The following is a 56,418-nucleotide window of genomic DNA, read 5'->3' on the forward strand; positions in this document are numbered from 1 at the left end:
CCCGCTATGCCGTGGCGACCACTCAGATGCTGGCCAGTGGCGACTATGTGGATATCCGCTTCCAGGAGCAGCCCCGTTACCTGCAACCGGCGGGGGTCTACTGGCTGCAGGCCCTCAGTGTGGCCACCTTCACCGACCCCGAAGCGCGGCAGATCTGGGCCTACCGTGTCCCCTCGCTGACCGGTGCCCTGGCGGCCGTCCTGGTCACGGGGGTGATGACCAGCCTGTGGTTCGGCTCCTGGGCGGGCTTGCTGGCGGGGCTGCTGCTGGCGTCTTGCATGGCCTTGGGGTTTGAGGCGCGGATCGCCAAGACCGACGCGGCTTTGCTGGCGGCGGTGACGGTCGCCCAGTTCGCCTTCATGCGGGTCTATACCGGTGCGGCCAGAACCCGCTGGCCGGCCCTGGTGTTCTGGATCGCCCTTGGGGTCGGCGGAATGCTGAAGGGCCCCATCATCCTGCTGGTGGTCGGGGGCGCGGCTCTGGCTCTGGCGGCCTGGGATCGGAGTCTTGCCCGACTCAAGCCCCTTCAACCGCTCTGGGGGCTGCCACTGGCCTTGGCGATCGCCGCCCCCTGGTATGTGGCGATCGGCCTGGCCACCGACGGCGACTTCTTCCGCGTGGCGATCGGCGGCAACCTTCTGCACAAGGTTGGGGTCAGCCAGCAGTCCCATGGGGGCCCTGTCGGCTACCACCTGATGGGGTTCGCCTTGACCTTCTGGCCAGGGGCCCTGTTGGCAGCGCTTGCCATGCCATTCGCCTGGCGGGAACGGGCGCGTCCTGAAATCCGGTTCCTGATCTGCTGGATCATTCCAGCCTGGCTGGTGTTCGAATTCGTCTCCACCAAGCTGCCGCATTATGTGATGCCGATGTTTCCGGCGGTGGCCGCCCTGACCGCAGCGGCGATCACATCGACGACGGGGCTTGCCCCCGCCCGGTGGCAGAAGGCTTTGTTTGCCGCGTTCTTCGTCCTTTGGCTGGCGGTGAGTCTGTTGGTGATCCTGCTGGCACCGGGCGGGATCTGGTATTTTGAGAACCGGCTGGAGCCGGTGGCCATCCTGTTGAGCGTCGCGGCGCTCGGGGCGCTCGGGGTGATGACCTGGCGGGTCTTCGCCGGGCGTTCGGACCAAGCGGTCCTGGCCGGCGCGGTGGCCGCTGGGCTTGTGTCACTCAATACCTATGGCCTGACCCTGCCGCGCCTGGAGGCCCTCTGGCTGAGTCCTCAGATCGCCCAGGCCGCCCGGAGCGTGGTGCCGGCCTGCGACCAGCCGATCATTGTCAGCGCGCCCTACCATGAGCCCAGCCTGGTATTCCTGAATGGTCCAACCTTCACCCGCATGACCGCCACGCCGGAGCAGGCGGCCGACGCCTTGCAGGCTGCCGGGACCTGTGGTGTGGCCGTCATTGGTGCCCCCCAGCGGGAGGGGTTCCTTCGCCGGGCCGCAGAGCTCGGGCTGTCGCCGGAAAAGGTCAGCGCCGTGGGCGGTCAGAACTATTCCGACGGCGAGGATCTCGACCTGACCCTTTTCGTCAACCTGCCCGCTGCGGCGGAGGGGCCCGTTGCCCCCTGAGCCCGCCCCCGGGCGCCGGGGGGCAATGGTCGCCATTGGCGTCCTGTCCCTGGTGACCCTGCTGGGATTTACAGCCCCCCTGTTGCCGCTGGGGGATGCCGAGGCCCTGGCCCAGACGGTGGATGCCATGGGCGAGGGGCCCTTGGCACCCCTGATCGGTATTGTCGCCTTCGCCGGCCTGGCCAGCCTCGGGGCACCCCAGTTCGTGCTGATCACCGCCCTGGTTCTGGTGTTCGGACCCTGGGCGGGCTTCGCCTATAGCTGGATCGGCAAGATGATCGCCTGCAGCCTGGGCTTTCTGGTCGGGCGGCGTTTTGGGGCCCGCCTGCTCCTGCAACACCAGTCCCAGTCCATCGCCGCCCTGATGATGGGGCTGGCCAAGCGGGGCTTCTGGGTCAGTGCGGGGATTCGGCTGGCACCCACCGTCCCATCCGTGATGGTCAATATCGCCGCCGGCGCGACCCCCATGGGGTATTGGCCGTTCATAGCGGGGGCAGGTATCGGCAGCCTGCCCAAGATGGCGCTGATGGTGTTTGGCGGGGCGGCCGCGATCGAGGCCCTGCGGACCGGGGACCCCCGCGCCTGGGCGGCTGTCGGCTTGGCCCTGGCCCTGATGCTGGCCCTCTTCCTGGCGGTGCGGGTCTGGCGGCGCAGGCTGTCGTCCTGATCCCGCAGCTTTGCATCTGGGTCCAGTAGTCCGTAAGTCTTACCCATGAGCGTCGCCTTCACCCGCGAGGAAGACTACGAGTCTCAGGCCGCCGACCTGCCAGACCGTCCGATTTCTCCTCATCCGAACCTGGTCACCGCGACGGGTCTCGCCGCCATTGAGGCGCAGCTGGCCCTGGCCCGCGCTGCCTATACCGCAGCCCAGCAGCAGGGGGGCGTCAGTGGGGATCGCACCGCCATGGCCCGGGCCACCCGCGACCTGCGCTACTGGTCAGCCCGCAGGGGGAGCGCCCAGCTCACCGAGCCAACGCTTGAGCCTGACAAGGTGCAGTTTGGCCGGACCGTCGACCTGGAGCGCGAGGATGGTCGCCGGCAGACCTTTCGGATCGTGGGCGAGGACGAGGCCGAGCCGGGGCAGGGCAGTGTGTCCTATGTTTCCCCTATCGCCCGGGCGCTGATGGGGAGGTCGGTCGGGGAGCTGGCTCTGGTCAATGGCGGCGAGGTCGAGATCCTGGCTGTGCGCTGAGCAGCCTTTGCGCGGCGAAAGGCCTGTTTTCACCCTGTGTCTGATGATAACGCTCGAGCTTGTTCCATACCGAGAGACCATCATGAAGATGCTTCCTTTGGGCCTGGCCGCCCTGTTCCTCATGGCCGCCGCGCCCGCCGTGGCCGGGGACCAGGACTTCACCCTGGCCAACGGCACGGGCTATACCATCGAGCAGGTCTATGTGGCCGCCAGCCGGTCCGACAACTGGGAAGAAGACGTCATGGGCAGAGATGTCCTGGCCAACGGCGAAGAGGTCGACATCCTGTTCGACGCCGCTGAGGGCGAGTGCAACTTCGACCTGAAGGTCGTCTATGACGATGGCGAGGAAGCCACGTGGTCTCGCCTGAATCTCTGCGCGATCTCGACCGTCTCGATCTACTACAACCGCGCGACGGGCCGGACCTGGGCCGAGACCGAATGATGTCGGGCCCCGGCCCCGCCAGTCCTTTGGCGAGGCCGGGCTTGAACAACCTTTGGGGGCTGGCGATCTGCTGCACGCCGGCTTGCAATGTTATACCGTAACATTCTAGATGCTCCATCGGTGATGGAGACGGGAATGGCCACTAACCGCAACGGTAAGGCAGGCGCTGGGTCGCTCTGCGGGCACGACGCCCAGCGCCTGATAGAGGGCGCAGAACGCCAGGACTTCGATCGGGCGCGGCAGGTCATCGACGCGGCGCTGGCCGAGGCTGAGCGGCAGTGGATTCCCCTCGGTGCCACGGCTCAAGCCCTGGCTTTTGCCCTGGGTGACCTGACAAGCCGGGCGGGACGCGCAGCGGAGATGGCTGCCGCTTTGGAACTGGCCGCCGCCCAGCTGCGCGCTCAACCACGCCAGCCTGGTCCGCATTGAAATAACAAAATAATTTTGGGGAGATACCATGCTTGCTAGACAGACCTTCCAGATCCGCCCGCTGCCCACCCTGTTCTTCGGGGTGGATTCGAGCCTGGATCTTGCCACCCATGTGAAGGCCCTGGGCCGGACTGGGGCGCTGATCGTCACCGACAAGGGCCTGATGGCCAGCGGCGCGGCGAGCGCCCTGTTGGACAAGCTGGTGGCGGACGGCGTGCAGGTGGAGGTGTTCGATGGGGTGTCGGCCAATCCCACGGACGAGAATGTCGAGGCTGGTGCCCTTCGGCTACGCGCCCTGGGCCATGCGGTTGTGGTCGCCCTTGGCGGCGGCTCGTCCATGGACTGCGGCAAGGCCATCGCGCTGCTCGCCACAAATGGCGACAAGGTCACCGATCTGCAGACCCGTGGGCCGAAGGCGCCTGGCGTGCCGGTGATCGCCGTGGCGACCACGGCCGGTACCGGGTCTGAGACCAACTCGGCCTGCGTGATCACCAACACTGCCCTGGGCCGCAAGACCTATGTCATGCATCCGAGCATCGTGCCGGTGGTGTCGGTGCTGGACCCCAAGTTGACCCTGGGTCTGCCTCGCTATCCGACCGCGACCTGCGGCTTCGATGTCCTGACCCATGCCATTGAGGCCTTCACCTCCAACCGCACCACCCCCTATTCGGACGCCGTGGCCCTCGGGGCCATCCAGCTGGTCGCCCGCCATGTGCGCAAGGTGGTGGAGGACGGCTCGGACCTGGAGGCCCGCTCGCAGATGCTGCTGGCCTCGAGCATGGCCGCCATCGCCTTCAACGTTTCGGGTCTTGGTGCGGCTCACGGGACCGGCCATGCCCTGTCGGCGCGGCTGAACGCCGCCCACGGCCAGACCCTGGCCACCATGCTGCCCCACGTCATGGCCTATAATCTGGATGTCTGCGCCGCCAAGTATGCCCAGGTGGCCGAGGCCCTGGGGGCCGGCAAGCCCGGGGCTTCTGTGGAAGCCCAGGCCCAGGCCGCCATCGACGCCGTTGTCAGCCTGCGCGAGGACATCGGCATCAACCGGTCGATCCGCGACCTGGGGGGCACAGATGACCTGCTGGCGCTGCTGGTGGGCGATGCCCTGGCCGATGGGGTGAACCTGAGCAACGCCCGTCCGGTGGACGCGGCAGCCATTGAGGCCCTCTACAAGGCCGCCTGGTAGTCGGCGTCAGGGGCGGTCTCGTCGGACGGCTGCGGCGGTCAGGTCTGCGATCTGCCGCAGCCTCAGGCGATCGTCTGAGAGCTCAAGGGGGGCGACGGTCTCCTGATTGGCGTCCCAAGTCTGCGCCGATCAGGGTCCGGGCGGCGTCCGGCTCCAGCATATGTTCTGATCTGGCATAGGGCGCATGGGCCTTGCCGCAGTTGGCGTCGCGCAGCAAGCTAGCCGCTGCACCCAATGACCGTATAGACCCATACAGTCATACTCCCGGCTTTCGGGCGAGACATCGCCGGGGCCGCGCCGGCTCAAGGACATTTTCCATGACCCTCACCCGTCAGATCCATCTCGTGCGCCGGCCCCAGGGGGTACCCACCCTGGACGACTTCGCCCTTGTGGAGGTGCCAGTGGCCGATGCTGGGGAAGGCCAGGTGCAGGTCGAGGCCCTGATGATGTCGGTGGATCCCTATATGCGCCCGCGGCTGGATGCCGATCAGCCACTCAACGCGCCCCTGCTGGGCGGGGGCATCGGCCGGATCGTCCAGTCTCATCACCCCCGGTTCGCCGTGGGCGATCTGGTGCGTCATGGGGCAGGCTTCCAGGCGAGGTTTCTGTCCGAGGGCAAGGGCCTGTCGGTGCTGAAGCGCGATCCAGCCCTGCCCCTTAGCGTCTATCTCCATGCCCTCGGTGCCACGGGCATCACCGCCTATGGCGGCCTGCTGGAAACCGGAGCGCTCAAGGACGGGGAGCAGGTCTTCATCTCCACCGCCGCCGGCGCCGTGGGTTCGGTGGCCGCCCAGATCGCCAAGATCAAAGGGTGCTATGTGGTCGGCTCCACCGGGGCCGATGACAAGGCCGCCTGGTTGCGCGACGAGGTCGGTCTGGACGCGGTGATCAATTACAAGACCCAGGACCTGGCCCAGGCCCTGAAAGACGCGACTCCCCAAGGCATCGATGTCTATTTTGAGAACGTAGGCGGAGCCCACCTCGACGCAGTCCTGCCGCGCATGAATGTCCGCGGCCGCATCCCGGTCTGTGGCATGATCTCTACCTATAACGGGGGCGGCGAGGGGGTGAAGAACCTGTTCAACCTCATCTATGGCCGCATCCGCATGGAGGGCTTCGTGGCCAGCGACTTTGGCCATCTGAACGCAGCTTTCCTGGCCGACATGACAGGCTGGCTGAAGGACGGACGGGTGAAGTACCAGGAGACCATATTGGAGGGGTTTGAGCGCGCCCCTGAGGGCCTGATCGGCCTGTTCTCCGGCGTCAACAGCGGCAAGATGCTCATCCACATAGCCGATTAGGGCTGATTGGGGCTCGCAGCAGCCCGTCGCAGGCCTTCATTCCAGAACAAACACCACACCTAAATCCTTGGGAGACCCCAGATGACTTTCGACATGAACACCACCGGCCTGCAGCTGCGATCCCTGGTGAAATCCAGCGGAGAGCTGGAACTGTCCCTGGCCCGCGTGCCGGTTCAGCCGCCAGCGGCCGGCGAGGTTCTGGTGCGAATCGAAGGTTCGCCGATCAACCCCTCTGACCTTGGCCTGCTGGTGAGCGCGGCCGATATGAGCCAGGCCAAGGCCAGCGGCACGGCAGAAAGCCCCGTGATCACTGCGCCGATCCCCGCGGCCTATCTGAAGGCCATGGCTGCGCGGCTGGACGAGTCTATGCCTGTGGGCAATGAGGGAGCCGGCGTGGTGGTGGCGGCCGGGGAGGGGGCTGAGGCTCTGATCGGCAAGACCGTCGCCATCCTGGGCGGGGCCATGTACGCCGAGTACCGCACTCTGCGGGCCGCCGACTGCCTGCTGCTGCCCGATGATGTGACGCCAGCTGAAGGCGCGTCATGCTTCGTCAACCCGCTCACCGCCCTGGGGATGGTCGAGACCATGCGCCGGGAGGGCCATACCGCCCTGGTCCATACGGCGGCGGCCTCGAACCTCGGTCAGATGCTGAACCGTCTCTGCCTCAAGGATGGGGTGGCGCTGGTGAACATCGTCCGCAACCAGGCCCAGGCTGATCTCCTGCGCAGCCAGGGGGCCGTCCATGTCCTGGACAGCACCGCGCCGAACTTTGGCGAAGAGCTGGTTGAAGCCCTGGTGACCACGGGCGCGACGCTTGCCTTTGACGCCATCGGCGGCGGCCGGCTGGTGGGTCAGATTCTCACCGCCATGGAGGTGGCTGCCAATCGTAAGGCCACCGAGTACAGCCGCTATGGCTCGACGACCTACAAGCAGGCCTACATCTATGGCGGCCTCGACACCCGCCCCACCGAATTGAACCGGGGCTTTGGCATGTCCTGGGGGGTCGGGGGCTGGCTGCTGACGCCGTTCCTGATGAAGATCGGCGGCGAAGCTGCTCAAGCCCTGCGCCAGCGTGTGGCCTCGGAGCTGAAGACCACCTTTGCCAGCCACTACACCGCCGAGATCTCCCTGGCTGAGGCCCTGCAGCTGGACATCCTCGCGGCCTATAACCGCCGGGCGACCGGGGAAAAGTACCTGATCAATCCCAGCAAGACGGCCAGCTGAGTTTGAGCGGCCCCCCGCCGGTCCATGGGCGTCAAGGGTTCAGTCCCTCGGCGCACAGGATCGGCGGGCGTCGCCCGCATCGAGCAGGTCCACGCCATGGCGCGTTTCGGATGAAGAGGTGTGGAGGCCTGGCCCGGAATCGAACCGGGGTGCACGGATTTGCAATCCGCTGCGTAACCACTCCGCCACCAGGCCATCCGGTCGACGCTTCCTTTTCAGGCGCGCCGTCTTGTGCGGAGGCGGATCGCTAACAGAACCGCCGCCTCGCGGCAATCTCTCTTGCGGCGGGTGATTGCGCTTCAGTCCGGGCCGGACCTATAAGCGCGCTTCACCTGCACCGTCCCGAGGTCACATGGTCGACTTCTCCGCCGCCCGCCTGAACATGGTCGACAGCCAGGTCCGGACCAATGATGTCACAGACCTCAGGGTCCAGGACGCCATGCGTGCGATCGCCCGGGAGAACCTGCTGCCGCCAGGTCGCGCTTTCCTGGCCTATGCTGATGCCGAGGTCCCCTACGCCCCGGGTCGCGCCCTGCTGGCGCCTCGGGATGTGGCCAAGCTGCTGCATGCCCTGGCGGTCACGCCGGGTCAGAAGGCCCTGGCCATTGCTGCCCCCTATGGCGCGGCGGTTCTCGAACATGCCGGACTCGAGGTCGAACGCCTGGATGGGGAAGATCTCAGCTCGCCCAAGGCCAGTGCCTATGACGTGATCATCTGCGAAGGTGCTGTGGCAAAGACTCCCGAGGCCTGGACCTCAGCCCTCGCGCAGGGGGGACGGCTGGCCCTGGTCGAGCGCATGGGGCCAGTGGGCAAGGCTGTGATCTATACCCAAAGCCCCACGGGGCTGGCGCGGCGGGAAATATTTGACGCCACCCCAAGTTATCTCGGCGGCTTTGAGCCTGAGCAAGGATTTGCCTTCTAAGGTGCGCTGAAATGCGCGCGGAAGTCGCGTGTGAAAAAAGCTTAAGGTTACGCCCCCTGGCCGAGTTCAGAACAGAGGGCCATATAGGGCGTAGAGCTACATCGCCTTAGTCGGGGACTACGTATGTTCATCAGCCGTCGCGGAGCCTTGCTCGCCGCCGTATTCAGTGCGGGCCTGTCCCTGGGAGGCCCCGCAGCGGCCGACACCCTGGCCGACGCCCTGGCGCTCGCCTATGAGACCAATCCGGTACTGCAGGCTCAGCGGGCCTCCCTTCGCGCCCTGGATGAGAACGTGGTCCAGGCCCGGGCCGGATGGCGGCCCTCGATCAGCGCCTCGGCTTCCGGCACCTATAGCGAAACCCGCACACCGGGGGCGGGTGGACCCGTCGATCTGAATGGTGATGGAATCCCGGACGGAGTCGCCGCGGGCGGCATTGATGAGCGCAATTCGGCCAATGCCGGCTTTGCCCTGAACCAGCCGATCTGGACGGGTGGACGAGTTGGGTCGGCGGTGTCTGCTGCCCGGGCCGATATTCTGGCGGGACAGGAAAACCTGCGGCGCATTGAAGCCGAGGTTCTGGGCGACGTCATCGTGGCCTATGTGGATGTGCGCCGCGACCAGGAAGCCCTTCGAATCCGACAGAACAACGTCCAGGTCCTGACCCGGCAACTGGAAGAGACCGACGCCCGATTTGAAGTTGGTGAGATCACCCGCACCGACGTGGCCCAGGCCCAGGCCCGCCTGGCGGCTGCCGAGGCCCAGCTGCGCTCGGCCGAGGCCGGTCTGGCCATCAGCCGCGCTGAGTATGCCGCCGTAGTAGGGCAGAACCCGGGGGATCTCGACCCTGAACCCCCCTTGGCCACGATCCTGCCCCCTTCGGTCGAGCAGGCCTATGAGGCCGCCGAGCAGAACAACCCGCAGGTTCGTCAGGCGATCTATGCCGCCCAGGCCGCCGCTGCCCGGGTTTCTGCCGCCCGCGCCGATCGCATGCCGAATCTGTCGCTGAGCGGCACGGTGGGCTGGAGTGGTCTGGCCGATCCGTTTGAGCCTTCTGACTATTCCCGCAATGTCACCGGTCGGGCGACCTTGACCGTGCCGATCTTCACCGGGGGCCTGAACAATTCCCGAGTCCGGGCGGCGCGGGAGCGTGAAACCGCCAGCGAGCAGTCAGTGGAGCAGGCCCGTCGGATTGCCCAGCAGAGTGTCACCCGCGCCTGGAGCCAGCTCCTGGCGGCCCGCGCCAATATCGGTTCCACCGATGTTCAGGTCCGCGCGGCCCGAATCGCCGCCGAAGGTGTGCGTCAGGAGCAGCAGGTGGGCTTGCGCACCACCATCGACGTGCTGAACGCCGAGCAGGAGCTGCGGGCGGCTGAGCTGGCCCAGATTTCGGCCCGGCGCGACGAGTATGTCGCCTCCGCCGCGGTACTTTCGGCCGTCGGACGTCTGGATGCCGCCAATTTGGCACCGGAACTGACCCCCTATGATCCCCAGGCCAATGGCCGCTCCCTGCGCTACACCTGGGGCTGGACCCCTTGGGAGGAACCGATCGGCCTGGTCGACTCGGTTTTCGTCCCTCAGGCGACGGAACTGGATCGTTCGGCACCGGTGAGCCCTGTCAGCACCGCGCAATAGGTGACCATCGCCGCGACAACCGTCTTGCGTCGCAAAGCGGAAATTGCAGGATCGTTGCATCGCGCCTAGGCTGGCGCACGGATTCCCTACCGCATTAAACACGGCGCGCCTCATGTCCGATCAGACCTCCCAAGAACCGACGATGGAGGAGATTCTCGCCTCCATTCGGCGCATCATTTCGGAGGACGATGCGCCTGCGGAAGAGCCGACGGCTGAAGTGGCCGCGCCCCAGGCCGCGGCCCCGGAACCGGTGGTCAGCTTTGAGCCCGAGCCGGTCCCCGAACCGACGCCCGTGGCGGCTTATGAGCCGCCTGCGCCCGAGCCCGAGGATGACGCCCTTGAACTGACTGAGCGCGTCGACCAGGTCGGCGACCTCGATGTCTACAGCCCGACGGTCGCCCCGGCATCGTCAGAGCCGGAATCAGCGGTCTATTCTCCGCCGCCGTCCAGCTACGAGCCGGTGAGCGAGCCCATCAGCCCGGCCAGTGACGAGGGTCTGCTGAGCCAGACGGCGGCCACTGCGGCCGCCTCGGCCTTCGGCCAGCTATCCGCCGCCATTGGCATGCCGCACACTGACCGCACCTTGGAGGATGTCGTCCGTGAGATGCTGCGTCCCCTGCTGAAGCAGTGGCTTGACGACCATCTGCCACAGATTGTCGAGGCGTCGGTCCGTGAGGAAGTCGAACGCATCGCCCGCGGGCGGGTACGCTAAACCTTCTGTCTCTCACGTCCTCCGGGGCGTGTGAGTCGCCGAACCCGCCCCGCCCGGGCGGGTTCGTTCGTTTCGGCGCCGCATCCGGCTTTCGCGCTTCCGCAAGAGCCTGTCTGGACCCCTTGATCTGCCATGCTTGAAAAGACCTTCGACCCCAAGACCGCCGAGCCTCGCCTCTATCAGGCGTGGGAGCAGTCCGGGGCGTTCGCGCCCATCGACGATCCGAATGCCGAACCGTTCTCCATTGTCATCCCGCCGCCGAACGTGACCGGGTCGCTGCACATCGGCCACGCCCTGAACAACACCCTGCAGGACGTGCTGATCCGGTTCGAGCGGATGCGGGGCAAGGCTGCGCTTTGGCTGCCAGGCACCGACCACGCCGGCATCGCCACCCAGAACATCGTCGAGCGTCAGCTGGCGGAGGCGGGCAATATCAGCCGCCGGGATATGGGCCGGGAGGCCTTTGTCGAGAAGATCTGGGAATGGAAGGCCAAGTCCGGCGGGACCATCGTCAACCAGCTTAGGCGCCTGGGTGCGTCCTGCGACTGGAGCCGTGAGCGCTTCACCCTGGACGAAGGTCTCTCGGATGCCGTGCGCAAGGTGTTCGTCCAACTCTACAAGGACGGCCTGATCTACCGCGACAAGCGGCTGGTGAATTGGGACCCGCACTTCCAGACCGCCATTTCAGACATCGAGGTCGAGCAGCGGGAGGTCGATGGCGCCTATTGGCACTTTGCCTATCCCCTGGAGGACGGTTCCGGCGAGATCGTGGTCGCCACCACCCGGCCTGAGACCATGCTCGGCGACACTGCCGTGGCGGTCCATCCTGACGATGAGCGCTACACGCACATGGTGGGCAAGGCGGTGCGCCTGCCCATCGTGAATCGGCCTATTCCCATCATTGCCGACGAATATCCCGATCCTGAAAAGGGCTCAGGCGCGGTGAAAATCACGCCAGCCCACGACTTCAACGACTTCCAGGTGGGTAAGCGCCACAACCTGCCGGTCATCAATGTCTTTGATGACTTCGCGCGGATCAATGAGAACGCCCCGCTCGAATATCGCGGCCTGGACCGGTTCGCTGCCCGCAAGAAGGTGGTGGAGGCCTTTGAGGCCCTGGGTCTGCTGCGAGAGATCGAAAAGACCCGCCATGTGGTGCCGCACGGCGACCGTTCGGGGTCTGTCGTCGAGCCCTATCTGACTGACCAGTGGTATGTGGACGCCAAGACCCTGGCGGCTCCGGCCATCAAGGCGGTGGAGGAGGGGCGCACGGTCTTCGAGCCCCGCAACTGGGACAAGACCTATTTCGAATGGATGCGGAACATCCAGCCCTGGTGCATCTCCCGCCAGCTCTGGTGGGGCCATCGTATCCCGGCCTGGTATGGTCCAGACGGCAAGGCCTTCGTGGCCGAGACCGAGGATGAGGCCAAGGCTGAAGCCCGCGAACACTATGGCCGCGACGAACCGCTGAAGCAGGACGAGGATGTCCTCGACACCTGGTTCTCCTCGGGTCTGTGGCCGTTCTCCACCATGGGCTGGCCGGAAAAGACCAGCGACCTGGCACGGTTCTATCCCACCCACACCCTGATCACCGGCTTTGACATCATCTTCTTCTGGGTCGCCCGGATGATGATGCAGGCCATTCATTTCACCGGCGAAGTGCCCTTCAAGCGGGTCTTCATCAACGCCCTGGTCCGGGACGCCGAGGGCAAGAAGATGTCCAAGTCCAAGGGCAATGTCCTGGACCCGCTGGAACTGGTGGATGAATTCGGGGCCGACGCCCTGCGCTTTACCCTGACGGCCATGTCGGGCCAGGCCCGGGACATCAAGCTCTCGCGTCAGCGTATTGAAGGCTATCGGAACTTTGGCACCAAGCTGTGGAACGCCACCCGGTTCTGCCAGATGAACGGCTGCGCCCGCGCCGAAGGCTTTGATCCGGCGACCCTGCAGGTTCCACTGAACCGCTGGATTGTCGGCGAGGCCGCCCGGACCAGCCAGGCGGTCACCAAGGCCCTCGACAACTGCGGTTTCGATGAGGCCGCAGGCCTGCTCTACCGGTTCATCTGGAATGTCTATTGCGACTGGTACGTGGAACTGGCCAAGCCGATCCTGAACGGTGAGGACGCTGGCGCCAAAGCTGAAACCCAGGCGACGGCGGCCTGGACCCGCGACGTGATCCTGACCCTGCTGCATCCGATCATGCCCTTCCTCACCGAAGAGCTGTGGGCGCAGACCGCCGGGGAGGGGGCCCCCCGCACCCACCAGGGCTTCCTGATGACCGCGCGATGGCCCGACCTGGGCGAGGCGCTGATCGATGGGGCGGCGGAGGCCGAAATCGGTCTGATCATCGCTGCGGTCAGTGAAGGCCGTTCCGTGCGTGCCGAATTGAATGTGCCCCCTGGGGCGCGGCCTGATCTGCTGATCATTGAGGCGAGCCCTGAGCAGCGTGACGTTCTTGCCCGCTCGGCGCCTGTGATCTGCCAGACCCTCCGCGTCGCCAGCGTCCAGGCGGTGGATCGGGCACCAGATGGGGCCATCCCCTTTGTGGTCGAAGGCGCAACCCTGGCCCTGCCAGTGGCGGCCTTCATCGACCTGGCGGCAGAAAGGGCGCGGCTTACCAAGGAGATCGCTGCCCTGGCCTCGGACGTCGAGCGCACGGCCAAGAAACTCGACAATGCCGACTTCGTTGCCCGGGCACCGGAGGAGGTGGTCGAGGAGAACCGCGAGCGTATGGCCGAGGCGCAGGCCGCCAAGGGCAAACTCGAAGCTGCGCTGCAGCGGCTGGCCGGGGTCGGCTAGAGGCCTCCCCGCGCGACTGAACGGGTCAGACCAGCGAGGGTGCCAGGCGCCAGGGCGGACGTTCTCGCTTCTGTGAGGCCTGATGGGATTGTGTCCGGCCGCCCCGAACACATGTTTGCCTCAGCACGCAGCTTATGCTTGTTCACACTCACGATGTGGGGGCTACCTGACCCCCGCGCAGCATTAGGAGAACGCTTATGTCCGAGGCCGCTCTGCCTCCCGGCTGGCCTGCCATGTCCATCGCCGACGCCCACGCCCTGCTGACGGCGCCGGGGGTTCCGTTCGAGATGGAAGAGGTCACCGTCCGTGGGGTGACCATGAAGGCCTGGAAGAACTCGCCCCCGTCCCTGCGGTCGGTGGTTGAGGCTGGCCGTGCCCATGGGGAGCGGATCTTCCTGGTCTATGAGGACGAGCGGGTTTCTTTCGAGGCGTTCCACCGGGCTGTGGCCACCCTGGCCAAGGCGTTCGCGGCCCAGGGCGTGGTCAAGGGCGACCGGGTCGCCATTGTCATGCGCAACCTGCCGGAGTGGGTCGTGGCCTTCTATGCCGGCGCCTGCCTGGGTGCCATCATCACCCCGCTCAATGCGTGGTGGACCGGGCCTGAGCTGGAATACGGCCTGACCGATTCCGGGGCCAAGATCGTCGTTCTCGACGCCGAGCGCTATGAGCGCCTGACCGAACATCTGCCCAATTGCCCCGACCTCGTGCGGGTCTATGTTTCGCGGGAGTCCGACGAGATCGCCCATCCCGGCGTGACCAAGCTGGAATCGATCCTGGGGGAGGCCAACAGCTGGGGCAGCCTGCCCGATCTGCCGCTTCCCGACGTGGCCATCGACCAGGACGACGACGCCACCATCTTCTACACCTCCGGCACCACGGGGAAGCCCAAGGGCGCGCTGGGCACCCATCGCGGGGTCAATTCGAATATTCTGACCGCCGCCTGCGCCGGTGCCCGTCGCTTCCTGCGCCGTGGGGAGATGCCCCCGGCGCCGGACCCCGATGGGCCGCAGCGTTCCTCTCTGATTTCGGTACCCTTCTTCCACGTCACCGGCTGCTTTGCGGTGCTGAACCCCAGTCTGTTTGCCGGTGCCAAGCTGGTGATGATGCACAAGTGGGATGCGGTCCGCGCCTTTGAGCTGATCGAGCGGGAGAAGATCCAATCGGCCGGCGGCGTGCCGACCATCGCCTGGCAGCTGATCGAACATCCGGCCCGGGCCAATTATGACCTCTCGTCCCTGGAGTCGGTGGCCTATGGCGGCGCGCCCTCGGCGCCGGAGCTGGTCCGTCGCCTGAGCGAGACCTTCCCCAAGTCGCAGCCCGGCCAGGGCTGGGGCATGACCGAAACCTGCGCCACGGTGACCAGCAATGGCGCTGAAGACTATACCAACCGCCCCGACAGCTGCGGCCCGGCCGCCCCGGTGGCTGAGCTGAAGATCCGTGACCCCGCCGATGGCAAGACCGAACTGCCCATCGGGGCGGTAGGCGAGCTGTGGGCCAAGGGGCCAATGGTGGTGAAGGGCTATTGGAACAAGCCCGAGGCGACCGCCCAGACCTTTGTGGATGGCTGGGTCCGCACGGGCGACCTGGCGCGGCTGGACGAAGAGGGCTTCTGCTTCATCATCGACCGGGCCAAGGACATGCTGATCCGTGGCGGCGAGAACATCTACTGTGTCGAGGTGGAGAACGTTCTCTATGATCACCCGGCGATCATGGACGCCGCCATCGTCGGCGTGCCCCATCGTACCCTGGGCGAAGAGCCAGCCGCCGTCGTCACCCTGAAGCCCGGGGCCGAGGCCACCGAACAGGAGCTTCGGGCCCATGTGGCCCAGCACCTGGCGGCCTTCAAGGTGCCGATCGCGGTCAAGTTCTGGCACGAGACCCTGCCGCGGAACGCCAATGGCAAGATCCTGAAGAACGAGCTCAAGAAGCTGTTCGAGGACAAGGCCGACGCCTGAGGCATGGCCAAGAGACGCGCCGACCTGCTGCTGGTCGAGCGCGGCCTGTTCGACAGCCGCGCCAAGGCCCGGGCCGCCATAGAGGCGGGTCGGGTCCTGGCCGGCGGTCATACGGTCGGCCGACCCGCCGACCTCCTGGACGAGGACGCCGATATTCAGGCGGAGGCGGCCAATCCATGGGTGGGCCGGGCGGCTTTGAAGCTCGCCCATGCCCTGGAGATCTGGCCGATCCGGGTGGCGGGGCGAAAGGTCCTGGACGTGGGGGCCTCCACCGGCGGATTCACCGAGGTGTGTCTCAGCCAGGGCGCGGCCAGGGTCTGTGCGGTGGATGTGGGCCGGGGCCAGTTGCATCCGAAGATCGCCGCCGATCCCCGGATCCACAGCCTGGAAGCCACTGACGCCCGGGATCTCGACCTGGAGAAGGTGGGCTTTGCCCCTGAGCTGATCGTCTGTGATGTGAGCTTCATTGGCCTGGCCAAGGCCTTGCCAAGGGCCTTGGGGCTGGCTGCGCCGGGGGCGGATCTGCTGGTCCTGGTCAAACCGCAGTTCGAGGTCGGCCCCGCTGCGGTGGGCAAGGGCGGCGTGGTCAAGGATCCGGTCGCCAGGTCCCGCGCCCTAGAGGACGCCTTGGTGTTCCTGAACCAGAGCGGCTGGACCGTGAACGAAACTGGTCAAAGCCCGATCACGGGCAGTGACGGCAATCTGGAGTTTCTCGTCTGGGCGACCAAGGCGGTGGGGTAACGCAAAAGGCCGCCCACCCGAAAGTGGACGGCCCCTATGCTAGGTGCGCGGTGAAGGGTCAGTCGACGACCTGATAGCGTCCCGAACGGTCACGGCAGACCCGCACAAAGCGCTTTTGGGTCGAGCCATCAGGCATATAGATCGGGCTCTCGGCGATGCTGCAGCCGTCGGCACCGGGGCGCTGGGCCACGGAATAGGCGCGGCCGTAGCGGTCATGGGCCTGGCCGAAGGATCCCGACGCCCCGTAGCCATAGCTGTTGTGGTCATAGGACGAGCCGTAATAGCCCGGCGCGGCCCCGCCCCGATGACGACCGCCCCGGGGGGCGCTGTAGCCCTGGCCATAGCGGTTCTGATCATAATAGCCGCTGTTGTATCCGGTCTGCGGCGTGTGGGTGTCGAAGCCCGACACGCAGGCTGCCCCACGGTTGCCGATCGCCGCGCCAGCCGCAGCGCCCAGGGCTCCACCCAGAAGGGCACCTTCGGTACGAACGCCGCCCGCTGCGGTGTTGGAGCCGATCACCGCGCCGATCGCGCCGCCGATCAGGGCGCCGGCCGTGCTGCGATTGGTCTGGTCGCGGCGGCAGGGGTCATAATAGGTCTGGCCCTGGGTCTGGCCGTAATAGCCATAGGACTGGGCCGAGGCCAGGGTCGGGACCATGGCGGCAGCGGCGAGAGTGGCGACGCCCGCAACCGCGGCGACGGCGCCCTTGGCAATGGTGGAACGGGTGGACATCGAAGCTCTCCCTTGAGCGGAAACCCTGAACGAGACCAAGGCTCGTCCTTGTCGATCCTGAATATGACGGGGCTTTCCTGAACGGTCGTTGAGCGGGTTGTTCATCTTCGTTCATCTTCGCAGCATGGCCCCAAGCGTGGCGTCAGCGGCCAAAATGTGGAATGGCCCTGTTCATGCGCAGTTCCAGACCTATCCGCCGCACCTCGACCCCGAAGCCCGCCGGCCCTGCGCCGGAATCCGAGGTGCTCATCACCGAGATGGGCGGGGAGGGCGACGGCATGGCGTCTGGCCCCATCTTTGCCAGTTTCACCTTGCCGGGTGAACGGGTGCGGGTGGCCGGAACCGGCGAGCGCCGCAGGACTCTGGAGATTCTTGAGGCCAGCGCAGAGCGGGTCGAACCGCCCTGTCCGCACTTTGGTCAGTGCGGGGGCTGCGCCCTGCAGCACTGGGCCATGGAGCCCTATCTGACCTGGAAGCGTGATCGCTTGATCGGCACCCTGGCCCGCCAGCATATCGAAACCGAGGTACTGCCCATCGTGGCCTCGCCGCCCTTCAGCCGGCGCCGGGTGGCGCTGCACGCCCGTCAGGGCCGCAAGGGCGAGGCGCGACTGGGCTACAAGATCCGCAATTCCTGGGACCTCGTGGACGTCACCGTCTGTACCATCGCCGATCCGAAGATCACCGCCGCCCTGCCGGCCATGCGCCGGCTGGCCGCACCCCTGTTTGAGCATCCCAAGTCCGCCCCGACCCTGCATGTCACCCTGACCGACGACGGGATCGATATCGATATCACCGGGGTCGAGCGCAAAAGCGGCGGCCTGTCGGCCGACGCCCGCATGCGCCTGGCCGAACAGGCCGCTGCCGGTGGCTTTGCCCGGGTCTCCATGGACGGCGAGATTGCCTATATGGACCAGACCGCGCCAGGGGTGCGGTTGAGCGGCGTGCGGGTGAGCCTGCCGCCGGGGGGGTTCCTCCAGGCGGTTCCTGCTGCTGAGGCCGCGATGGTAACGTTCGTGACGGAGGCGGCCGCTGGGGCTGAACGGATTGCAGACCTGTTCTGCGGCGTGGGCACCTTTACCTTCGCCCTGGCTGGGATCGCGCCGGTCTATGCCGCCGATGGGGAGGCGCCAGCCATCGCCGCGCTCAATGCCGCGGTCGCCAATGCGCCAGGCCTGAAAGGCGTCACCGCCGAGGTGCGAGACCTGACCCGACGGCCCTTGCTGGCTCAAGAGATGAAAAAGCTCGATCTTGTGGTGTTCGACCCGCCCCGGGCCGGCGCGGCGGAACAGGCCGGCGAGATCGCCCGCTCCAAGGTCAGCCGCGTGATCGGGGTCTCGTGTGCCCCGGCCACCTTTGCCCGGGATGCCAGGACCCTGATCGATGCAGGCTTCCGGCTGGAGCGGGTGCTGCCCGTCGATCAGTTTCTGTGGTCACCGCATGTGGAACTGGTGGGCGTCTTCTCCCGCTAGCTAGCCAAACAGATCGGTCTGATCCCCTGGCCTGGGCGGAACCTTGAAGGCTGAGAGGTCGAGGTCGGGCAGGGGGTGGTCGAGGCCGTAACGCCGCCGTGCGGCCCGGAACCTCTGCGCCAACATCTGGGCCACCGGCCCCTGGCCCTTCATGCGGGCACCGAAGGTGGCGTCATAGGCCTTGCCGCCGCGCATCTGACGGACCAGGGACATGACCCGGGCGGCACGATCGGGATGATCGGTGGCCAGCCACTCCTCGAACAGGTCCTTGATCTCCAGGGGCAGGCGCAGGGTGACATAGCCCGCACCGACCGCACCGGCCTTGGCACTTTGCTCCAGCACCGCCTCCATTTCATGGTCGTTGAGGCTGGGGATCGCCGGGGCAAACATGACCACCACGGGCACGCCGGCCTGGGCGAGGCCTTTTACCGCCCCAAGCCGTCGCTCAGGCGTGGCGGCGCGGGGCTCCATGCTGCGGGCCAGTCTGCGGTCTAGGGTGGTGATGGAGATCGCCACCCGCGTCAGGCCCCGGGACGCCATCTCGGCCAGAATATCGGCGTCCCGCAGGATCAGGGCCGACTTGGTGATGATGGTGAAGGGATGGCCAAACCGCTGCAGGACCGCCAGCACCTGGCGGGTCACCTGATGTTGGCGTTCGATGGGCTGATAGGGGTCGGTGTCCCCGCCGATATGGATGACCTTGGGCGTGTAGTGCGCTGCCGACAGTTCTTTTTCGAGCAGGGCCGCCGCGTCCGGCTTGAAGAACAGCCGGCTCTCGAAATCCAGCCCCGGCGACAGGCCCAGAAAGGCGTGGGCAGGGCGGGCATAGCAGTAGATGCAGCCATGCTCGCAGCCCCGATAGGGATTGATCGAGCGGTCGAAACCGACATCGGGGCTGGTGTTGCGGGCGATGATGGTCTTGGCCTTGTCCGGCAGGACCTGGGTCCGAAGCGGGGGCGGAACATCGTCGTCCAGGGTCCAGCCGTCGTCGAAGGGCTCCAGTTTGCGCGCCACGAAACGGCTTGTGGAATTGCTTCGCGCGCCACGGCCGCGGGGCTGGTGGGAGGGGGAGGGCACGAGCCAAGACTACAGCCCCGAGGGGAACATAACAAGAACAGACTTGACCCGGTCCTCGAAGCATCCCCTTTGGCGCGGATGATCACCGTTATCGTGCCCTCCCGTGCTTCCGCCGAGCCCCTGGCGGGTCTGCTTGCCGCCCTGGTGCCAGCCGCCGTCGATGGGCTAGTGCGCGAGGTGATTGTGGCTGACGGGGACGCCGATCCGGCTACCGCTGCGCTTTGTGAGGATGCCGGTGCCACCCTGTTGCGGGGCTCGATTGCCGCGGCCGCGGCCGTGGCCAAGGGCAACTGGCTGCTGATCCTGTCGCCGGACATGCAGTTTCCCAGCCGTTGGATCGAGGTCGTCGCCGACCACAGCGCCCGGGCGACCAAGCCAGCCCTGTTGCTGCCGCCCTTGAAGACCGGGTGGTTCGCCGGGCGTCGTCAGACCGCCAGCGCAGGTCTGCTGGTCCGGACGCGGGACTTTGGTGGAACCCAAGGGGACATGAAGGTCCTTCGCGCCCAGTTTGGCAGGGGTGCTGTCCGCCTGGGCTAAAGCTGTTTGCCTCTAGAGCGCTCTGGCCCCGTCGAAATCCAGGCGCGCGTCGATGATCCGTGATCCGCGCGCTGCGGCATCCAGTGTGGCAGTGGTCTTGCCGAAATGGTCTCGATAGGCCCAGTAGGCGGCGACGACTTTTTCCACATAGTTGCGGGTTTCTACCGAGGGCAGGCACTCGATGACCAGCAGGCTATCGGCCTGCTCGCCCACCATGGCGACGGTTCTTTGCAGCGTGCCGGGCCCACCGTTGTAGGCCGCCACCACCTGTAGGAGGTCGTAGCCGACGCCGCGTTCCATCAGCCAGGTCAGATAGTCCTGGCCGACCCGCAGGTTGAACGCGGGGTCGAACAGGGGGCTCATGTCCTGGCGCAGCTTGTCATCGCCCGCCGCCCGAGCAGCCGCCTCGGGCATCAGCTGCATCAAGCCGACCGCGCCGGCCGGGGACACGGCTGCCGGGTCAAACCGGCTTTCCTGGTGGACAATCGCGTAGACCAGGGCCCGATCGATCGTGAAGCCCCACTTGGGCTCAAGGGCTGGGGTCGGATAGGCAAAAGCGCCGCGCAGGCGTCCCCCAGCGGTATCGGCCTCTGAGGTAATTGGGGCGTTGAGCGCCAGGGCCAGGGTCGTCCAGCGGCTACGCTCGGCCTCTGATTTGGCCAGCATCAGGCCGGCCCGCAGTTCGAGCCCGGCCTCAAGGACAAGGCCCAGCTGGGACAGGGCGACGGCGCGACGGGCGCGGGGATCGGTCTTGGCGAACCGCAGCAGGTCAATGCTGTCGCCCCCCCGGCTTGCGGCACGGAAGACCTGGGCCTCGGGATAGGCCTGGGACAGCCGGCGGGGGGCCTCTCCTGTCAGGGCCAGACGGCGCTCGGCGATCTTGCCATAGAAGGTTTCAGGGTGGCGGGCGGCCACCCGAAGGTGGGCGGCGGCGCGGTCGGCGTCCTCGTCCCGCCCTGCAGCCCGTGCGGCCCAGAAGCCAGCACCGGCCTGCAGCCATTCGCCTTCTTCCGGATCGCGGGCGACGGCGCTGAAGAAGCCCTCAGCCTCTTCATAACGTCCAAGGCGATAGGCGGCCATGCCGGCGATCCAGCGTTCGCCGGTGTCCTTGGCCAGGTCAAAGCCCCGGGTGACATCGCCGCCGTAGAAGGCCTGCCGGGCGGCGCGGCCCTTGTCGGCGTTCACCCGGCCGCCGACGCGCTGGGCAGCGCTCTCCACGCGGCCCCAGCTGAGGCCGGTGACCAGAGGCGTGCGGGGGGCGGGCGCTCCGGCGGGACGACGCCGTAGCGCGAGGGCATGGACCCGCTCTGCGCCCGGCAGATCAGCATGGGTCGCCAGCCAGGCGCTTAGTTCCTGGAATGAGGCGATGTGGGCCGTGGGATGCATCAACTGACGCAGGGCGATATGACCGGCTAGGCTGCGGTCCTTGAGCTCCACAAGGTGCATCTGGGCGTCGATGAAATCACCCCGGTCGACGGCGGCGAAGGCGGCGCGGTAGCGGGCGATGTCCCAGGGATCAAGGACCTGGGGTGCCGCCCAGGCGCGGGTCGCCGCGCCAGCGGTCAGGGCCGCGCTCAAGGCCCCGAGGGTGAGGCCAAACATCTGCCGTCGCGTCGATGTCGTCATGCGACCTTCCACGTCCGCCGACAGGTCGCAGCGGTTTCGTGGCCCTTTTCTCGAAGCTCGGGCGAAGGTCTAGTGGGGACGGTCGGGGCGATCAAGCCTCTGCACCAGAGACACGAGATCGCTCCACGCTTTCTTCTTGGCTGCCGGCTGACGCAGCAGAAAGGCGGGATGCAGAGTCGGCATAGCAGGCAGTTCCATGCCTTTGTCCTCTGAGCGCCACTCAAACCATCGCCCGTGCATGGCCAGGATTCCCTCATCCCGCTGCAGCATCGCCTTGGCCGCAGCCCCGCCCACCAGCAGCAGCATCTTCGGTTGGACCAGGGCGATGGCCCGGGCCACGAAGGGGGCACAGACGGCCTGTTCGGCCGGGGTGGGGGTACGGTTGCCCGGGGGGCGCCAGAAGACGGTGTTGGTGATGAAGACCCGGTCGGTGAGCCCGGCGGCGGCGAGCATCCTGTCCAGCAACTGACCGGCCCGGCCCACAAAGGGTTCGCCCCGGGCGTCCTCATCGGCACCGGGCGCCTCGCCAATGATCATGACGGGGGCGTTGGCCGGCCCCCGAGCGAACACCGCCCGGGTGGCTGCGCCGTCAAAGCGCAGGGAACATCCCTCAAATCCGGCGATGGCGGCGGCCAAGGCCGTCAGATCCTGAGCTTGCTCTGCCAGCGCCTTGGCCGTGGCCAAAGCACCGAAATCTGCCGAAGGCGGACCGGGGATTGCGCGCAGGGGAGCCGCCACGGCCTCGACCCGGCGCGGCGGCGGGCTCAACCCGGCAGCGATACGATCCGTGGCCTCATCCTGGTAAAGACAGTCCACACCGGCGTCGGCCCAGAAGGCCAACAGGCTGTGGACCAGGATTTCGCGGGCTGGCGGTGTGGTCTGGTCCATACTGGGGTGTCGAAATCCTTGGATTCGCGGGGTTTGTCCTTGACCGCGTGGGGCCGACCTTCCGATAAGACGGCCAAAGGATCAACGTTGTCGGCGTTGTCAGTCGCCCTGACCGTCGAAAAATGGAGTTCAGAGGGGATCATGAGCGCAGACGTCGAACGCGAGGCCATGGAATATGACGTCGTCATCGTCGGCGCGGGTCCTGCGGGGCTTTCGGCGGCGATCCGTCTCAAGCAGCTGGCCGCTGAGGCTGGCGCCGAGATCAACGTCGCTGTGCTGGAAAAGGGTTCCGAGGTAGGTGCCCATATCCTGTCGGGCGCAGTGATCGATCCCAGCGGCATCAATGAGTTGCTCCCGGACTGGAAGGCCCTGGGTGTCCCGCTGGAGACCAAGGTCACCCGCGACAAGTTTGTGATGCTTGGCCCGCAGGGGGAGCTGGACATCAGCTTCCTGCCCTTCCCCAAGTGGATGCTGAACCACGGCAACTACATCGCCTCCCTCGGCAATGTCTGCCGCTGGCTGGGTCAGCACGCCGAGAGCCTGGGCGTCGAAATCTATCCCGGCATGGCCGCCTCCGAGGTGGTCTATAATGAGGATGGCTCGGTCAAGGGCGTCGTGGCCGGCGTGTTCGGCATTGGCAAGGACGGCGAGCCCACCGGCGATTTCCAGCCCGGCATCGAGCTGCACGCCAAGTACACCTTCATCAGCGAGGGCGTCCGTGGCTCGCTCTCTAAGCAAATTCAGGCCAAGTTCGGCCTCACCGAGGGCCGCGAGCCCCAGAAGTTCGGCATCGGCATCAAGGAGCTCTGGCAGGTTCCTGACGCGGTGTTCGAACCCGGCCTGACCCAGCACACTTTCGGCTGGCCCCTGGACAATGCCACCGGCGGTGGCTCGTTTATGTACCACTTCGGGGACAACTACGTGGCCATCGGCTTCGTGTTGCACCTCAACTACAAGAACCCGTGGCTCTCGCCCTTCGACGAGTTCCAGCGCTTCAAGACCCACCCGACGATCCGCGCCTATCTGGAGGGGGGCAAGCGCATCTCCTATGGCGCGCGCGCCATTACCGAGGGCGGTGCCCAGTCCTTGCCACAGCTCTACTTCCCGGGCGGCGTCCTGCTGGGCTGCTCGGCGGGCATGGTCAATGTCCCGCGGATCAAGGGTAGCCACAACGCGGTCAAGAGCGGCATCCTGGCCGCCGAGGCCGCCTTCGCCGCCATTTCCGAGGGCCGGTCGGGCGACGCGCTCACCAGCTATGAAGACGCCTACAAGACGTCCTCGATCCACAAGGAGCTGTGGAACGTCCGCAACTTCAAGCCGCTCTGGTCCAAGTTCGGCACCATCCCAGGCCTGGTCCTGGGGGGGGTGGACGCCATGATTGCCACCCTGCTCGGGGGCTGGTCGCCCTGGGGCACCCTCAAGCACGGCAAGACCGATGCGGAGTCCACAGGTCTGGCCAAGGACTACAAGCCGATCGTTTATCCGAAGCCCGACAACGAGTTCAGTTTCGACAAGCTGTCCTCGGTCTTCCTGTCGGCGACCAACCACGATGAGAACCAGCCTGCCCACCTGCGGCTGAAGGACCCGACGGTCCCGATCTCGGTGAACCTGCCCCGGTTCGGCGAGCCTGCCCGCCTCTATTGCCCCGCCGGGGTCTATGAGGTGCTGTACGATGAGGCCGGGCAGAACCCGAAGTTCCAGATCAATTTCCAGAACTGCGTCCACTGCAAGACCTGCGACATCAAGGATCCGTCGCAGAATATCGTCTGGACGACCCCTCAGGGCGGGGACGGACCGAACTATCCCAACATGTAAACTGACATCAGGCTTGCGGCGGGGGCCGGAAAAGGAAACCGTGGCGGGATGCGCCTTCGTTCTCTGACCTTGACGGTCCCCGTTCTGTTTCTGGCGGCCTGCGCCAGCCCCTCACTGCCCTCCGGGGGGCTGGAGGCCGGGTCCTCCTACGGGCTGTTTCTGGCGGGGCAGGCGGCCCTGAACGATGGCGAGAGCCGTCGGGCAGCGGCCTATTTCGAGCGGGCCACCCGGGCTGGCGATACCCCAAATTTGATCTCCGAGCGGGCCTTTACCGCCGCCGTCCTGAGCGGTGAGATCGAGAAGGCTGCGGCCATGGCCCCGGCTGGCGAAGGCGCCTCGGAGGGTGTCCGGCGTCTGGGCCGACTGGTGATGGCGGTGGAGGCCATGGCCTCAGGCCAGGGACAGGCGGCCTATGACCTGCTGACCGCCGAGGAGATCGGCTTTCCGCATCGGACCGCAACGGCGCTCTTGATCCCTTGGGCCGCAGCCCAGGCTGGCGATATGGAATTGGCCACCCGCCGACCCGATGTGCCCGGCGACAAGCTGGTAGAGTATTTTGGCTTGTTGGGTCAGGCCCATCAGTATGAGCGTGTGCGTCGTTACGACGAGGCAGAGACGGACTTCAAAGCCCTCACCGAGGGGCCTGACGCGCCGCCTCTGCTCGTCCTGGCCCATGGGGAGTTTCTTGAGCGTCGGGGTCGTCGGCCTGAAGCCGTCGCCCTGTACGATGCCGCCTTGGCGACCTACCGCCATGATGTGAGCCTGGCGCGGGCTCGGGAGCGGGCCCTGGCCCGCCGGGCGCCGCCGTCGCCGCCCACAGCCCGCCAGGGGGCGGCTCAGGCCATCCTGACCCCAGCCGCCGCCATGTTGGCGGCCCGGCAGACCCAGTTCGCCCTGGCCTATGTGCGGCTCGCCCTTCGCCTGGATCCTGGGCGGATGGACGCCTGGGTGATGGTCGGCGACCTGATGGGCGCAGCCGGCGACATCGAAGCCGCCCGCGCCGCCTATGGCCGCGTGCCACAAGGCCACCCCGACTATGCCGGGGCCCAGAGCAAGCTCGCCTGGAGCCTGCAGGGGGCCAATGAGGTTGAGGCCGCGCTGCAGACCGCCCGGGCGGCGGCCGCTGGCGGCGATCCCATGGGGCTGCTGACCTTGGCCGACTTGCTGCGGACCAATGAGCGCTACGCCGAGGCGATCACGCCTCTGAATCAGCTGGTGGACTCAAGCCCCTCACCAGACTGGCGGCTGCTGTTTGCCCGGGGCGCGGCCTATGAGCGGATGGGCGATTGGCCCCGAGCCGAGGCCGACCTCTCCGCCGCCCTGGCACTCAATCCGGACGAGCCGGATATCCTGAACTATCTGGCCTATGGCTGGATCGACCGGGGCGAGCGCCTGGAAGAGGCTCTGGCCATGGTCCAGCAGGCGGTGGACGCCAATCCCAGATCAGGGGCCATGGTCGACAGCCTGGGCTGGGGCTATTACCGCCTTGGCCAGTTCGACAAGGCTGTGGAGATCCTGGAGCGGGCCGTTGCCCTTGAGGCCGGTGACCCGGAGATCAACAACCACCTGGGTGACGCCTACTGGCAGGTGGGCCGCCGGGACGAGGCGGTCTTCCAGTGGCGCCGGGTGCTGACCCTGGAGCCGGACGCCCGCATTCGCGCCGACGCTGAGGCCAAGCTCGCCTCGGGGCTGGGGCCAGGCGCAAACGGCGCTGCTGCCCAGGCGGCGGCGGAGGCTGAACCCCCCGTCTTCGCCCGCTAGAGGCCCCATGCTTGGTCAGGCGTTTGCCCCCGCCAAGGTGAACCTGTTCCTGCATGTGGGCGGGCCAGGGGCTGATGGCTATCATCCGTTGTGCTCGCTGATGGTGTTTGCCGATGTGGGCGATCAGGTGTCACTGGCGCCGGCCGAGGCCCTCAGTTTCGCCCTGACTGGCCCCTTCGCGGGCAAGCTGGCGGGGCAGGGCGAGAACCTTGTTCTGCGCGCCGCCAACGCCATGCTGGCCCAGGTTCGCGGCCCGAAGGCACCGCTGTTGCTGGCCCTGGAAAAGCGGCTGCCCATCGCTGCGGGTCTGGGGGGCGGCTCAAGCGATGCGGGCGCAGCCCTGCGGCTGTTGCGCGGGGCCTGGGCCCCTGACATGCCCGATGAGGCCCTTCAGGCCCTAGCCAGCGCGCTGGGGGCCGACGGGGCAGCCTGCCTGTGGGGGACACCGGTGCTGGCCTCTGGTCGCGGAGAAATCCTCGCCCCCGCCCCGCGGCTGCCGGCCATTCCCGCCGTGCTGGTCAATCCTCAGGTGGAAGCGTCCACCGGCGCGGTCTATCGCGGCTTCGACGCCTTGAACCAGTTTGGTGATGTCGCGCCGCCGCCGATGCCAGATGGGTTCGAGACCATCGAAGAGCTGGCCGGCTGGCTCAGCCTGCAACGCAATGATCTGGAGGCCGCCGCCGAGGCTGTTGCGCCTGTGATCGGTGACGTGCTGGCGGCCCTGCGCAGTGGGCCAGAGACCTTGTTGGCGCGGATGTCGGGGTCTGGAGCCACCTGTTTTGCGCTCTGCGCCAGCGATATTGAGGCCGAACAGCTGGCCGAGGATCTGGAGCGCATGCGCCCCGATTGGTGGGTGCGTCGCTGTCGCCTGGGCGGGCCCTGGGCCGACCCGGCCTGATCTGGAGCCCTTTCTTCCGGAACAAAGCACAGCTGGCCTGGGAGAGCCCCCAACGAAAACGGGGGCCCCGAAGGACCCCCGTTCCGTGATCAGCCCAGGGGCTGAGATCAGCTGTGGATGGCTTCCCCATGCTGGGAAACATCCAGGCCTTCGACTTCTTCTTCCTCGGAGACCCGCAGTCCAACGGTGAACTTGCAGACCATCAGGATGATGAAGGTGACGATGGCGGACCAGGCGATGGTGGCGATGATGCCATAGCCCTGGGTGATGACGCTGGCGCCCTCACCAAGACCGTTGATCGCCGGGTCGGCCAGGGCGCCGGTGAGCAGGGCGCCGGCGATGCCCGCAACCCCGTGCACGCCGAAGGCGTCCAGGCTGTCGTCGTACTTCAGCAGCTTCTTCAGCCACACCGCGCCCACATAGGCCGCCGCGCTGCCAACGATGCCGATGATCAGCGCGCCCTGCGGGTTGACGAAGCCAGCAGCCGGGGTGACCGCCACGAGGCCGGCGATGGCACCAGAGGCCAGACCCAGCATGCCGGGCTTCTTGCGCTCAACCCACTCGATGATCATCCAGGTCAAGGCTGCACCAGCCGCGGCGACCTGGGTGTTCAGCATGGCCACCGAGGCCAAGCCATCAGCCGCCCACTGCGAGCCGGCGTTGAAGCCGAACCAGCCCACCCACAGAAGGCTCGCGCCGATCATGGTGTAGACGAGGTTGTTCGGCGCCATGTTCTCGGTGCCGTAGCCCTTGCGACGACCCAGGACGATGGCGCAGACCAGACCGGCGACGCCGGCATTGATGTGCACCACGGTGCCGCCGGCGAAGTCGAGGACGCCCGCGCCGCCGAGGAAGCCGCCGCCCCAGACCCAATGGCAGACCGGCGCATAAACGAACACGGTCCACAGGCCCATGAACAGCAGCATGGCCGAGAACTTCATCCGCTCAGCAAAGGCACCGGCGATCAGGGCAGGGGTGATGATGGCGAAGGTCAGCTGGAACATGATCCAGAGATATTCCGGCAGGCTCGACGTCAGAGCGTGGGAAGTCTCAAGGGTCACGCCGCTCAGGAACACCGCGTCGAAGCTGCCCATGTAGGCGTTCAGGCCCTCATCGGCATTGGTGCCGAAGGCAATGGTGTAGCCGACGGCCATCCAGAGGACGGTCACCAAGGCGGTCACGGCGAACACCGTCGCCACGGTATTGATGACGTTCTTCTGACGAACCATGCCGCCATAGAACAGGGCGAGGCCCGGGATGGTCATCAGCAGCACCAGGGCGCTGGCGACGATAATCCAGGCGGTGGAGGCTTCGTTAAGTTCCAGGGGAACCTGGTGAGCCAGCAGGTTGGCTGGCGCGGCTTCCTCGGGCGCAGCTTCAGCCGGTGCTGCCTCAACGGCGGCGGCGTCCACGGCAGCGCCTTCGGCAGCGGGCGCGGCCTCTTCGGCGGGGGCTTCCACGGCGGCCTCGGCCGGCGGTGGCGGTGCAGCCCAGGCCGAGGCGACGGGCGCCCCGACGATTGCGGCGGCGAGCATCAGCCCGGCCAGCCCCTTGAATTTCAACGACATCATTTCAGCTATCCCCTTGTCTCGATTAGTTGCGCCCTTAAAGGGCGGCGGCCCCGGTCTCGCCGGTGCGAATGCGCACCGCGTCCTCGACATTGACGACGAAGATCTTTCCGTCGCCGATTTTGCCGGTAGCCGCTGCAGCCTTGATGGCCTCGACGGCCTTCGCGGCGGCCGCGTCGTCAACCACGGCCTCCAGCTTGACCTTCGGCACGAAGTTCACCTGGTACTCCGCGCCGCGGTAGATCTCGGTCTGTCCCTTTTGCCGGCCGTAGCCTTTGACTTCGGAGACCGTCAGGCCTTCAACGCCGGCCGAAACGAGCGCTTCGCGCACGTCGTCCAGCTTGAAGGGTTTAACGATCGCGATGATCAGTTTCATCCGCTTGCAACCGCACGGGCTTTTACGCCGCGCGTCCCCTTGTTGTTCGAGCCGTCACCAAGCCCCATGGCCCCATTCCGACGGTGTCGGTCGACGGCGACTGTGACGCTATCGACGGGCGCGGGCCGGGGGGCGGCTCTGGTCATGCCCGGTTAAGGAAAGCCTTCTGGTGCGCAAAATGTGGGCACCCCTGTGGGGTGAGCGCTGCAAAAATGGGCGCAATTTCGGGGCCATTGGTGACTTTGGCTGGGCTTGAGCCCTGGGCAGGACGTGTTCACGAGCCCGTGATCGGCGGCAACCGATCGATCCTCAACGCGTACTGCTCCCCACCGCGTCCCCGGCGACGGGGACGCTTCACGACCGAAAGGATGACTATGCGTCTGAACCGATTGATGTCCGCGACCGCCATCGCCACCCTGCTGGCCGGCGCAGTCCAGGCCCAGTCTGAAACCCCTGGGGCCCAGTCTGAATCCCATGGAGTAATGTCGGCTCACGCCCCGGCGAAGCAGACCGAGGTCGGAGCCAATGGGCCGACCAAAGTGGCGCCAGCGGGCGACATTATTGAGACAATCACTGCGGCCGGCCAGTTCTCCATCCTGCTCAAGGGGCTGGAGGCCACAAATCTGACGGAGCTGTTGAAGACGACCCCGGACCTCACGGTGTTCGCGCCGACGGACGCCGCCTTTTCGTCGCTCCCGGCTGGAGACCTGGACAGTCTGATGGCCGAGGAGAACCGCGCGGCTCTTCAGAGGCTGCTGACCCATCACGTGGTCAATGCCCGGCTTGATGGTACGAGGATCGACAATGCCCGAGGTCCGGTGCCCACTGTTGCGGGCGAGACCCTGCAGGTCGATGGCGTGGAGGAGACCTGGAGGATTGGTGGAGCCAAGATCACCCAGGCCGATATTTTTGCCGATAACGGTGTGATCCATGTGGTCGACAAGGTGTTGATTCCCTCGGTCGGTGCCGGCGCCGATGCCTCTGCGTCAGGGACGGATGCAATGGCAGCTAATGCCTCGTCGAAGTCTGGGTCCCCTTCAAACGACCCGGTCAATTCGTCGCAAGCCATGCGCGCCGCCCGTTCCAACCCGGACATGCCCCCCCAGGCGCATGACCAGGCCCGGTCCGCCACCCAGGCAGGGGTGATGGCCTCCGGGGTCATAGACGGTCAACTGAGGAGCTATGGCCCGATCCCGGATACGGAGAAAACCGCGCCAAGTATGGCGGCCCACAATCCCGGGCAGGCAAGCTGAGCGAACCTGGCGGCAACTGATCTTCGTCGCGCGCTTGATGCACAGGTCGGTGGGCCCTATGGTCCGCCGACTTTTTTTGCGCCTGCAAATCAGCCCAGATGTCATCAGAAAAACCGCTCTCGTTTCAGGGCCTGATCCTGAAACTCCATGACTATTGGAGCCGCCAGGGTTGCGTGATCCTGCAGCCGCATGACGTTGAGGTAGGGGCAGGTACGCTCCACCCGGCGACGGTGCTGCGGGCGCTCGGACCCAAGCCCTGGCGGGCGGCCTATGTGCAGCCCTCCCGCCGCCCGGCGGACGGTCGCTATGGGGAGAACCCCAACCGGCTGCAGCACTATTACCAGTATCAGGTGATCCTGAAGCCAAACCCCGACGACCTGCAGGACCTCTATCTGGGCAGCCTGGAGGCCATCGGCCTCGACACCCGCCTGCATGACATCCGCTTCGTCGAGGACGACTGGGAGAATCCCACCGTGGGTGCCTGGGGCCTGGGCTGGGAAGTCTGGTGCGACGGCATGGAAGTCACCCAGTACACCTACTTCCAGCAGGTTGGCGGGGTGGACGTGTGGCCGGTGGCCGGGGAACTGACCTATGGCCTCGAGCGGCTCGCCATGTATCTCCAGGGCGTCGACCACTTCACCGATCTGGCCTTCAACGACCCCGATGGGCCTGCGCCGATGACCTATGGGGACGTGTTCCTGGAGAACGAGCGCCAGCAGTCGACCGCCAATTTCGACGGCTATGATGTGGCGACTTTGAAGCGCCAGTTTGAAGACATGGAAATCCAGGTTCCGCGCCTGCTGGCGATGCAGGGACCGCAAGGCCAAGCCATCGTTCTGCCGGCCTATGACCATGTGTTGAAGGCCAGCCATCTGTTCAATCTGATGGACGCCCGTGGGGCCATCGCGGTGGCCGAGCGTCAAAGCTATATCGGCCGCATCCGCGACCTGACCAAGATGTGCGCAGAGGCCTGGGTGGCCAATGAAGGGGGCAACGGCTAGCCCATGCCTCAGTTGCTTCTCGAGCTCTTTTCCGAAGAGATTCCGGCCCGCATGCAGGCCCAGGCCGCCCGCGACCTAGAGCGTATGGCCCGTGAGCGTCTGGCCGAGCAGGGCTTTCTGCCGGAGGCCATGACCGCCTTTGCCGGGCCCCGGCGCCTGACCCTGGTGATTGAGGGTCTGCCCGAGGCCCAGGCCGACCGGACTGAAGAGCGTAAGGGTCCCCGCGTCGGCTCACCCGAAAAAGCCATGGAGGGGTTCCTCCGCTCCACCGGCCTGACCCTGGATCAGCTGGTGGATCAGGACGGGGTCTGGTTCGCCAGGATCGAGCGCAAGGGTCGCCCGACTCCGGAGATCATCGCCGAGATGGTCGAGGCCATTGTGCGCAACTTCCCCTGGCCGAAGTCCATGACCTGGGGGCGGGGGACCCTGCGCTGGGTTCGGCCGCTGAAGCGAATTGTCTGCCTGTTTGACGGGGCGGTCGTTCCGTTCGCCATCGACGGAATCGAGAGCGGCGATGTGACCGAGGGCCACCGCTTCATGGGGGTGGCCAAGCCGTTCCGGGTGAAGGACTTTGATTCCTATCGGGATGGGCTCGCCGCCCATTTCGTGGTCCTGGACCCCGAGGAGCGCAAGGCGCGCATCATCGACGCCGCTCGCACCCTTTGCTTTGCCCGCAATCTGGAGCTGGTGGAGGACGAGGGGCTGTTGGCCGAGGTTTCGGGCCTTGCCGAATGGCCGACCCCGGTGCTGGGCGACATGGATCCCGCCTTTCTGGATCTGCCGCCGGAGGTCATCCGCACCTCCATGCGCACCCACCAGAAGTATTTCGCGGTCCGCGACCCGGCCACGGGGGGCCTGGCGCCCCACTTCATCACCGTGGCCAACATCCAGGCCGCCGACGGTGGTGCGGCCATTGCAGCCGGCAACGCCAAGGTGCTTTCGGCGAGACTTTCGGACGCCCGCTTCTTCTGGGACGAGGACCGCAAGCTGAAGCTTGAGGACCGTTTGGAGAAGCTGAAGGGCGTCACCTTCCACGCCAAGCTCGGGACCCTGTCGGAACGGGTGGGCCGGATCACGGACCTGGCCCGGCGCCTGGCCCCCCTCGTGGGGGCTGATCCCGAGGCCGCGGCCCAGGCCGCGCGGTTGGCCAAGGCAGACCTGGTCACCGGCATGGTGGGCGAGTTCCCTGAGCTTCAGGGCCTCATGGGCGGCTATTATGCGACGGCCGAGGGCCTGCCGGCCAGCGTGGCGGCCGCGATCCGTGACCACTACAAGCCGCAGGGGCCGGGCGACGACCTGCCAGCAGGCCCAGAGGGCGCTGCCCTGGCTCTGGCCGATAAGTTCGACAGCCTGACCGGCTTCTTCGGCATTGACGAGAAGCCCACCGGTTCCCGCGATCCCTATGCCCTGCGCCGCTCGGCGCTGGGGGTGATCCGCATCGTGCTGGAGGGCCAGATTCGTCTGCCCCTGCGCGAGATCGCCGGGGATGACCTGCTGGCCTTCTTTGCGGACCGCCTGAAGGTCTTGCTGCGTGATCAGGGCAAGCGGCACGATCTGGTGGATGCGGTCTTCGCCCTGGGCGATGACGACCTGGTGCGGATCGTCGCGCGGGTGGAGGCCTTGAACGGCTTCCTGACCACCGAGGACGGCGCCAATCTGCTGGCGGGCTATAAGCGGGCCACAAACATTCTGCGGGCCGAGGAAAAGAAGGGCGCCATGCCCTCGGGACCGGCGGTGGCCATGGCGGGCGCGCCGACCGCTGAGCTTGCGCTGGTGCAGGCCTTGTCCAGCGCCGAGCCGGCCGTGGCTGGGGCCCTGTTGCAGGAAGACTTCGTGGCGGCCATGCAGGCCCTGTCGGGCCTTCGTGGTCCTGTAGACGCCTTTTTCGAAGATGTGCTGGTGAATGCTGAAGACCCCGCAGAACGGGACAACCGACTGCGGCTTCTGATCCAGGTCCGCGACGCCATGGGGCGCGTGGCGGATTTCAGTCTAGTGACGGGATGAGTAGGACGATGACGAGCCTGACCAAGACGCGCTGGGTCTACGCCTTTGGCGGCGGCGCGGCCGACGGGGACTCCTCGATGAAGAACCTGCTGGGGGGCAAGGGCGCCAACCTGGCGGAGATGTCGTCTTTGGGCCTGCCTGTGCCGCCGGGATTCACCATCACCACCGAGTGCTGCACGCACTATTACGCCAACGAACAGCGCTATCCTGACGACATGAAGGCCCAGGTCACCGAAGCCCTGGGTCGGGTCGAGGGCCTGACAGGCAAGCGATTCGGCGAGGCGTCCAATCCCCTCTTGGTGTCGGTGCGGTCCGGGGCCCGGGCCTCCATGCCCGGCATGATGGATACCGTGCTGAACCTCGGCCTGAACGACCAGACTGTCGAGGGCTTGGCCAAGCTGTCAGGGGATCGGCGCTTTGCCTTCGATTCCTACCGTCGCTTCATCCAGATGTATTCCAACGTGGTCCTCGACCTGGATCACCACATGTTCGAGGAGATCCTCGACGAACATAAGGAGCGCCTCGACGTCACCGTCGACACAGCCCTGTCGGCCGAGGACTGGGAGAAGGTCGTCGCCGACTACAAGCAGGCCGTGGCCAGCGAATTGGGCAAGGCGTTCCCCCAGGACCCGCAGGAGCAGCTGTGGGGGGCCGTCGGTGCCGTGTTCGCCAGCTGGATGAACGAGCGGGCCAAGTTCTATCGCCGTATGCACGACATCCCCGAAAGCTGGGGGACGGCGGTGAACATCCAGTCCATGGTCTTTGGCAATATGGGCGAAACCTCCGCCACCGGCGTGGCCTTTACCCGTAATCCGTCCACCGGCGAGGCCCGCCTCTATGGGGAGTTCCTGATCAACGCCCAGGGTGAGGACGTGGTGGCCGGCATCCGCACGCCCCAGGCCCTGACCAAGATCGCCCGGGAGGAAATGGGGGACAAGCAGCCCTCTATGGAGGAAGCCCTTCCGGAGGTGTTCGAACAGTTCAAGGCGGCGGTCGAGCGGCTGGAACACCACTACCGTGACATGCAGGATATCGAGTTCACGGTGGAGCAGGGCCACCTCTATATGCTGCAGACCCGCAACGGGAAGCGTACCGCCAAGGCGGCCCTGAAGATTGCCGTCGACCTGGCCGCCCAGGGTGTGATCACCCACGAGGAGGCCGTGATGCGGGTGGATCCGTCCTCCCTGGACCAGTTGCTGCATCCCACCATCGATCCGGCCAGTGCGCGGGACGTGATCGCCCAGGGCCTGCCGGCCTCGCCGGGGGCGGCCACGGGCAAGGTGGTGTTCGACGCCGACGAGGCCGAGCGGCTGGCGGCGATTCATGAGGCGGTGATCCTGGTCCGCGACGAGACAAGCCCCGAAGACATCCACGGCATGCATGCCGCCAAGGCGATCCTCACCGCCCGGGGCGGCATGACCAGCCACGCCGCCGTGGTGGCGCGGGGCATGGGTCGCCCCTGCGTCTCCGGGGCCGGAGAAGTGCAGATCCATCCCAAGCTGGCAGAGTTCCGGGTGCGAGGTCGCACCTTCAAGGCCGGGGATATCATCACGGTCGATGGCTCGACCGGCGAAGTGCTGGCCGGGGCGGTGAAGATGATCGAGCCGGAGCTCACCGGCGACTTCGCCACCCTGATGGTCTGGGCCGACGCCCTGCGCCGGCTCAAGGTCCGGGCCAATGCCGAGACCCCCCTTGACGCCCGTACCGCCCGTCAGTTCGGTGCCGAGGGCATCGGCCTCTGCCGCACTGAGCACATGTTCTTTGAGGAAGACCGGATTGCCGCCGTGCGCGAGATGATCCTGGCCTCCGATGAGAAGGGTCGCCGCACCGCGCTCGCCAAGATCCTGCCCATGCAGCGCGCCGACTTCGTCGAGCTGTTCACGATCATGGAAGGCCTGCCGGTCACCATCCGCCTGCTTGATCCCCCCCTGCACGAGTTCCTGCCCCACACCGAAGAAGACCTGAAGGCCCTGGCCCAAACGGCGGGGGTGGAGCTGGCCGTCCTGGAGCGTCGGGTGAAGGAGCTGCACGAGACCAATCCCATGCTCGGGCATCGGGGCTGCCGTCTGGGCGTCTCCTATCCTGAGATCTATGAGATGCAGGTTCGGGCGATCTTCGAGGCCGCCTGCGAGATCGCTGAGAGCGGCAAGACCCCGCCGTGCCCGGAGATCATGCATCCCCTGGTGGCCAAGGGCGAGGAGATGAAGTTCCTCCGCCTGCTCACCGACCGGGTGGCCAAGCAGGTGCTGGCCGAGCGCAAGCTCGACTTCCCCTATCTGGTAGGCACCATGGTGGAGCTGCCCAGGGCCGCAATCCGCGCTGCGGATCTGGCGGAGAATGCGGAGTTCTTCTCCTTCGGCACCAATGACCTGACCCAGACCACCTTTGGCATCAGCCGTGATGACTCTGGCCGGTTCCTGGCCGCCTATATGGACAAGGGGATCTTCGAGAAGGACCCGTTTGTCAGCCTCGATCAGGAGGGCGTCGGTGACCTCATCCGCATCGCCACCGAGCGGGGCCGCGTCCAGCGTCCGGAGATCAAGCTCGGCATCTGCGGGGAACATGGGGGCGACCCGGCCTCCATCGACTTCTGCGAGCGGGTCGGTCTCGACTATGTGAGCTGCTCGCCCTACCGGGTGCCCATCGCCCGATTGGCGGCCGCCCAGTCGGCCATCGGCGAGCGCGAGAAGGATCGCTAGAACGAAAGATGGCCCCGCCGGATCAACCCGGGGGGCCCTCTGACGGTGTTGGCTGGCAGTGTTCAGCGCTTGCGCACAAACACCGTGCCGGCCGAGTAGCCGGCCCCGAACGAGCAGATCAGGCCCGTTTCACCAGGGGCAAAGCCTTCATTGGCCTTGTGGAAGGCGATGATGGAGCCGGCCGAGGAGGTGTTGGCGTACTCATCCAGGATGATGACGTTCTCCTGCGGGCTTGGATCGCGGCCCAGCACCTTGCGACCGATCATGTCGTTCATGTTGATATTGGCCTGATGCAGCCACATGCGCTTCAGGGTCGTGGCGTCCAGCCCCAGATCGCCGGCGTGTTCAACGATCATGTCGGAAACCATCGGCACCACTTCGCGGAAGACCTTGCGGCCTTCCTGGACGAACAGCTTGTCGCGGGCCTGGGCGCCTTCCGGCGCAGCCCGGTTCAGGAAGCCGAAGTTGTTACGGATATTGTTGGAAAAGACGGTCTTCAGTCGCGTGCCGATGATGTCCCAGCCCTGGCCCGGGACGGCGTCCTCTTCCGCCTCGACGATCACCGCCGTGGCCACATCGCCGAAGATGAAGTGGCTGTCGCGGTCGCAGAAGTTGAGGTGGCCTGAGGTGATCTCGGGATTGACCATGAGCACGGCCTTGGCCGAGCCCGTGGCGATGTAGTCAGCGGCGGTCTTGATGCCGAAGGTGGCGGACGAGCAGGCCACGTTCATGTCGAAGGCGAAGCCGTCGATGCCCAGGGCCTGTTGCACCTCAATGGCCATGGCCGGATAGGCCCGCTGCATGTTGGAGGCCGCGCAGATTACCGCGCCAATCTCGCTGACCGGCTTGCCCCAGGCCTCGATGGCCTGACGGGCGGCGGCAACGGCGATCTCGGCCAGCACTGAGATCTCTTCATTGGACCGCTCGGGGATCACCGGGCGCATGACCTCAGGATCGATCAGCCCTGACTTGTCGATCACGTAGCGTGACTTGATCCCGGACGCCTTCTCGATGAAGGGCTCTGACGAGGGGGTCAGGGCCTCGACCTCGCCCGCGGCGATCGCCTGTGCGTGGCGGGCGTTGAACCGCTCCACATAGGTGTTGAAGGTGCTCACCAGCTCAGCATTGGTGAGGGTGTGGGGCGGGGTATAGAGGCCGGTGGCGGCGATGACGGCGTGGCGCAACTTGGCTTCTCCGATGGCAGCCTCTTCCGGGCTTGCGGCCCCTAAATAGCACAGCGCCTGAAAAATACAGGGCGGGGTGCTGTGTCAAGAAAGCCACAGGGTGTGGCTGCCCTGCAATTGTCCGACGAGGGACAGGAAACCGCCCCGTTTGGCGACCAAACAGGTCCCGTTCGAGGACCCGCGTCCTCATGTCGGAGTACCAGAAATGAAGTCTTTCATCACCGTTGCCGCCAGCCTCGCCGTGCTGGCCGCCGTTCCCGCCGCTGTCCAGGCCCAACCCATGGGCTCTGAGGTCTATGGGTCTGTAGGATATGCCCAAAGCCGTGCCGATGGCTTGGATCTAGGGGCTGTTCAGGGCCGTCTGGGGACCAAGATCAATCCCTATTTTGGTGTGGAGGGGGAGTTGGCCCTGGGCATCAAGGATGACAGCGTCCGGGTCGGCGGTGCCAATGTGGATGTGGAGCTTGAGCACAGCGCAGCGATCTATGGGGTAGGCTTCCTGCCGATCAATCCCAACGCTGATCTGTTTGCACGGGTGGGTTACGGCACAACCGAGGTGAAGGCCTCGGCGGGTGGCGTATCGGCCAAGGCTGATGGCGAAAGCTGGAACTACGGGGTCGGGGGTCGCTATTTCCTCGACGCCAAGAATGGTGTCCGCGCCGACTATACCCGCCAGGAGTTCCAGGATGACGGAGGCTCGGCCAATGTCTGGTCGGTGGGCTACGTCCGCAAGTTCTAAGCCCCTGCGGCCCACACTTTTCATCTGAGGCGACGGCGCGTCCTGCAGGGGGCGCGCCGTTTTGCTTGACCCCGTCGCCGCCCCGGTTGACCTTGGCACTGGGGGAGGAACACGCTGTGGACAAGGCGTTCCTAATACAATTCACCGGCTCGATGACCGCTGTCGCCATACTCGTGGCGCTGGCCGCCCTGGCGCGGATTGGACGCCCGTCCCCTGGCCTTGATGAGGCCCGCGCCAGAACCTTGCTGGGCGAGGACTTCCCCGATCGCAACATCGACCAACTGTGGATCGCCCGGGAAGGGCGGGGTGCCCTGGCCAGGTCCGGAGCCTGCGCCCTGGTCCTGATCCAGGTGGGCGATGGCTATGCCGCGCGCCGGCTCTCCTGGGGTCAGGCCTCCTCGGCCATGTTCCGCAATGGCCGCCTCAATATTCGACTTGATGAAATGGCTGCGCCCCGGGCGGTGCTGGCCTTTGACAACTGGCCGCCCAAGGACCTTGCCGCCTGATGGAAGACTTCAATCCGGTCAGCCTGGCCGTTCCGTTTTTCATTCTGGCCATCGTCCTGGAGATCATCCTGGCCCGCCTGGGCTGGGCGAAGGCCAATTACGAACCCAAGGATACCTTCGCCTCCCTGGCCATGGGCTTGGGCAGTTCGGTGGCCGGCCTGGCCACCGCTGGGGCGATCGTCGCCACCAGCCTCTGGGTCTATGAGCACCGCCTGTTCGATATTCCCATGACGGCGGTCTGGGCCTGGGTGCTGATCTTCCTGCTGGAGGACAAGACCTATTACTGGTTCCATCGCCTGTCGCATGAGCGTCGGTTCTGGTGGGCCAGCCACGTCAACCACCACACATCCCAGCATTATAATCTCTCAACCGCCCTGCGGCAGACCTGGACCGGGGGCGTGGCCGGGACCTGGCTGCTCTGGCTGCCTCTGTCCCTGATCGGGTTCCCCCCGGCCATGGTGGCGATCCAGAAGGGCATCAGCCTTGTCTATCAGTTCTGGATTCACACCGAGGCCATCGGGCGTATGCCCCGCTGGTTCGAGGCGGTGTTTAATACGCCCTCCCATCACCGGGTCCATCATGCGCGCAACCCCCGCTATCTGGACCGCAACTATGCGGGCATCCTGATCATCTGGGACCGCATGTTTGGCACCTTCCAGAGTGAACTCGACGCTGAGCCTTGCCGCTATGGCGTGGTGCGGAACCTGGCGACCTTCAATCCCCTCCGGGTGGCGTTCCACGAATGGGGTGCCATTGGCCGAGACCTTCTGAAGTCCAGGTCGCCGCGGGAGGTCGCGCTCTATCTGTTTGGGCCGCCGGGGTGGAGCCCTGATGGCTCGCGGGAGACCTCAAGCCAGATCCGCGCCCGCTGGGCGAAGGGGCAGGGCGCTGTCAGTCCCGCAGCAGAGGCAGAGACAGTCCTGACACCGGACGGGCGTTCAAGCTCTCCCGCCTGAAGCGGAACAGCTCAGCTGGTCGACCACCGGTGTCGGTGTCGATCCGCCCCAATCCTTCCACGAGACCGCCCCGTTCCAGGGCGCGCCGGAAATTCTGCTTGTGCAGAGGGGCACCGGCGATGGCTTCCACCGCCCGCTGTAGGGCCAGCAGCGTAAAGGCCTCAGGCATCAGTTCGAAGACAACGGGGCGATACTTGATTTTGCCCCTCAGGCGGCTCAGGGCCGTGGCCAGAATACGCCGGTGGTCTGAGATCATCGGAACGCCCAGCGCCGCGCGGAGCGCCTCGGACCTTTCCCCTGAGGCCTCGCCACGGTCACGGGCGGCTTCTGGCGCCAGCGCTGCGCCATAGAGCAGCTCATAGCGTTCGAGGACGCGTTCTTCGTTCCAGGGGGCCCCGTCGAGGGCGAAGGCCAGTCTGGCCCGCGCCAGGCGCAGGTCCCGCTGGGCCGGCGGTGCACGGTCGGCCCAGCGCCGCAGGGCATCTTCGATCAGGGTGACTGCGGCCGGCCGCCCTTGACGCCAATCCTCCCAGGGGAAGAACCGGGTCCAGGGTGCCCAGGCGGTGTCTGGGGCTTCGGTCTCTACGGCTTGGGGCGTCAGGGCCAGGTATCCGACCGAAATCACCCGGCTGGGCGGGATTCCAGGGGCGGTCTCGGTGCCGGTCCCCATGTCGGCCAGGGGGGCGTCCCGCCCGCGATCGCCGAAGGTGTAGAGCTGCTCCACATATCCAAGGTCAAACCGGGTCTGGGCGGTCACGAAGGCGCGCAGGGCAAGCTCGAACGTGCGGTGCCCGTCCGGATCAAAGGGACCAAAGGGCAGGCCTGCTGACGCCGCCGACGGGTCCTGCGCCATCCCCCGCGGACGCACCGTCAGAACCAAGGCCTCGCTGTCGCGCACAGCCACCACCACGGCCGATAGACCAATAACAACCGGGGAGGGGGCTAGGCTGCGGGCCATCAGTGGCGGGGCGAAAAATCGAAGGGTGCGCCCAGGCTGGAATAGCCATTGCCGCCGATGGCGGTAATAGCGTCCACCATCCGGCCACCACGTCCCAGCAGGTCGTCGGCCAGGGCGACGATCCGGCGATTGGGATAGGCATGGGGTGCCAGGCTGCGCAGGGTCCAGGCGATGGCAGCCTCATCGGCTTCCGGGCTTCGGGCGCAGGCCAGGGTGAAGGCGCTGGCCGTGGACCGACTGATTCCGGCCCAGCAATGGACCACCATGGGCGCGCGCTCATCCCAGGTCTGCGCAAAGGCCAAAAGACGGTGGACGAGGTCTTCCTGGGGCGCGGTCATGCCCTCGGCAGGCTGGCTGATATCATTAACCCCCAGCTGTAGATGCCGGTCTGGGGCGACACCGTCCGGAGTTGAGATCATGGTCATGGGGTCGAGCAGGGTGACCACATGCGAGGGTCGCCGTTGGGTGATCACCCGGGGCAGGTCAGCGAGGCCGCAGACGATCATCGTCATCTCTGACTACTCCGGATTGAGGGCCACATCGCCCGTGGCGAATCCCGCCGCCTGAGAGAGTGCATGATACCGCCGAATATAGTGCGCCTGGGCCAGGGAGGCGGTCAGCGGCTCAATGTGCAGATCGTAGCCCTTTGGCGGTGCCCCAAACAACTCGGTGGCTTCCTTGGCCGAAAACCCAGCGAGCTGGGTCGCCTCAAAATAGGCGCAGGCATGGTCGGCCCGTTTGATCAGGGTCTTGACTGGCGCTGGAGCCCTGGCGGGCAAGCCAAACCTCACATGGATCGCCCCCTCCAGACGCTCCTCGAACTGCTTGTAGTCGAGACCAAGCGCCTGCTTGAACGGCGAGATCATGTCGCCGATGACGTATTCGGCCGCGTCATGCAGAAGAGCCGCCAGCCGCCAGCGGGGTTCGATATTGGGCTGCAGGTGGGCGACGATCTCTTCGACCACCATGGAATGCTGCGCCACTGAGAAGGCGTGCTCCCCCACGGTCTGGCCATTCCACCGCGCCACCCGCGCCAGGCCGTGCGCGATATCCTCCACCTCGATGTCCATGGGCGAGGGATCCAGCAGGTCCAGGCGACGTCCCGACAGCATGCGTTGCCAGGCGCGAGGTTCGCGGGGTCTGCCACGCAGCCCTTTCGTCATCGAAGCGTTCCTTCCACACTGCCACGGTCAAGCCTGTTGGATTTGGGCATTGGCACAGATCAATGCACGCTTCGATGGGCAGACGCATCATCGTGGCCTGTGAAAAGGGGAAGCAAATGACCTGGGCGAGAATCATGGCCCCGCTGTCGGGGAGCGAAGGTGACAAGGCCGTGCTTGAGGCCGGTGCTACCGTGGCCGGTGCCTTCGGCGCGCAGCTTTCGGCCGTCTACACCCCTGCCGATGTGGCTGATGTCATGCCGTGGATGGGGGAAGGCTTTATGGGCGGGGTCCAGGCCACAGCGCTGGAGTCCCTCAAACAGGCTGCCGCAGTGGGCGAAACCAAGGCGCGAGCTTCGGTTGAGGCTCTGGCCTTTGAGAACAAGGCCTTTCTGGCGCTACAGACCCCGGTTTGGGCCAATCTTTCCGCAGAGAGCCGCCTGGCCGATGTGGTGGTTTTCAATGATGAGCCCGGCCGCGGCCGTGGTCCATTGGCCGAGGCCTTCCAGGAAGTGCTCGCCGACGAGCAGCGCCCGGTGATTATCGCCCGGCCAGGTCTTAAGATCGGCGGCGTCGTCGCAGTGGCCTGGGATGGCGGCAAGGAAGCCTCAAGAGCCGCCCGACAGGCCGTGCCCCTGTTGCAGAAGGCCAGCAGGGTCGTGATCCTGACGGCACCCCGGGCCACAACCCGAGCCCTCGATCCGGCCCGCCTCCAGGCCTATTACGCCGCCCGGGGCGTCACAGCCGAGTTTGAGATGCTGCCAGACTCCGGCGAGGCGGCCCCAATGCTGCTCTATGCCGCCCAGAAGGCCGGGGCCGATATCATGGTGGCCGGCGCTTTCGGCCACCCGAGGCTGCAGGAGTTCATCTTCGGCGGCACCACCCGGTCGCTCCTGGCAGCAGACTCACCGTCCCTGTTCCTGTCACATTGAGTACGAGGTCGACCATGACCCTTTCACGCATCGTCATGCGGCTGGCCCGCAATCCCGGCACTGAGTTCGCCGGAGGCGACGACCACAGGGGATACAGCCTGACAGCGCCCCTGACCGCCGACGGTTTCCTGGATGAGGCCGCCTATGGTGCCAGAAAGGCCGAGTGCGTCGTGCGCCGCTTTGCCCCAGATGAAGCAGCGGCCGATGGGCGTCTGGCCCGGCGGGGGCGGCATTGGTTCTTCGACTACGATGCTGCCGATACCGACGATGACGAGCCGGTCCATCGTCTGGGGGAGCATCGCTTTGCGATCGGGGAATACGTCACCGTTACCGATGAAGACGGTCGGCCTCTGACCTACAAGGTGATGGAGGTCGTGGCGGCCTGAGACCAGGGCGGGGTCAATCAGACCCCGCCATTGTCCCGTACCAGGTCCTGGATGTCCTCCAGGATCTCGCCTTTTTCATGCTCAGTGGCGGACGTCACCAGGGCCACGGTCAGGGGCCCCGTCTTGGGGCCGCCGGCCTCGAGGCCGACATAGGTGGTTCCCGCAGGTTGCCGTCCGCCAGCCAAAATATAGGTGGCGCGGATTCCCCGGCGTTCCCGGGACAGGGCCTCTCCGCGCAGACGCACCTCTCGGTAGACCTGGACGGTGGCTCCGTCTTCAGAGGCGTCGATATTGATGGGGCCAATCCGAACCTGGGCCTGGTCCTCATTGGCGTCGATCTTGACCCCGGGCATGTTGATGCTGACGGCCTCGTCAGTGGCGTCGATTTTTCCGACGGGAAGGGACATCTCAACCGTCACGTCTTCGCCGCCGGCGTCCGCTTTGGCTTGAGCGATGGCCTGGTTCGCCAGGTTGACCGCTACAGTGAGCTCTTGATCAGCCTGGACAGCGCTTGCCGTTGTCGCCAACCCAGCTGGCGGTGCCGCAGCCTCGAGCTCAGCCTGCAGTTTCGCCAGCACCGCCATGGGATCTCCGCCGGTAACAGGTACCAGGCGCAACTCCACATTGGCCCCATCCTGCGTGCGATACTGGCAGGTCTGGCCGTCGTCGGACTGGCTTATGCGGGTGAGTTCGCCCTTGGTCTCGGGGCAGTTCAGGCGACCGGTCGTCGCTGCGGACTCTGGCGTCTGCGCACAGCCCGCCAGGGCCAGAGCCGCACCAACAGCACCTGCCATCATCAGAGTCTTCATCCGGTCGCTCCCGTATCTCGTCGGGCGACGGTGTACGGGAGCGACCAAGAGGTCGAGTGAAATCGCGGTAAGTTTCCGACTACTGGCCGGGGCGAGAGCCTGTACCCTCGCGCCGCGCCAGGAAGGCCAGCCGCTCAAACAGGTGCACATCCTGCTCGTTCTTGAGCAGGGCACCATGCAGGGGCGGGATCAGCTTGGTGGGATCGCGCTCCTTCAGCGCGTCGGCATCGATATCCTCAACCATCAACAGCTTGAGCCAGTCGAGCAGCTCAGAGGTGGAGGGCTTCTTCTTGAGGCCCGGAACCTTGCGCATGTCGTAGAAAATGCGCAGGGCCTCGGCGACCAGCTTCTGCTTGATCCCGGGATAATGCACTTCGACGATCTGGTTCATCGTGTCGGCATCGGGGAAGCGGATGTAGTGGAAGAAGCAGCGGCGCAGGAAGGCGTCCGGCAGCTCTTTCTCGTTGTTGGAGGTAATGATCACGATGGGGCGGATCGCCGCCTTGATCGTCTCATTGGTCTCGTAGACGTAGAATTCCATCCGATCGAGCTCCTGCAGGAGGTCGTTGGGGAATTCGATGTCGGCCTTGTCGATTTCGTCGATCAGCAGGACGGGGCGCTTGGGGGCGTCAAAGGCTTCCCAGAGCTTGCCCTTCTTGATGTAGTTCTTCACGTCCTTGACCCGCTCGTCGCCGAGCTGGCTGTCGCGCAGGCGGGTGACGGCGTCGTACTCATAAAGGCCCTGATGGGCCTTGGTGGTCGACTTGATGTGCCAGGTGATCAGCTCGGCATCGAGGGCCTTGGCGATCTCATAGGCCAGCACCGTCTTGCCGGTGCCAGGCTCACCCTTAATCAGCAGGGGACGTTCAAGGGCGACCGCCGCGTTGACGGCGACCTTCAAATCTTCTGTGGCGACGTAATCGTCTGTGCCTTCGAAACGCTCGGCCATATGGGCTCCCAATGTCCGCGGGTTCAATGGGGCCCGCGTTCGAACAAATGTTTCAACTGACGCCAACCTAAAGGGCGGCGCGGGACATTCAAGCGGCTTGAGCGTTCAGGGCCACCTTGAAGCGTGTATCCGTCGCTTGGGCGAGGGAGCCTGCGGGGCTTCAGGTGAGATCGGAGCGACGCAGGACAGGGCCATCGGGCTGGCCCAGGGCTGCGGCCATCTCTGACAGCATAGGCGTCCAGTCGCCCAGGGCCTTGGCGGTGAACACCCGCATCTGCGGATACCAGGGGTAATGGTCACTGCCCAAGCGCGGCCAGGCGCCGGGCGCCGAAGTGATCCAGGCATTGGCTCCGCAGGCGCCGGCAAGGTTCACCGTGGCGTTGGGAAAGCCGATGACCAGATCGAGGGCGCAGGTCAGGGCGGCGATCTCGTCCAGATCCTGCTTCAGGTCGATGCCTGGCGGAGTCCAAATTTCCACGCCCATTTCGCGCCGCGCCTGCTCAAGTTCCGCCGCGCAGTCGCCGTACTGCAGATTGATGAAGCTGATTCCCGGAACCGACAGGACCTCTTTCCAGGCCTCGAAGGCCGAGAAATAGCGCCGGCGGGCCCCGTTCATCAGCCCGCTCTTCCACAACAGCCCGACCCTGAGCCCGGCTGGTGCTGCGTCCAGCACCTGTCTCCAATGGGCGATCCGGTCTGGCGCTGGCGTCAGATAGGCAGGCCTGGCTGGGAAGGCCTGTACCGAGCGGCGAAAGCGGCGCAGCAGGGAGCCCATCGGGGCCCAAAGCTCAGGCGGCGAATCTTCGGCGAGGAAGGGTGCCAGCCGCACCGAGCGACCCGCCACCGCAAAGGTGGCGTGCGCACCTACGATGGCGGTGGGGAAGCTCCGTTGAAACAGCGGCACGAGCCTGGCTTCCACCGCCAGGGTCAGGCGTCCGGCAGGCCCCAGGGCCTCGATCAGATCTGGAATGAGGTTGGCGAACATCACCTCGTCCCCCAGCCCTTGTTCGCCGAACACCAGAAGGGAGCGCCCGGCCAGATCATGATCGGGGGTCCAGGGCGCGCCGGGGGACTGAAACTGTGTGCAATCGGCAAACTGCGGGTGCAGGCGGGCCTCATAATCGTCCCAACCCTCGCCCGTGCGCCCGAGCTCCATCAGGATAGTGGCGCGCGACAGCCGCATCATCTCGCGCTCATCGGCGGCTGAGGTTGCGGCCAGGGCAATATCGCAGTCGGCCAGGGCACCTTCCGCATCACCCAGGGAGAGGCGGACATTGCCCCGATTATACTGAGCCTTGGGAAAGGCGGGCTGCAGGCGAAGGGCCTCGTCGAAGAAGGTGTGCGCGGCCTCCAAATCCCCCTGTTCGGTGACGATGGTGCCGAGCGTGTTCCAGGGCATGGCCGCGCCAGGATTGGCTTCGATGGCGGGGCGCAGGATCTCGATGGCTTCCTCGGCGCGATCCTGATCGCGGATGGCGCAGGCGAGATTGTTGGCCCCTTCAGCATGGTTGGGCTTGGCGGCCAGAAAGTGCCGGAACAGTTTTTCGGCCTGGGCTTTCATCCCCATGCGGAAGGCCAACCGCCCCAGATCGTTGGCCACATCTGCCTGGTTTGGCAGCAGGGCCAGCGCCGATTCATAGCAGGTGATGGAGCTGACGAAGTCGCCCGCTCGCTCCCGGGCAATGGCCAGCAGGTACCAGGCAAAGCCATTGCGCTCGTCGTGCTCGAGGGCCTGGAGGGCCAATCGGCCGCCGGTCTCAAAATCCTCGGCCTCCAGGGCGAGCACAGCGCGATTCAAGAGTGGCTCGATCGCCAGGGCTTTCAGCTCACTCATGGCGGCGTTCAGCCGCGCCAGAGCGTCATGCGAGCCGGCCATACCCATGGCGTCGGCGGCTCGGCTGGGATTGATCGGCGTGGCTTGGCCGGCGGAAAGGGCGATAGCCGATGTCTCGCCAGTCCGGCTTGGGCGCGTCATCCCCGACTCCAATTGATGCGTGAACCTGTGGATGCTTCGCGCAATTATGGTTACCCCTTACTTAAGCGCGGCCTTCCGCCGCAGGACGAGCAATGGCTCGTTAACAGTCACCGCCTAGCTTGTGTTTGTCCGCGCGGTCTTTTCTTCTGAGGCCGGTCGGGCACAACGCGTCGGGGCGCGCACATAGGGGTCAAGCATTGCCGCTCAAGCTGTCGCTGAAGCCAGGCGAGAAGTTCGTTTTAAACGGCGCTGTCGTTCAAAACGGCGATCGTCGCTCAACCTTGGTGCTCCAGAACAAGGCATCTGTTCTTCGTGAGAAGGACATCATGCAGCAGGACGAAGTCACGACGCCAGCTCGGCGCGTCTATTTCCCCGTCATGATGATGTATCTGGATGAGGCCAGCGCTGAGCGTTATTACGACGAATTTGTTCGACGTCTGTCGGAGTTCATGGGCGCGGTGCGTAATCCCGCGATCCTGGCCGAATGCGTTTCCATCTCCAAGCACGCCATGACGCGGGAATACTACAAAGCCCTCATGCTGTGCCGCAAGCTTATCGACTACGAGGACGAGGTTTTAGGCAATGTCCCTACGAGCCTACCAGCAGGCGGCGCAGAGAGCTGAGTCCCCGCGCGAGGCAGAGTACCGCCTCTTCGCCCAGGTGACCCGTGCCCTCATTGAAGCGTCAAAAGCCGACCCGTTTGACTTCGGGACCCGCGCCGACGCCCTGGACTGGAACCGACGCCTATGGATGGCGCTCGGGGAAGACTGCGCCAACGCGGACAACAACCTGCCTGAGTCCCTGCGCGCTCAGATCATTTCGCTGAGCATCTGGGTTCAGAAGCACACCAGCGCGGTAATCCGGCGAGAAGATGATTTTGAAGCCCTGATCGATGTGAACCGCATCATTATGCAGGGGCTGTCTCCCAATGCCGCTGAGGCGGCCTGAGGCGCATATCCCGCCCCTGGAGCTGTGAAGGGCCCGGCCGTCGCGCCGGGCCTTTTTCGTTCTCGCACCATTGGTGCCGCATGGGCAGATTTTGTCGGGGTCAATCCTGCCTTGTGGCGTATTGACGCGGCCGAGATCTCAAAAAAAACCAGATAAAACAAATATCTAAGTAGCGCCTGTGACGGCGCCTGGTTGGCGTGGCTATTGCGAGGACTACCTCGGGTCGAGAACGACCCACCGGCGAAAAATTGCCGGTCTCCATTCCAGAACGGAAACCAACATAATGAACTCGGTCAACACCAACGTCGGCGCCATGGTGGCGCTGCAAAACCTCAACAAGACCAACTCGGATCTCGGCACCACTCAGAACAGGATCAACACTGGCCTGAAAGTCGCCAGCGCTAAGGACAATGGCGCTATCTGGGCCATCGCCCAGAACCAGCGGTCCAACTCCGGCGCGCTGAATGCCGTCAAGGAATCCCTTTCGCGGTCAATCTCGACTGTGGACGTGGCGCTCTCGGCGGGTGAAGGCGTCTCTGATCTGCTTCTGCAGATGAAGGAGAAGGCCCTCGCGGCTTCCGACACCACCCTGGATACGGCCAGCCGTACGGCCCTGAACGATGACTTCAAGGCCTTGCGCGACCAGATCACCAAGGTGGTCACCAATGCCGTGTTCAACGGCGCCAACATGATCACGGCCACCACGCCGACTACGGTCGCGGCGCTTGCCAGCGCTGATGGGGTGAACAAGATCACGGTGGCGGCGCAGAACCTGGCGCTTGGTGGAGCCAATGTGACGATTGCGGCGACGGCTTCCATTGCGACCCAGACGACGGCTGCGGCGATGATCGCCACGATCAACACCTCGATCGGCAACGTCTCGTCCGCTCTGTCCAAGCTGGGCACTGGCTCGAAGGCTCTGAACGCGCACCTGTCGTTCGTCGGCAAGCTGCAAGATTCTATCGATGCCGGGGTGGGCAATCTGGTCGACGCCGACCTGGCCAAGGAAAGCGCCAAGCTCCAGTCGCTGCAGACCAAGCAGCAGCTGGGCATTCAGGCTCTGTCCATCGCCAACCAGTCGTCGAGCTCGCTGCTCTCGCTGTTCCGTTAAGGTCTTGAAGCCGGACGGCGCGTCTGCGCCGTCCGGCAGACTTTTTACCGGGCCTTTGCCGCCCGGCGATTTCTGCCGGGTGCTGGTCGGCAGTTTCTGCCCAGCGCCCGATCTCTCGGCAAAATCTGCCGAGTCACAACGTGCCTAACGCACCTATAACGCAATGAATCCAGCAATTTGAGAGCAGGCGCCTCGCCAGGCAAACTTGGCGCGCCTGTTGCTGCCCTATGGCCTGGGCAAAACGCCCGCGGCGGTCAAAACGACGGCCGGTTTCCTTAAGAACAAGGACCTAGGCGCATGAATAGCGTTAACACCAATGTCGGGGCGATGGTCGCCCTTCAGAACCTCAACAAGACCAGCAATGATCTGAGCACTGTCCAGAGCCGTATCAATACGGGTCTGAAAGTCGGCAGCGCCAAGGACAACGGGTCGATCTGGGCCATTGCCCAGAATATGCGTTCGAACTCCGGTGCCCTGAACGCGGTCAAGGACTCCCTCCAGCGTTCGATCTCGACGGTGGACGTGGCCCTTTCGGCCGGTGAGAGCATCTCCGACACCCTGCTCCAGATGAAGGAAAAGGCCCTGGCCGCTTCCGACACCACTCTGGACGCCGCCAGCCGCACGGCCCTGAACGACGACTTCAAGGCCCTGCGCGACCAGCTGGCCAAGGTGGTCACCAACGCCGAGTTCAACGGCGCCAACATGATCAAAGCCACCACCCCGACTACGGTTGCGGCCCTGGCCAGCGCCGACGGCGTGAACAAGATCACGGTGGCGGCTCAGAACCTGTCGCTGGGCGGTGCCAACGTGACGGTCGCTGCGACCGCTTCGATCGCCACCCAGACCACCGCTGCGGCGATGATCACCACGATCAACACCTCGATCGCCAACGTGTCTTCGGCCCTGTCCAAGCTCGGCACCGGGTCCAAGGCGCTGTCTTCGCACCTGTCCTTCGTGGGCAAGCTGCAGGACACGATCGACGCCGGGGTGGGCAACCTCGTCGACGCCGACCTGGCGAAGGAAAGCGCCCGTCTCCAGTCGCTGCAGACCAAGCAGCAGCTGGGCATCCAGGCTCTGTCCATCGCCAACAGCTCCAGCTCCTCGCTGCTGGGTCTGTTCCGCTAACCCGTCTCCGGCCCTGGACGCACTTGTGTCTGGGGCCGGCTGTGGCGGCGGGGAGGGCGACCTTCCCGCCAGCTGCAGTTCTCAATCAGAGGGGCCGGTGACAGAAACGTCCCGGTCATTGTCAGATGGATAATAGAGTGGCGGCTGTGGCGGCCACGAACAGAGCCAGCTTCGAGCGGACCCCGCCTCCAGTGGCCAGGCCCGTCCCGGAAGCCGCTCCGCGACCTGCCGCAAAGTCAGAACAGGCCGATCTGAGGTTGATCATCGAAGAGGACGCCGCCGTCGGCGCCTATGTCTACAAGACTGTTGATCGCCACACAGGCGAGGTGGTCTCGCAGATCCCTCGGGAAGAGGTCCTCAAGATGCGCGACCGCACCGAGTACGAGGTCGGCGACGTGGTGAAGACCCAGGCCTGACGTCGGCTCCGGCTTCCGGGTTCGAAGAACATGAGTCCTTTCAACCGTCTCGGTGGTCCGAGGCGGACGCTGCCCGTTGAGCGTTAACCATCTAGACACCATGATTCCCTAGCTTGGCCCTTGAACAGCAACCCGCGACTCGCCCATGGAGGTGATGCGGGCGGCGGACGACGAAGGAGGTCCGGGCCATGGCGATCGGTGTTCACACCAACAAGTCTGCGTTGATCGCACTGCAGAATTTGAACCGGACCAATGACGAGCTGTCCGGCGTTCAGAATCGCATCAGCACCGGCTTGAAAATCGGGAACGCCAAGGACAATGCCTCGGTGTGGTCCATCGCGCAGGGGCAGAGAGCCGATATCGGTGCCCTTGGGGCGGTGAAGATGAGCCTGAACCGGGCTCAATCCATCTCGGAAGTCTCGATGGCGGCAGGGGAATCGGTCTCCGACCTCCTGGTGCAGTTGAAGGAGAAGGTCGTTGCGGCGATGGACCCTTCGCTGGACGCTTCGTCCCGTACAGCCCTGAACTCGGATTTCAAGTCGATCCTGCGGCAGATCACGCAAGTGGTTGAGAACTCAGAGTTCGATGGCGCGAACATCCTTGATGGGACAATCGCCGGTTCGATCCGGTTCCTCGCCAACGCGGATGCCAACGCCTACATCACGCTTTCGACCCAGAACATGTCCCTGGGCGGCTCCATTATCACCATGGCGGCGACGGCCTCGATCACGACCTCCACCCTGGCGTCGGGCATCCTGACCCAGCTGGACGCGTCGATCGCCAATGTGAATCAATCTCTGGGCAGTCTCGGTGCCCAGGCCAAGCAGATCGAAGCCCACAACAAGTTTGTCACCAAGCTGACCGACGTTCTGACGGCGGGGATCGGCAATCTGGTTGACGCTGACTTGGCCAAAGAAAGCGCCAGGTTGCAGGCCCTGCAGGTTCAGCAGCAGCTGGGGGCCCAGGCCCTGTCCATCGCCAATGAGGCGCCGCAGGTGATCCTGTCGCTCTTCCGCTAAGGCATCATTTCGAGTTGAGCTCATGAAATGGGCCCGGATCCTGACAGGAGCCGGGCCCTTTCCTCGTCTCAGCTTAACCCACTGTAAGCAGTGCCGGGGTGATCATGCAGCCGCGGGCGTCCGTCCGTGAGGAAAGCGCGTGATCAGCTTCGATTCCAACCTGCTGGTGAACTATTACCAGGCCAAGTTGACCGGTCTCGGCGGAGCGTCGGGCGCGGCAACTGGAGGCGTGCCGACTCGCTATGCCCCAACGGCGCCCTGGTCGGCGCAAGCCAAGCCGCCTGATCCGTCCGCCCTGCTCAGGACAGCTCTGCAAGGGGGCAAGCTGATCAATGAGAGCGCGGCGACCCTCGATCTTTCCGGGGCCAGCTCTGACTATAAGAAGCTGTTTGCCCTCTATCAGGGTCTGGGAACCCTCAGCGCCCTGGCCGAGCGGGCCAACACCAAGAATCTGTCCAGCTTCGAGTCCTCGCGCATTCTCTCGGCCTTCACCAAGGGCATGGCCGAGGTGTCGGCCTATGTGGGCACCGCAAAGCTGGACAATGCCCGCCTGGGCTTCGCCGAAGTGTCTGACACCGCCCGGGCCACGATCGGGATTGCCCGGGGCAAGAGCGAGTATGTGACCGCCCCCCTGGTCACCGGCGTGGCCAACACCGCCGTCCCAGCCTTCCAGGGGGATGTGCGCTTCAATATCGGCATCCAGCAGATCAATGCGAGCCAGACGATCCAGATCGATCTGGCCGAGATGGGCGTTCAGACGCGGACGCTGCCCAATGTGATCAATCACATCAACGCCAAGCTAGAGGCCGCCGGAGTCACCACCCGCTTTGCCCAGGAGCGCATTCCTGGCGCCGAGCGCTCGTTTCAGTCCGGTGGGCGGACCATCAAGTTGGCCGCATCGCCTGATCAGTGGGCTATGAAGGTCAAGACCGACATCACCGAAAAGGTCTCGTTCCAGGCCGTCGACACTGCACCCGCGGTTTACCTGACCCAAAAGGTCGGAGACCCCGATCCGGACGGAAAGCCGGACACCAATGACGGTGTCCAGGTCAATCAACTGCTGAAGTTCCAGACCGAGACCGGCGTGGTGGCCGCGCCTCCGCAGCCGGCGGGAGAGTCCAACTGGGTCGAGGGCCGGGTCTTCGCAAAGCCGCTCGCCGGCAAGATCGAGACCGTGCGGGCCACACAGGTGGGGCCTGATGGCGCAGTCTATGTCCTGGCTGACGTCACCGGTGAGGCCGGCGGACAGTCGATCAAGGGCGAGCGCGATGTCGCCCTGATGAAGTACGATTCGGCCGGCCAGCTGCTGTTTACCCGTGTCCTTGGTGCCTCTGAGGACGCCAAGGGTCTGGCCCTGGCTGTGTCGGCGGATGGCAAGGTGGCGGTGGCCGGTGCCGTGACCGGCGGCTTGAACGGCGCGGTCGATGGTCCTCTCAATTCAGGCACAACGGCGGCCCTGGCTGAAAATAGCGACAGCTTCGTCACCGTGTTCAATGACAAGGGCGAAGAGCTCTGGACGGCCAGACGTGGTGCGCGTCTGGAGGACGAGGCCAGCCAGATCGCTTTTGGCGCCAATGGGAACGTCTATGTCGCTGGCCGGTCCAAGTCGACCATGCCCGGTGCCACGGCCCATGGCGGCTGGGATTCCTACGTCCAGGGCTTTGGGGTCAATGCCAGGGGCGAGCCTCAGTCTCTGTTCACTCAATCCTTTGGCAGTGCGTCCGATGACCGGCCAGCTGGGCTGGTGGTCGACGGGACCTCACTGGTGACGGCAAGCATCGAAGACGGTCGGGCTATTGTCCGGCGCTTCGATGTCTCTGGCGGCGCGCCGGTTCAAACCGCGCAACGTGATCTTGGCGACCTGCAGGGTGGGACGATCACCGGTCTCGCCCTGGATGGCGGTCAGGTGGTGATCGCCGGCTCCACCCGAAATGCGGCCCTGAATGCCGGCAATGTCACCCGCGCTCATGCCGGCGGGATCGATGCCTTTGCCGCTCAGATTTCATCCAGCCTGACCGCTGGGCCCTCTGACGCTGTGGCCTATTATGGCGGGGCAGGGGACGATGAAGCCGCCGGCATGGCGGTCTCCAACGGCCAGGTCTGGCTCACAGGAAAGGCCGGCGGTGCCCTGCCCAATCTGACCGCCATGGGCAAGGCGGACGGCTTCCTGGCGCGCCTGAATGTGGCGGCGGGCTCCATCGACTGGGCCCAGCAGTTCACGGGCAAGGACGGCCATGCAACGCCTGGTTCCATCGCTGTGGCCCAGCAAGGCGCGAGCGTTCTCGATCGGTTGGGCCTGCCCACGGGCGAGCTTTCGTTTGGCGGGTCTGCCAAACTCACCGCCGTGAGCGCCTTGCGGGCCGGCGACCAATTCAACATCACTGCCAATGGCGGCCGGCCCCGGGCCATCACCATCGCCGTCGATGAGACCCTCGAGAGCCTGATGCTCAAGATCCGGCGGGCGACAGGGTTCCAGGTCAAGGTCGATACCGCCGTGACTGAAGGTGTGCGCCGGTTGCAGATCAAGCCGCTCAATGATCGCTCAGTGATCGAGCTTTCCCCCGCGGCCCAGGGACAGGACGCCCTTTCGATCCTGGGCCTGAAGGAAGGCGTGATCCGGGCCAGTAAACTGGAGGACGGTAAGACCGTTGCCGCCGATGGTCAGGCCAATTTCTACGGGCTTGGACTGCACTCCAGGATCAATCTCGGCACCCCCGAGCAGATCCGACACGCGATCTCCGAGCTGACCCAGGCCCAGGGGGTCATTCGTCGTATCTATTCCGACCTGCGCGACGCCGCGACGCCCAAGAGCGTCCTGGCTCAGCGGAACGCCGCCAGCAGCGGCCCGGCGCCGGCCTATATGACCAATCGGATCGCCAACTATCAGGCGGCCCTCGACCGACTTACCGGGGGTGGGTAGCGCCTTCTTGAAACCGTCGCGGGGGCGGTCTAGAGCCGGCGGTTGATCACACAGACTTGTGCTGTGCGGTGCCAAAGGCAAATTTTCGGCGCGCGGCAACCGCTGATGTGGTCTTTGGCAGGAACCCCGCGTGCGAGGCCCCATGGATTTCCTGAACGACCGTCGCATTGTGCTGTCCCTGATCGGCGGCGCCCTGGCGCTTCTGGCCGGTATGGGCATTGCCGTGGGCCTGCTGGCCCGGGGCGGGGATGAGCCTCAGGAGGCACCACCTGCTTCCAAGGCCGGGTTAGTCGTTGAAACCACCGACATGGATGAAGGCCGTCTGGACCCAGCCCGCCCGCTGCGCTGTTTCGTCAGCGGTCAGTTCGTTGGTGAGTTGACCTTGACCGAGTGCGCCCAACGCAACGGTGTGGCCACGGGGGCCCTTGACGTTGGGGTTGATGAAACCGGAGCCCTGGCCGCCGCCGATGCTGCCGGTACTGTGCTTACCCCACTGCCGCCGCCGGTGGAGACGGTGACCCCTGCGGCCCAGCCACCTGTTGAACTGGCTCAGAGCACGCCAACGCCAGGACCTGGTGCTCCGGCCCAGCCCGCCGGGGCATGCTGGCGCTACGCTGAATCTGAGTGGCGCCGGATGCCCGGCGACCTGACCTTGAACGCCTGTGTCCAAGCCCTGTTTGCCGGCCGTTGCGAGCCTGCGGGGTCGGCGACCTATGGGCGGTGGATGCAACAGACCCTGCGTTTGGTGCCGGGACGGGTAGAGGTGTCGGCCGACAATCGCCGCTTCCGAACCCTGGCTGACCAGGGGCCTGGCTGCACCCTTCCTCAGATCGGTTGATCACTCGCCCCAGCAGCAATCCGGGTGTAGGATTTCACCATGTTGAGAACCGTCATCCTCCTTGGCGTCTGTGCCCTGGCCCTTGGTGCCTGTCAGAAGCGAACCACGCCCCCCGGTGACCCGGGCATCTGTTATCAGGTGGTGCGGACCCCTGAGGGGACCTTAAGGTACAATAAAATCCCCGGAACTCAGCCGGACCTGGAGCATTGCGCGGCGGCCCTGGAAGCTATCCGTGTGCGGTTCCTGCAGATGGGGGGTTCCACCCACACCCTGGTCGGCGCCTATCAGAGCAACTTCATCTTTCTGCAGCGCGAGGGCATCTTTACGGCCCCGTCCTGGGAGCAGAATCGCTATCTGGCCCTGGTGCGCACGGGTGATGGGCGCCTGGCCATTCCCGGCGCCATGCCCCGACCGGCTCAGTGAGAACGTAGGCAGAACAAAGGCGTTGATCCCGCCGTTCGACCGGGCTAGCCTTCGGGGTCGCCCGATTATCTCTTTTGCGCAACTTCAAGGACATCCACATGGCGGGCAGCGTAAACAAGGTCATTCTCGTCGGGAATCTGGGCGCTGACCCGGAAATCCGCGCCCTGTCGTCCGGTGATCGGGTGGCCAATCTTCGCGTTGCAACCTCGGAGACCTGGCGCGATCGCGCGTCCGGGGAGCGCAAGGAGCGCACCGAATGGCACCGGGTGGTGATTTTCAATGAGAACCTGGTGAAGGTGGCCGAGAGCTATCTGCGCAAGGGCTCAAAGGTCTATATCGAAGGGGCTATCCAGACGCGCAAATGGAGCGACCAGAGCGGCGTCGAGAAGTTCTCCACCGAGATCGTGCTTCAGAAGTTCCGCGGTGAACTCACCATGCTCGATGGTCGCGGGGGCGACGGGGATGAGGGCGGCGGCGGCTCTGGGGGCGGTTTCTCCTCCAGTGGTCCGCGCAGCCAGCCGTCCGGGCCGCGCGAGGACTTCTCCGCCGATCTGGACGACGAAATCCCCTTCTGATCTCCGGCTTAGGGTCTGGCCCAACCGCGGACGGCCGGCCTGGTGGGCCGGCCGTTTTGCTGAGCCTCGCTCGGGTGTTTTCGGTGGGGCTTTCAGATAGACGCGGAGCGGGCGCTTGCTCCGAAAGCCCCTGGCAAACTTCGCCCCTTTGAGGGCCCGGCACCTAGGGCAGATCGCCTAGTCCGTGGCGTCCTTGGGCGGGCAGGTTTCGCTAAGCCGGCGAGCTTCGGTACTGGCGCGGCCTGACACCGGGATCCCGGCAAAGGTGGTGGCGATGTTGGCGACCAGCTTGAAGGTGGTGGGAGTGAAGTTACCTTCACCTGAAACGGCAACCTCTCGACCTTTCTTGCTGACGCAGGAGCCCTTCAAAAGGATCTTGCCGCCGGCGAAGGACCGCGTGGGGTAGGTGCAGGTGTAGTGCCGATTGCTTGGCCCCATCATGAACTTCTCCACGTCAGCCTTTGTCAGGCAACGCTTTTCCACATCCGTGGTGCGGATCGGCGACAGCATCCGGTTCGTGCTTTCCCAATAGCCCGGCAGGATTGAGTCAGCCGCCGCTGCCGGGCCGGCGAGGGCCAGAAGTGCCAGGGCCAAAGGGGCCAGGGCGGAGGATGCAGCATGGGTCATGTTCATGTCCTGACTAATCTAGGTGGCAGCCATAGGCCCTTCAACCTGAACCAA

The 56,418-nt window shown here is 65.4% G+C and carries 52 protein-coding genes and 1 tRNA gene (1 of these 53 only partly in view); 38 read left to right on the forward strand and 15 right to left on the reverse strand.

What is annotated here, in order from left to right; all coding sequences use genetic code 11:
- From MH112_RS07650 to MH112_RS07685, 8 genes are all read left to right on the forward strand, one after another.
- A protein-coding gene (locus MH112_RS07650) for a glycosyltransferase family 39 protein (RefSeq protein ID WP_296566056.1) crosses the window boundary here: on the forward strand, positions 1-1,568 show its 3' portion. The gene continues 118 nt to the left of window position 1, outside the view; only the last 1,568 of its 1,686 coding nucleotides appear in the window; its start codon lies off the left edge, out of view; the stop codon is at positions 1,566-1,568.
- Positions 1,558-2,235 (forward strand): VTT domain-containing protein, encoded by a 678-nt coding sequence (locus MH112_RS07655; RefSeq protein ID WP_296566059.1) that lies wholly within the window; start codon positions 1,558-1,560, stop codon positions 2,233-2,235. Before MH112_RS07650 ends, MH112_RS07655 begins: the two co-directional genes overlap by 11 nt.
- A 45-nt stretch (positions 2,236-2,280) precedes the next feature.
- The gene (gene greA / locus MH112_RS07660) at positions 2,281-2,760 is read left to right on the forward strand and encodes a transcription elongation factor GreA (protein WP_296566062.1); all 480 of its coding nucleotides are present in this window, start codon (positions 2,281-2,283) and stop codon (positions 2,758-2,760) included.
- Between the two features lie 82 nt (positions 2,761-2,842).
- Positions 2,843-3,202 carry an argininosuccinate lyase gene (locus MH112_RS07665; RefSeq protein WP_296566065.1) on the forward strand — a complete coding sequence of 120 codons (360 nt, stop codon included), beginning with the start codon at positions 2,843-2,845 and terminating at the stop codon, positions 3,200-3,202.
- Between the two features lie 135 nt (positions 3,203-3,337).
- A complete protein-coding gene (locus tag MH112_RS07670; protein ID WP_296566067.1) occupies positions 3,338-3,631 on the forward strand; it encodes a hypothetical protein in 294 nt (97 codons plus the stop codon).
- Positions 3,632-3,659: 28 nt separating this feature from the next.
- Positions 3,660-4,817: an iron-containing alcohol dehydrogenase gene (locus tag MH112_RS07675; protein WP_296566070.1), complete on the forward strand. Its 1,158-nt coding sequence runs from the start codon at positions 3,660-3,662 to the stop codon at positions 4,815-4,817.
- Between the two features lie 317 nt (positions 4,818-5,134).
- Positions 5,135-6,118 carry an NADP-dependent oxidoreductase gene (locus MH112_RS07680; protein WP_296566072.1) on the forward strand — a complete coding sequence of 328 codons (984 nt, stop codon included), beginning with the start codon at positions 5,135-5,137 and terminating at the stop codon, positions 6,116-6,118.
- Between the two features lie 81 nt (positions 6,119-6,199).
- Positions 6,200-7,342, forward strand: coding sequence for a zinc-binding dehydrogenase (locus MH112_RS07685; protein ID WP_296566074.1), 1,143 nt, complete (start codon positions 6,200-6,202; stop codon positions 7,340-7,342).
- A gap of 121 nt (positions 7,343-7,463) precedes the next feature.
- On the opposite strand, the gene MH112_RS07690 is transcribed toward MH112_RS07685, so the two are convergent.
- Positions 7,464-7,537: transfer RNA gene (locus MH112_RS07690), tRNA-Cys, on the reverse strand.
- Positions 7,538-7,694: 157 nt separating this feature from the next.
- Between MH112_RS07690 and MH112_RS07695 the strand changes: the two genes are divergently transcribed.
- From MH112_RS07695 to MH112_RS07720, 6 genes are all read left to right on the forward strand, one after another.
- Complete coding sequence (locus tag MH112_RS07695; protein ID WP_296566077.1) at positions 7,695-8,264, forward strand: protein-L-isoaspartate O-methyltransferase; 570 nt, start codon at positions 7,695-7,697, stop codon at positions 8,262-8,264.
- Positions 8,265-8,387: 123 nt separating this feature from the next.
- Complete coding sequence (locus MH112_RS07700) at positions 8,388-9,896, forward strand: TolC family outer membrane protein (RefSeq protein ID WP_296566080.1); 1,509 nt, start codon at positions 8,388-8,390, stop codon at positions 9,894-9,896.
- Between the two features lie 112 nt (positions 9,897-10,008).
- Complete coding sequence (locus MH112_RS07705) at positions 10,009-10,608, forward strand: DUF2497 domain-containing protein (protein WP_296566082.1); 600 nt, start codon at positions 10,009-10,011, stop codon at positions 10,606-10,608.
- 132 nt (positions 10,609-10,740) lie between these two features.
- Positions 10,741-13,407 carry a valine--tRNA ligase gene (locus MH112_RS07710; RefSeq protein WP_296566084.1) on the forward strand — a complete coding sequence of 889 codons (2,667 nt, stop codon included), beginning with the start codon at positions 10,741-10,743 and terminating at the stop codon, positions 13,405-13,407.
- Between the two features lie 197 nt (positions 13,408-13,604).
- A complete protein-coding gene (locus MH112_RS07715) occupies positions 13,605-15,362 on the forward strand; it encodes a class I adenylate-forming enzyme family protein (RefSeq protein WP_296566086.1) in 1,758 nt (585 codons plus the stop codon).
- Positions 15,363-15,365: 3 nt separating this feature from the next.
- Positions 15,366-16,103 carry a TlyA family RNA methyltransferase gene (locus MH112_RS07720; RefSeq protein ID WP_296566088.1) on the forward strand — a complete coding sequence of 246 codons (738 nt, stop codon included), beginning with the start codon at positions 15,366-15,368 and terminating at the stop codon, positions 16,101-16,103.
- Between the two features lie 58 nt (positions 16,104-16,161).
- Here the strand turns inward: MH112_RS07720 and MH112_RS07725 are convergent, their stop codons facing one another.
- Positions 16,162-16,836 (reverse strand): hypothetical protein, encoded by a 675-nt coding sequence (locus tag MH112_RS07725; RefSeq protein ID WP_296566090.1) that lies wholly within the window; start codon positions 16,834-16,836, stop codon positions 16,162-16,164.
- 257 nt (positions 16,837-17,093) lie between these two features.
- Between MH112_RS07725 and MH112_RS07730 the strand changes: the two genes are divergently transcribed.
- A complete protein-coding gene (locus MH112_RS07730; RefSeq protein WP_296566236.1) occupies positions 17,094-18,305 on the forward strand; it encodes a class I SAM-dependent RNA methyltransferase in 1,212 nt (403 codons plus the stop codon).
- Here MH112_RS07730 and MH112_RS07735 read toward each other — a convergent pair whose 3' ends face one another.
- On the reverse strand, positions 18,306-19,382 hold the full coding sequence (locus MH112_RS07735; protein WP_296566091.1) for a PA0069 family radical SAM protein: 1,077 nt from the start codon (positions 19,380-19,382) through the stop codon (positions 18,306-18,308).
- Between the two features lie 78 nt (positions 19,383-19,460).
- Between MH112_RS07735 and MH112_RS07740 the strand changes: the two genes are divergently transcribed.
- Complete coding sequence (locus MH112_RS07740; RefSeq protein WP_296566093.1) at positions 19,461-19,919, forward strand: cell wall biosynthesis glycosyltransferase; 459 nt, start codon at positions 19,461-19,463, stop codon at positions 19,917-19,919.
- A gap of 12 nt (positions 19,920-19,931) precedes the next feature.
- Here the strand turns inward: MH112_RS07740 and MH112_RS07745 are convergent, their stop codons facing one another.
- Complete coding sequence (locus MH112_RS07745) at positions 19,932-21,545, reverse strand: lytic transglycosylase domain-containing protein (protein ID WP_296566095.1); 1,614 nt, start codon at positions 21,543-21,545, stop codon at positions 19,932-19,934.
- A 69-nt stretch (positions 21,546-21,614) separates the two neighbouring features.
- Entirely contained in the window at positions 21,615-22,433 is an 819-nt protein-coding gene (locus MH112_RS07750) for a uracil-DNA glycosylase (RefSeq protein WP_296566098.1), read from the reverse strand.
- Between the two features lie 141 nt (positions 22,434-22,574).
- Between MH112_RS07750 and MH112_RS07755 the strand changes: the two genes are divergently transcribed.
- Genes MH112_RS07755 through MH112_RS07765 form a run of 3 tightly spaced genes read left to right on the forward strand, consistent with a single transcriptional unit; the run spans position 22,575 to position 26,907 of the window.
- Positions 22,575-24,248, forward strand: coding sequence for an electron transfer flavoprotein-ubiquinone oxidoreductase (locus MH112_RS07755; protein WP_296566101.1), 1,674 nt, complete (start codon positions 22,575-22,577; stop codon positions 24,246-24,248).
- 48 nt (positions 24,249-24,296) lie between these two features.
- Positions 24,297-26,009, forward strand: a complete 1,713-nt coding sequence (locus tag MH112_RS07760) for a tetratricopeptide repeat protein (protein WP_296566104.1) — start codon at positions 24,297-24,299, stop codon at positions 26,007-26,009.
- Between the two features lie 7 nt (positions 26,010-26,016).
- On the forward strand, positions 26,017-26,907 hold the full coding sequence (locus tag MH112_RS07765) for a 4-(cytidine 5'-diphospho)-2-C-methyl-D-erythritol kinase (RefSeq protein WP_296566106.1): 891 nt from the start codon (positions 26,017-26,019) through the stop codon (positions 26,905-26,907).
- Between the two features lie 107 nt (positions 26,908-27,014).
- On the opposite strand, the gene MH112_RS07770 is transcribed toward MH112_RS07765, so the two are convergent.
- Positions 27,015-28,475, reverse strand: coding sequence for an ammonium transporter (locus MH112_RS07770; protein ID WP_296566239.1), 1,461 nt, complete (start codon positions 28,473-28,475; stop codon positions 27,015-27,017).
- A 37-nt stretch (positions 28,476-28,512) separates the two neighbouring features.
- Positions 28,513-28,851: a P-II family nitrogen regulator gene (locus MH112_RS07775; RefSeq protein WP_293317793.1), complete on the reverse strand. Its 339-nt coding sequence runs from the start codon at positions 28,849-28,851 to the stop codon at positions 28,513-28,515.
- 392 nt (positions 28,852-29,243) lie between these two features.
- On the opposite strand from MH112_RS07775, the gene MH112_RS07780 reads away from it, so the two are divergent.
- The 4 genes from MH112_RS07780 (at position 29,244) to ppdK (ending at position 35,808) form a co-directional block, all read left to right on the forward strand.
- Entirely contained in the window at positions 29,244-30,104 is an 861-nt protein-coding gene (locus MH112_RS07780) for a fasciclin domain-containing protein (RefSeq protein ID WP_296566109.1), read from the forward strand.
- Between the two features lie 98 nt (positions 30,105-30,202).
- The gene (locus tag MH112_RS07785) at positions 30,203-31,105 is read left to right on the forward strand and encodes a glycine--tRNA ligase subunit alpha (RefSeq protein ID WP_296566113.1); all 903 of its coding nucleotides are present in this window, start codon (positions 30,203-30,205) and stop codon (positions 31,103-31,105) included.
- Positions 31,106-31,108: 3 nt separating this feature from the next.
- On the forward strand, positions 31,109-33,109 hold the full coding sequence (glyS, locus tag MH112_RS07790) for a glycine--tRNA ligase subunit beta (RefSeq protein ID WP_296566115.1): 2,001 nt from the start codon (positions 31,109-31,111) through the stop codon (positions 33,107-33,109).
- Between the two features lie 8 nt (positions 33,110-33,117).
- The gene (ppdK, locus tag MH112_RS07795; protein ID WP_296566118.1) at positions 33,118-35,808 is read left to right on the forward strand and encodes a pyruvate, phosphate dikinase; all 2,691 of its coding nucleotides are present in this window, start codon (positions 33,118-33,120) and stop codon (positions 35,806-35,808) included.
- 62 nt (positions 35,809-35,870) lie between these two features.
- On the opposite strand, the gene MH112_RS07800 is transcribed toward ppdK, so the two are convergent.
- Complete coding sequence (locus MH112_RS07800; RefSeq protein WP_296566121.1) at positions 35,871-36,992, reverse strand: beta-ketoacyl-ACP synthase III; 1,122 nt, start codon at positions 36,990-36,992, stop codon at positions 35,871-35,873.
- Positions 36,993-37,197: 205 nt separating this feature from the next.
- On the opposite strand from MH112_RS07800, the gene MH112_RS07805 reads away from it, so the two are divergent.
- The 3 genes from MH112_RS07805 (at position 37,198) to MH112_RS07815 (ending at position 39,193) form a co-directional block, all read left to right on the forward strand.
- Positions 37,198-37,731 carry a porin family protein gene (locus MH112_RS07805; protein WP_296566125.1) on the forward strand — a complete coding sequence of 178 codons (534 nt, stop codon included), beginning with the start codon at positions 37,198-37,200 and terminating at the stop codon, positions 37,729-37,731.
- 152 nt (positions 37,732-37,883) lie between these two features.
- On the forward strand, positions 37,884-38,237 hold the full coding sequence (locus MH112_RS07810) for a hypothetical protein (RefSeq protein WP_296566128.1): 354 nt from the start codon (positions 37,884-37,886) through the stop codon (positions 38,235-38,237).
- A complete protein-coding gene (locus MH112_RS07815) occupies positions 38,237-39,193 on the forward strand; it encodes a sterol desaturase family protein (RefSeq protein WP_296566130.1) in 957 nt (318 codons plus the stop codon). The genes MH112_RS07810 and MH112_RS07815 overlap by 1 nt, the downstream gene beginning before the upstream one ends.
- Here MH112_RS07815 and MH112_RS07820 read toward each other — a convergent pair.
- Genes MH112_RS07820 through MH112_RS07830 form a run of 3 tightly spaced genes read right to left on the reverse strand, consistent with a single transcriptional unit; the run spans position 39,129 to position 41,314 of the window.
- On the reverse strand, positions 39,129-40,151 hold the full coding sequence (locus tag MH112_RS07820) for an NAD regulator (RefSeq protein ID WP_296566132.1): 1,023 nt from the start codon (positions 40,149-40,151) through the stop codon (positions 39,129-39,131). The two genes, MH112_RS07815 and MH112_RS07820, sit on opposite strands and share 65 nt — an antisense overlap.
- Positions 40,151-40,663 (reverse strand): hypothetical protein, encoded by a 513-nt coding sequence (locus MH112_RS07825; protein WP_296566135.1) that lies wholly within the window; start codon positions 40,661-40,663, stop codon positions 40,151-40,153. Before MH112_RS07825 ends, MH112_RS07820 begins: the two co-directional genes overlap by 1 nt.
- A 6-nt stretch (positions 40,664-40,669) precedes the next feature.
- Positions 40,670-41,314: an HD family hydrolase gene (locus MH112_RS07830; RefSeq protein WP_296566137.1), complete on the reverse strand. Its 645-nt coding sequence runs from the start codon at positions 41,312-41,314 to the stop codon at positions 40,670-40,672.
- A 116-nt stretch (positions 41,315-41,430) separates the two neighbouring features.
- On the opposite strand from MH112_RS07830, the gene MH112_RS07835 reads away from it, so the two are divergent.
- The gene (locus MH112_RS07835) at positions 41,431-42,243 is read left to right on the forward strand and encodes a universal stress protein (protein WP_296566139.1); all 813 of its coding nucleotides are present in this window, start codon (positions 41,431-41,433) and stop codon (positions 42,241-42,243) included.
- Positions 42,244-42,257: 14 nt separating this feature from the next.
- A complete protein-coding gene (locus MH112_RS07840) occupies positions 42,258-42,629 on the forward strand; it encodes a hypothetical protein (protein ID WP_296566141.1) in 372 nt (123 codons plus the stop codon).
- A gap of 17 nt (positions 42,630-42,646) precedes the next feature.
- Here MH112_RS07840 and MH112_RS07845 read toward each other — a convergent pair whose 3' ends face one another.
- The 3 genes from MH112_RS07845 to MH112_RS07855 form a co-directional block, all read right to left on the reverse strand.
- The gene (locus tag MH112_RS07845) at positions 42,647-43,438 is read right to left on the reverse strand and encodes a hypothetical protein (protein ID WP_296566144.1); all 792 of its coding nucleotides are present in this window, start codon (positions 43,436-43,438) and stop codon (positions 42,647-42,649) included.
- Between the two features lie 79 nt (positions 43,439-43,517).
- Entirely contained in the window at positions 43,518-44,387 is an 870-nt protein-coding gene (locus tag MH112_RS07850; RefSeq protein WP_296566147.1) for a MoxR family ATPase, read from the reverse strand.
- Between the two features lie 160 nt (positions 44,388-44,547).
- Positions 44,548-46,362 carry a tetratricopeptide repeat protein gene (locus tag MH112_RS07855; RefSeq protein ID WP_296566149.1) on the reverse strand — a complete coding sequence of 605 codons (1,815 nt, stop codon included), beginning with the start codon at positions 46,360-46,362 and terminating at the stop codon, positions 44,548-44,550.
- A 197-nt stretch (positions 46,363-46,559) separates the two neighbouring features.
- Here MH112_RS07855 and flbT point away from each other — a divergent pair, with 197 nt between their 5' ends.
- From flbT to ssb, 10 genes are all read left to right on the forward strand, one after another.
- The gene (flbT, locus tag MH112_RS07860; protein ID WP_296566152.1) at positions 46,560-46,985 is read left to right on the forward strand and encodes a flagellar biosynthesis repressor FlbT; all 426 of its coding nucleotides are present in this window, start codon (positions 46,560-46,562) and stop codon (positions 46,983-46,985) included.
- Positions 46,945-47,310: a flagellar biosynthesis regulator FlaF gene (gene flaF / locus MH112_RS07865; RefSeq protein ID WP_296566155.1), complete on the forward strand. Its 366-nt coding sequence runs from the start codon at positions 46,945-46,947 to the stop codon at positions 47,308-47,310. The genes flbT and flaF overlap by 41 nt, the downstream gene beginning before the upstream one ends.
- Positions 47,311-47,593: 283 nt before the next feature.
- Complete coding sequence (locus MH112_RS07870) at positions 47,594-48,421, forward strand: flagellin (RefSeq protein WP_296566158.1); 828 nt, start codon at positions 47,594-47,596, stop codon at positions 48,419-48,421.
- A gap of 297 nt (positions 48,422-48,718) precedes the next feature.
- Positions 48,719-49,546: a flagellin gene (locus MH112_RS07875; protein WP_296566162.1), complete on the forward strand. Its 828-nt coding sequence runs from the start codon at positions 48,719-48,721 to the stop codon at positions 49,544-49,546.
- A 146-nt stretch (positions 49,547-49,692) separates the two neighbouring features.
- A complete protein-coding gene (locus MH112_RS07880; RefSeq protein ID WP_296566165.1) occupies positions 49,693-49,962 on the forward strand; it encodes a flagellar protein FlaG in 270 nt (89 codons plus the stop codon).
- A 188-nt stretch (positions 49,963-50,150) separates the two neighbouring features.
- Positions 50,151-50,981: a flagellin gene (locus MH112_RS07885; RefSeq protein ID WP_296566168.1), complete on the forward strand. Its 831-nt coding sequence runs from the start codon at positions 50,151-50,153 to the stop codon at positions 50,979-50,981.
- A 139-nt stretch (positions 50,982-51,120) separates the two neighbouring features.
- The gene (locus MH112_RS07890) at positions 51,121-53,901 is read left to right on the forward strand and encodes a hypothetical protein (protein ID WP_296566170.1); all 2,781 of its coding nucleotides are present in this window, start codon (positions 51,121-51,123) and stop codon (positions 53,899-53,901) included.
- A 142-nt stretch (positions 53,902-54,043) separates the two neighbouring features.
- Positions 54,044-54,739 carry a hypothetical protein gene (locus MH112_RS07895; protein WP_296566172.1) on the forward strand — a complete coding sequence of 232 codons (696 nt, stop codon included), beginning with the start codon at positions 54,044-54,046 and terminating at the stop codon, positions 54,737-54,739.
- A gap of 39 nt (positions 54,740-54,778) precedes the next feature.
- Positions 54,779-55,162 carry a hypothetical protein gene (locus MH112_RS07900; RefSeq protein WP_296566175.1) on the forward strand — a complete coding sequence of 128 codons (384 nt, stop codon included), beginning with the start codon at positions 54,779-54,781 and terminating at the stop codon, positions 55,160-55,162.
- Positions 55,163-55,260: 98 nt separating this feature from the next.
- The gene (ssb, locus tag MH112_RS07905; protein WP_296566176.1) at positions 55,261-55,737 is read left to right on the forward strand and encodes a single-stranded DNA-binding protein; all 477 of its coding nucleotides are present in this window, start codon (positions 55,261-55,263) and stop codon (positions 55,735-55,737) included.
- A gap of 177 nt (positions 55,738-55,914) precedes the next feature.
- Here the strand turns inward: ssb and MH112_RS07910 are convergent, their stop codons facing one another.
- Positions 55,915-56,364, reverse strand: a complete 450-nt coding sequence (locus MH112_RS07910) for a DUF3617 family protein (RefSeq protein WP_296566178.1) — start codon at positions 56,362-56,364, stop codon at positions 55,915-55,917.
- Positions 56,365-56,418 lie beyond the last annotated feature (54 nt).

Origin of the sequence: Phenylobacterium sp. (genome assembly GCF_022402485.1) — a bacterium.
Classification (GTDB): domain Bacteria; phylum Pseudomonadota; class Alphaproteobacteria; order Caulobacterales; family Caulobacteraceae; genus Phenylobacterium.

Bases quoted from the DNA above. Each gene is read 5' to 3' on its own strand.
- MH112_RS07855 (WP_296566149.1), bottom strand. From the start codon at position 46,362: ATGACGCGCCCAAGCCGGACTGGCGAGACATCGGCTATCGCCCTTTCC.
- MH112_RS07675 (WP_296566070.1), top strand. From the start codon at position 3,660: ATGCTTGCTAGACAGACCTTCCAGATCCGCCCGCTGCCCACCCTGTTC.
- MH112_RS07765 (WP_296566106.1), top strand. From the start codon at position 26,017: ATGCTTGGTCAGGCGTTTGCCCCCGCCAAGGTGAACCTGTTCCTGCAT.
- MH112_RS07835 (WP_296566139.1), top strand. From the start codon at position 41,431: ATGACCTGGGCGAGAATCATGGCCCCGCTGTCGGGGAGCGAAGGTGAC.
- MH112_RS07895 (WP_296566172.1), top strand. From the start codon at position 54,044: ATGGATTTCCTGAACGACCGTCGCATTGTGCTGTCCCTGATCGGCGGC.
- MH112_RS07810 (WP_296566128.1), top strand. From the start codon at position 37,884: ATGACCGCTGTCGCCATACTCGTGGCGCTGGCCGCCCTGGCGCGGATT.
- ssb (WP_296566176.1), top strand. From the start codon at position 55,261: ATGGCGGGCAGCGTAAACAAGGTCATTCTCGTCGGGAATCTGGGCGCT.
- MH112_RS07730 (WP_296566236.1), top strand. From the start codon at position 17,094: ATGGGCGGGGAGGGCGACGGCATGGCGTCTGGCCCCATCTTTGCCAGT.
- MH112_RS07665 (WP_296566065.1), top strand. From the start codon at position 2,843: ATGAAGATGCTTCCTTTGGGCCTGGCCGCCCTGTTCCTCATGGCCGCC.
- MH112_RS07740 (WP_296566093.1), top strand. From the start codon at position 19,461: ATGATCACCGTTATCGTGCCCTCCCGTGCTTCCGCCGAGCCCCTGGCG.
- MH112_RS07820 (WP_296566132.1), bottom strand. From the start codon at position 40,151: ATGGCCCGCAGCCTAGCCCCCTCCCCGGTTGTTATTGGTCTATCGGCC.
- MH112_RS07680 (WP_296566072.1), top strand. From the start codon at position 5,135: ATGACCCTCACCCGTCAGATCCATCTCGTGCGCCGGCCCCAGGGGGTA.
- MH112_RS07885 (WP_296566168.1), top strand. From the start codon at position 50,151: ATGGCGATCGGTGTTCACACCAACAAGTCTGCGTTGATCGCACTGCAG.
- MH112_RS07850 (WP_296566147.1), bottom strand. From the start codon at position 44,387: ATGGCCGAGCGTTTCGAAGGCACAGACGATTACGTCGCCACAGAAGAT.
- MH112_RS07745 (WP_296566095.1), bottom strand. From the start codon at position 21,545: ATGACGACATCGACGCGACGGCAGATGTTTGGCCTCACCCTCGGGGCC.
- MH112_RS07720 (WP_296566088.1), top strand. From the start codon at position 15,366: ATGGCCAAGAGACGCGCCGACCTGCTGCTGGTCGAGCGCGGCCTGTTC.
- MH112_RS07785 (WP_296566113.1), top strand. From the start codon at position 30,203: ATGTCATCAGAAAAACCGCTCTCGTTTCAGGGCCTGATCCTGAAACTC.
- MH112_RS07845 (WP_296566144.1), bottom strand. From the start codon at position 43,438: ATGAAGACTCTGATGATGGCAGGTGCTGTTGGTGCGGCTCTGGCCCTG.
- MH112_RS07670 (WP_296566067.1), top strand. From the start codon at position 3,338: ATGGCCACTAACCGCAACGGTAAGGCAGGCGCTGGGTCGCTCTGCGGG.
- flaF (WP_296566155.1), top strand. From the start codon at position 46,945: ATGTCCCTACGAGCCTACCAGCAGGCGGCGCAGAGAGCTGAGTCCCCG.
- MH112_RS07775 (WP_293317793.1), bottom strand. From the start codon at position 28,851: ATGAAACTGATCATCGCGATCGTTAAACCCTTCAAGCTGGACGACGTG.
- MH112_RS07700 (WP_296566080.1), top strand. From the start codon at position 8,388: ATGTTCATCAGCCGTCGCGGAGCCTTGCTCGCCGCCGTATTCAGTGCG.
- greA (WP_296566062.1), top strand. From the start codon at position 2,281: ATGAGCGTCGCCTTCACCCGCGAGGAAGACTACGAGTCTCAGGCCGCC.
- MH112_RS07770 (WP_296566239.1), bottom strand. From the start codon at position 28,475: ATGTCGTTGAAATTCAAGGGGCTGGCCGGGCTGATGCTCGCCGCCGCA.
- MH112_RS07760 (WP_296566104.1), top strand. From the start codon at position 24,297: ATGCGCCTTCGTTCTCTGACCTTGACGGTCCCCGTTCTGTTTCTGGCG.
- MH112_RS07875 (WP_296566162.1), top strand. From the start codon at position 48,719: ATGAATAGCGTTAACACCAATGTCGGGGCGATGGTCGCCCTTCAGAAC.
- MH112_RS07705 (WP_296566082.1), top strand. From the start codon at position 10,009: ATGTCCGATCAGACCTCCCAAGAACCGACGATGGAGGAGATTCTCGCC.
- MH112_RS07780 (WP_296566109.1), top strand. From the start codon at position 29,244: ATGTCCGCGACCGCCATCGCCACCCTGCTGGCCGGCGCAGTCCAGGCC.
- MH112_RS07900 (WP_296566175.1), top strand. From the start codon at position 54,779: ATGTTGAGAACCGTCATCCTCCTTGGCGTCTGTGCCCTGGCCCTTGGT.
- MH112_RS07815 (WP_296566130.1), top strand. From the start codon at position 38,237: ATGGAAGACTTCAATCCGGTCAGCCTGGCCGTTCCGTTTTTCATTCTG.
- MH112_RS07840 (WP_296566141.1), top strand. From the start codon at position 42,258: ATGACCCTTTCACGCATCGTCATGCGGCTGGCCCGCAATCCCGGCACT.
- MH112_RS07685 (WP_296566074.1), top strand. From the start codon at position 6,200: ATGACTTTCGACATGAACACCACCGGCCTGCAGCTGCGATCCCTGGTG.
- MH112_RS07725 (WP_296566090.1), bottom strand. From the start codon at position 16,836: ATGTCCACCCGTTCCACCATTGCCAAGGGCGCCGTCGCCGCGGTTGCG.
- MH112_RS07805 (WP_296566125.1), top strand. From the start codon at position 37,198: ATGAAGTCTTTCATCACCGTTGCCGCCAGCCTCGCCGTGCTGGCCGCC.
- MH112_RS07910 (WP_296566178.1), bottom strand. From the start codon at position 56,364: ATGACCCATGCTGCATCCTCCGCCCTGGCCCCTTTGGCCCTGGCACTT.
- MH112_RS07695 (WP_296566077.1), top strand. From the start codon at position 7,695: ATGGTCGACTTCTCCGCCGCCCGCCTGAACATGGTCGACAGCCAGGTC.
- MH112_RS07750 (WP_296566098.1), bottom strand. From the start codon at position 22,433: ATGGACCAGACCACACCGCCAGCCCGCGAAATCCTGGTCCACAGCCTG.
- glyS (WP_296566115.1), top strand. From the start codon at position 31,109: ATGCCTCAGTTGCTTCTCGAGCTCTTTTCCGAAGAGATTCCGGCCCGC.
- ppdK (WP_296566118.1), top strand. From the start codon at position 33,118: ATGACGAGCCTGACCAAGACGCGCTGGGTCTACGCCTTTGGCGGCGGC.
- MH112_RS07715 (WP_296566086.1), top strand. From the start codon at position 13,605: ATGTCCGAGGCCGCTCTGCCTCCCGGCTGGCCTGCCATGTCCATCGCC.
- MH112_RS07825 (WP_296566135.1), bottom strand. From the start codon at position 40,663: ATGACGATGATCGTCTGCGGCCTCGCTGACCTGCCCCGGGTGATCACC.
- MH112_RS07830 (WP_296566137.1), bottom strand. From the start codon at position 41,314: ATGACGAAAGGGCTGCGTGGCAGACCCCGCGAACCTCGCGCCTGGCAA.
- MH112_RS07710 (WP_296566084.1), top strand. From the start codon at position 10,741: ATGCTTGAAAAGACCTTCGACCCCAAGACCGCCGAGCCTCGCCTCTAT.
- MH112_RS07870 (WP_296566158.1), top strand. From the start codon at position 47,594: ATGAACTCGGTCAACACCAACGTCGGCGCCATGGTGGCGCTGCAAAAC.
- MH112_RS07755 (WP_296566101.1), top strand. From the start codon at position 22,575: ATGAGCGCAGACGTCGAACGCGAGGCCATGGAATATGACGTCGTCATC.